Here is a 57671-nt window from a genome sequence, read left to right on the forward strand (position 1 = left end):
GCGCGGAACCGGGCCTGCGCGTCTCGCTGCTGGACTTTTCCGAGGAATATCCCGAACGCGACGCCCAACTGGATTCCGGGCCGGTGCCGCCCTCTGCCTTCGTGAACATCATGCAGGGCTGCGACAACTTCTGCGCCTACTGCATCGTGCCGTACACGCGGGGCCGCCAGAAGTCGCGCGGGGCCGACGCGGTGGTGCGCGAATGCGCGGAACTGGTGCAGCGCGGCGCGAAGGAAATCACCCTGCTCGGCCAGAACGTCAATTCCTACGGGCAGGACGCGGAAGCCACCCGCCAAGCTACCATGGCGACCATGGCGACGGGGGCGACCATGGCGACGGGGGCGACGGGGGCGACGGGGGCGACGGGGGCAGGTGACGGCAAGGCCGTGACCTTCGCCGAACTGCTGCACCGCGTGGCCGCCCTGCCCGGTCTGGCCCGGTTGCGCTTCGTCACGCCCCACCCCAAGGACATCGCGCCGGAAGTCATCGACGCCTTCGGCACGCTGGACAACCTGTGCCCGCGCCTGCACCTGCCCCTGCAATCCGGGTCGGACCGCATCCTGAAGGCCATGGGCCGCAAGTACGACATGGCCCGGTACATGGACATCGTGCACCGGCTCAAAGCCGCTCGCCCCGACATCCAGCTTTCCACCGACATCATCGTGGGCTTTCCCGGCGAGACGGAACAGGACTTCGAGGACACCCTGGCCGCCATGCGCGCCGTTGGCTTTGCCGCCAGCTTCTCGTTCTGCTATTCCGACAGGCCGGGCACCCGCGCGGAGATGCTGCCCGGCAAGCTGGACGCCGCAGAAAAGGCCGCCCGCCTGGCCCGCCTGCAGGCATGGCAGAATGATTATACTGAACAGTGCTTGCGGAACATGGTAGGGTTGCACACAATGGTGCTGCTGGACGGCATGAGCAAAAAGCCCGGCATGGCCACCCCGGAATTGCATGAAGGCGTGCATGCCCACGTCACGGACAATCCCGGCGGCGAAAGCTGGCAGGGGCGCGACCCCTACGGCCAGCCCGTCAACGTGGTGATGCCCGTCCGGCCAGAACGTGGACCTGACAACGAATCGCAAGGCTGGCTGGGGCACATCGTGCCGGTGACCATCGTAGAGGCCAAGAAGCACTCGTTGCGCGGAGTGTTGCGGGCATGATCCGCTTCCGGCGCCGCATCGGCCCGCAAGGCCGTACTGGCCGTACGGGTCAGGCTGACCGAGCAGACCGGACTGGTCAGGCCGACCGTGCAGGCCAGGCAGGCTCAAGCACCATGCGAAAACGCCCGCAGGGGCGCACAGGCAGGTATCCCATGATAGAGATGAAGGTCGTGGGGCTGTCGCTGGACGACGCCACCAAGGCGCCGATCCTCGTCCTGCGCCGCGAGGCCGGGGAGGAACTGCTGCCCATCTGGATAGGGGCCATGGAAGCCATGGCCATCTCCATAGCGCTCAACAGCGTGGACGTGCCGCGCCCGCTCACCCACGACCTGCTGCTGAACACCCTGCGCTCGCTGGGTGCGCAACTGGTGGCCGTGGACGTGGTGGACCTGCGCGACGGCACCTACTTCGCCGAACTGGACATTTTGCTGAACGGTTCACGCATCCGCGTGGACTGTCGCCCCTCCGACGCCATTGCCCTGGCCCTGCGGGCCGACGTGCCCATCTTCGTCAGCGAGGACGTGCTGCGCCGCGCCGCCGAAGACCGCCTGCGCCCCAACCTGGACGAGAACGCCGCCCGCCGCCCCACCGACGCCGCGTCGGCCATGGCCCGCGAGGAAACCGCCCGGCGCGACGTGCGCCGCAGGGCGGGCCAGCCCCCGTGGGCTGACGGCGAAGCGGGCAGCCCCCTCAACGTGGAGCAGATATCCCGCGTCCGCGAGGCCATGGGGGATCAGCGCATCGCCAAGCCGAAGGCTGACCAGGCAACAGACCGCCCGCGCGACTCGCACGATCCGCACGATCTGGAAGAGCAACTGGCGGAACTGCTGCGCTCGCTGGACCCGGAAACCAAGAACCGCATGTAGCGCGGCAGGCACCCGCACCGCCGGACCGTCCTCGCATCCGGGCCGTCATTGCACCCGGCGTACCGGGCGCCCCGCTCCCTCGCATTCCGATACAGGCCCCGCCTCCTTCCCCGCCCCGGTGCATCGGGCTCCGGGTTGCGCCCATTGCGCCCATTGCGCCAGTCGCGCCCGTGGTGTACCGGTGGCCCACCATTTCCCACGCAGCCGCACAACGTTGGGCGGCATCAGGCAAAGCCGGGCAAAGCCAGGCAAAGCCGGGCAACGCCGTGCGGCCACCGCGTACGGCCTGCACGGCCAACCGGCACCCGCGCCCGCGTGCGAGCCCCGCACCCCACGGCATGCGGAATGCCTCCACGCCGACACCTCGCGCACTTCCGGAGCCACCCCATGATCGACCTGCACGTGCATACCTGCTTCAGCGACTCCTCCATGACGCCCGCCACCGCCGTGCGCTTCGCGCGCCTTGCGGGATACCGCGCCGTGGCCCTCACCGATCATGCCGACGGATCGAACATGGACCTCATCCTGCGCCAGGTGCTGCCCATGGCCCGTCAGTACGGGCTGTACGCGGGCATAGAGGTGTTTGCCGGGGTGGAACTGACGCACGTGCCACCGGCCCTGATCCCCGACGCCATCAGGGAGGCACGGGCGCTGGGCGCGCAACTGGTGGTGGTGCACGGCCAGTCGCTGGCCGATGTGGTGGAGACGGGCACCAACCTTGCCGCCATCGAGGGCGGGGCGGACGTGCTGGCCCACCCCGGCCTGCTCACCGCGGAGGACGCCGCCTATGCCGCCGAGCGCGGCGTGCTGCTGGAAATAACCACCCGCCCCGCGCACGCGCTGTCCAACGGCCACGTGGCCATCACCGCGCGCGCGGCGGGGGCACGGCTGGTCATCAACAACGACGCCCACCGCAAGGAAGACTTCGTGTCCGCCGAAAAGCGCCGCGCCGTGGCCCTGGGCGCGGGGCTGGCCCCGGCGGAAATCGAAGCCGCCGAGATGACGCAGCGACAGTTGGTGGAGCGGTTGGTACGCGCCGCCCGTTAGGCGCTGCCTCCAAATCCTAATTTGGAGAAAACCCCTGGGCTGTTCCACTTTATTCTTCCGCCGCTTCCCCCCCCCCAGACTGCACCCCACCCCGGCCTAAAGTTCCGCCCCGAACTGCCGATGGGAACCATGTACCGCGGCTGTCCGGCCGTCGGCTCCCCATCCCGCAGAGGTGCGGCCATGCTCGACTATTACAGATTCAAGGAAATCCACGACCTGTTCATGAAAGGCAAGACAGAGGAAGCGCGGCACGTACTGATGGAAATGCAGTCGCGTTACGTTTCCCTGTGCGATGAAAACACCATGCTGAAAATGCAGGTGCAGGAATTCGAGGATATCCTCTACCTGTCGCGCAATCTTGTCTTTGACGGGTTCTGCTATTGGCTCATCACCGGCAACATCAAGCAGGGGCCGTTCTGCCAGAGCTGCTACAACCGCGATGGCGTTCTGGTTCGTCTGGCCGCCCACGAGGGCTCGTGGCAATGCGCCACCTGCGGCACCGTGCACGACCGCGAGCCGCGCTACGGCATGCCCGCCCCCGGCTTCGGCCTGGGCGCGGCGCTGGCCACGGCCCATGATGCGGGGCGTACCGCACTGGCCGGGCTTGCCGACCTTGCCGACCTTGCGAACAGGGCCAACAGGACAAGCCTGGCTGCCAGCCTTGGCGCGGGCGACGAGCTGACGCCCGATACGCCCCCGCCCGGCACGCAGTCCGTTCGCCCCGCCCGCGTCGGCAAACTGCTGCCCTTCGTGAAATGACACTCCACTTGCCTGCCATGCATCGAAGGCCCGTCCCCGCAAGGGGGCGGGCCTTCGCCGTTCCGGATGCCGGAAATGCCCGTCATGCACCGGCCACGCTAAAGTTTCCCCCGCTGCCGCCGATGAATCCGGTACACGGGGCGATCCCCCGAAAGGAAGGCCACACATGCAGTCCGCAGCCAGACACGCCACACCGTCCCACCGCGCCCCCGACCGCCTTGCCGCCACGGCAGCCCGGGCGCTCCAGTCCGTGGAATCGGCAGCGCGGGCCAAAGCGCCCAGGGAACCCCGTCCGCCCCGTCCACTAGACGGCATTACCGCCACCGGCCTCGCGGCCCTTGGCGTGCCGCCCACCATGCGCATGGCCGGGCGCGGCGCGGCCAGCCTTGCCGACCTGGTGGAAGCAGTGCGCGCCGAAACGCCGTGGGCCGCCACGCCTCGCATGGATGCCGTGCCCGCGCACGGGTTCGTCAGCGCGCTGATCCTGGCCCCGCGCGAGGAATTGAGCGCCGTGGATCGCCGCGCGTTGCGCCAGACGGGCGTCCGCAACGTGGCGGTGCTGACCTCCGGAACCGCCGCTGCCCGCAAACTTGCCCGGCAGCGCCGTGCCCGCGCCGGAGAACACGACGCGGCCCATCCCGCCATCGACGTTCCTCTGCACAGCGACGCGGTTCCCCCCCCAAGTGATGCAGTGCCCCCCATTGACGTGGTGCTCTGCCACGAACGACTGGCGGACATGTCCGCCCTCGACCTTTTGCAACTGCTGCGTTCGTACCCGCGCCTGCTCGACCTGCCGGTGCTGGTGGTGTCCAGCGCGGCCACGCGCGAGGCGGTGCTGTCCTCCATCGGCGCGGGGTGCAGCGGCTTTCTGGGCCGCCCCTACACCGTGGATACGCTGGACGGGCAGTTGCTGCGCGCCCGGCGCGCACTGGCATCGCGCACGGCGCACACCGTGGCCGAAGGCACGCGGATGCTTTCGGACGAGGAATTCGACCGGGCCCTGGAACAGTTCGCCAATGCGGCGACCGAAGCCGCCGACGAGGCCGAAGCCCATTTTCTGGAAGGCACGGCCCATCTGCTGCGCGAGCAGTGGGACGCGGCCATCACCGCCTTCAACCGCACCCTGCGCTACAATGCCCTGCACGCCGAAGCCTGCCTGGGACTGTCCGATGCCTGGCGGGGCAAGGGCGACATGGACAAGAGCCGCGAATTCCGCAACCGCGCGGGCGAGATCTATGCCCGCGCCCGGCAGTGGCGGCGCGCCCAGAACATCTTTGCCGAACTTCTGGCCGACTCGCCCCCGGATACGCCCAACCCGCTGCTGGCGGAGGCCGCGCGCCTGCTGCGCGACGGACGCATCGACGACGCGGCGGCCGCCTTGCTGGCCGGACGCGAACTGACCCCCGGCGCCCCCCTGCACGAGCACGTGGCCCGTGCCTGCCAGTTCACCAATGCGCCGGAACGCACAGCCGCCGCCGTGTGCCGCGCCCTGTCCAGCGCGGACCCGGAACTGGGCAGCCAGTTGCACCGCCGCATGCTGGGCCGATTTGGCACGGCGCTGCGCATTGACGTGGACGGCCACGAAGAACCCGCCGGACTGCTGGACCGCCTGCTGGGCGGCACGGTGCTGCACGACGTGGTTACCGTGGCCCGGCATACCCTGAAGATGTGGCGCGCGGCGGGCATCTAGCAGCACAACCGCCCGACTCCCCTGCCGCCCGCCAGTCGCATGGCCGATTACGGGCTGTGACATCCCCCCTGCAACGAGAACGCGCCTGATGCGGAAGCACCCGGCGCGTCTTTTTGCAAAACGGCAGGAACGGAGCGGCTATTCCTCGGCCACGTCGCGCAGCAGCCGGAACAGGGCGCGCCCGGCGCGGGGCGGTTTGCCCGCGGCGCGTTCGGCCAACGCATCACGCACCAGCAGGCGCAAGTGGCGCGGGTCCACGTCTGGCCACTGCTCCATATAGGGTTGCAGGCGGTCCGGCCCGGCGGCCAGCAGTTGCTCGCGCAGTTCCTCGATGCGATGAAACTCGTCGTCCTCGGTCTGCTTCACGGCACGCACCTCGCCCATCTGCGCGGAGATGGCCTCCCAGTCCCCCTCCCGGATGACCCGGCCGATGAACTGCAACTGGCGTCTTCTGGCCTCGTGGGTGGGCATGGCATGCCATTCAAGCACCGCCCGTTCGAGGTCATCGGGCAGGCCCAGGGAGCGCACCCTGGAGACGGGCAGACGGACCAGTTCCTGACCCAGGGTCTGCATGGCGTTGCTCTCGCGCTTTTTCTGCGAGCGGCTCACGTCGCGTATATCATTGTCTGTCGCCACCCCGGACGGGGGCAGTGCGTCGGGTATCCTGCGTCGCGCCATGCGCGTTCTCCTTGTTGTCCATGCGTGAATGAGGTCGGCTCCCGAACGTGGCGGGAACGGGCGGAAGGGGCGCGCCTGGGGCAGGCCGGGAGACACCCCGGCGGTTGCGCCCATGCGCCCGGGCTAGCGGCGGCGCGGGCCACCCATCAGATCGGAAATATCCAGCACCGGCAGGCCATGGGCGCCTGCGGGCGCATCGGAAGCGCCGTCGCGGATCACGGAACCGCCAGTGGAGCCGTCATTGCGGCCACCTGGCGTGCCGGTATCGGCGCCGTCCTCCGCAGCCGCGCTGTCTGCCGCCTGATCTTCAGGCTGCACGGGGCGCCAATGCTGCGCGCCCATTTCCACGAACAGTTCCACGCCACGCTCGGGCACGACCACCAGCAACACCAGGGTGCCGGTGGGTTCCAGCCGGTAGGCGTAGTCGAACAGCCGCCGGGCCACCAGCGCCACGGGCACGCCCGCATCGGCGGCCACCTGCGCGGCGGCTTCGCGCAGCCGCCCTGCCGCCTCGCCGTCCATGCCGATGCCGTCGTACGGCACGGGCACCGCCACCTGCCAGCCATACATGGCCTGCACCCTGCGGCGGTTGTATTCCTGCGCCATGGTCAGCTGCACGGAAGCCCTCCCGGCGGTGGAAACCGAAGCCAACGGGCGAAAGGCCTATTCAGAATCAGCCCCTATCCGAAGTAGAGTCCCAGCAACGCCCCCCCCAGCACCATGAAGGCGATGACGCCGTTCAGGGTGAAGAAGGCCATGTTTACCCGCGACATGTCGTCGGGGCTGATGATGCGGTGCTCCCACGCCAGCACCCCGGCAATGACCGCCCATACCGCGTACCACGGCCAGCCCAGCGAGGCGGACCAGCCCGCCAGCAGCAGGAAGATGGCCGCGTTGGCATGGCAGAAGGCGGAAACCACCAGCGCGGTGGGCAGGCCGAAGTGGGCGGGCACGGCATGCAGGCCCACGGCCCGATCGAACTCGATGTCCTGGCACGAATACAGGATGTCGAACCCGGCCACCCAGAACAGCACCCCCCAGAACAGCAACACGGCGGGCACGGTGAACTGCGGGTCCACGGCGATCCACCCGGCCACCGGGGCCAGTCCCAGCACCGCGCCCAGGAAGAAATGGCACAGCCAGGTGAACCGCTTCAGCAGGCTGTACGAGGCGGCCACCAGCAACGCCACGGGGGCAAGATACAGGCACAGCCGGTTCAGGCCGGCGCAGGCAGCCACGAACAGCACGGCCATGAACACGGTGAAGGCCCAGGTCCAGGCCACGGAAATTTCGCCGGTGACCAGCGGACGGCCCGCGGTGCGCGGATTCAGGCGGTCGTACTTCAGGTCCACCAGCCGGTTGAAGGCCATGGCGAACGAACGCACGGCCACCATGGCCACGGTAAGCATCAGCAGGGGCGCCAGGCCCGGCCAGCCCCCGGCGCCCAGAAAGGCTCCGGCATAGGCAAAGGGCAGCGCGAACACCGAGTGTTCGATCTTGATCATGCGGCAGATGGCCGCAATGCGCGAAAAGGGATTCATGGGGTGCGTCCGGTTCCGTTCTTTTCAGTTTGGTGGTGCATACCGTTTCAGGCAGCCGATTCACGGCACTCCGCATCGTCCGGCTCATGCGCCAGCGCTTCGCGCACCAGGCCGAATTCATGACGTGCCCGCTCCTGGGCCTGACGGCGCGCATCGTCCATTTCTTCGTAGCGCGAGAGCAGCAGGTCCACAAGCGCGCCATCCAGCTTGTTGTCGCGGGCCTGGTCGCGCAGTACGGCGCGGGCCGCCTCTGGCGGCATGCCGCCCCGATAGGGCCGGTCCTCGGCAATGGCGGTGAACACGTCGGCCACGGCCACGATACGCGCGGGCAGGGGCAGATCGTCGCCCGTCAGCCCGTACGGATAGCCGCTGCCGTCCATGCGCTCGTGGTGCAGCGCCCCCCAGGTGGCCACCTGGGTAAAGCCGGGGACAGAGGCCAGAATGTCCATGCTGTGTTCCGCATGACGCCGCATGCGCGCCATTTCCAGGTCGTCGAGACGGCCCGGCTTTTCCAGAATGTCCAGCGGAACGCCCAACTTGCCGATGTCGTGCAGCAGCCCCGCCACGTACAGCACCTTGCCCTGCGGGCCATCGAACCCGGCCCAGCGCGCCAGCAGACGCGCGGTTTCCGCCACGCCGCTGGAGTGGGTGGCGGTGAAAGGGCTGCGCGAATCGATGACCAGCGAGAACAGCGTGGAAAAGGAAATGACCCCGTCCGCATCCAGGGTTTCGTCCTCCAGCCTGCCGCCCGCACCGGTGTGCAGGTGGCATTCGGGCGCGCGCAGCCCGGCGGCAAAATCGGGGTCGGCGGTCAGGTCGTACAGGGCATCCAGCGCATCGGGCCGGAACAGGATGGAGCGCCCCCGCTCCAGTCGCTCCATGGCCCGGGGAAACTGCCGGGCCGGATCCTCGCCGCGCCGCAGTTGCACGTCCATCCTGTCGGCCATGTGGATGATGTGCGCGGCCGCGGGGACGCCGTCCTCTCCCCTGCCGTGGCACCACGGCGCATGGTGATGGCGCACCAGGCGCGCGGCCTGGGCCAGACGCGGACAGGTGTCCAACATCACGGCCCCGGCGCGGGAGTGCGAATCCATGTCCTGCTCGAAGACCAGCCCTTCCAGTGCCGCCTTCAGCGGCACGGCCCCCGCGTCGTGCATCAGCGACGCCAGCAGCAGTTCGCACCTGTCCCTGTCGGACAGGCCAAGCCGCTCGGCAAGCCGTGCGGCGATGAACCCCACGTGCACGTGGTGCGAGGCCACGGCCGGGCTCACCAGGTCGAGGGCGCGGGAAAAGGCCACGGTCAGGTCAATGAGCCTGACTTGCAAAGGCTGCTGCATGGGTGTGTCTCTGACGGGACGGACGGTCCACCGCGCTTTCCCCCGAAATGCGTGATGCCCGTTTACGTTCGCTGCGGTGCCGCAGGGTGCCGGTTGATTGTTGGATATGACTGCCGTGATGCGTGCCCCGGCATGCCAAAACTCGTCGTGCTCCCAGGGAGTGACCCTACCCGCCGCACTCGGCAGGATCACCCTGCAACTTGTCCAGCGCATGGGCCAGCGCGGGCAGCACGGCGGCAAGGTTTTCGGCCACGGCCTTGCGGCTGCCGGGCAGGTTGACGATGACCGCCCCGCCCAGGGTGCCCGCCACCGCGCGCGAGATGACCGCGTTGGGCGTCTTGGTCAGGCTGGCAGCCATCATGGCCTGCTCGAATCCGGGCAGACGCCGTTCGATGACCGCCAGGGTGGCTTCCGGCGTCACGTCGCGCGGGCCGATGCCGGTGCCCCCGGTGGTCAGGATGAGGTCGTAGCCCTGAGTCAGGGCCAGGTCCACCAGCAAGGCGCGCAGCCGCTGGCCGTCGTCGGGCAACAGGTAGCCGCGCTCGATGCACAAGGGCATGGCGCCGCGCACCATCTCGGCGATGGTGGGGCCGCTGGCGTCGTGGCGCAGCCCGGCCGCGCCCTTGTCGGAAAGGGTCACCCAGGCCAGGGCGCGCCCCTGACGCCGCGCCAGCAGATGCAGCACCCGGCCCCCCGGCTCGTCGCGCAGGGCTTCCACGAATACGCAGGCCCCGGCATGCGCCGAGCCCGAACGAGGCAGCAGGGTGCGCCCCACCACCTGAAACAGCGCATCGCCCATGGGGTCCAGCAGGGCGTCATGCAGGGTGGCGCCCACGGCCAGCCCCAGCACCACGTCCGCCTGCACGGCGGAGAGCGCGGGCAGCGCCCCCGGCAACCCCACGGGGCCAGCGGCCAGCGCGATGATGCCCCCCTTGGGCACGGGCATGGTGGCAACGTCAAGCATCACGCGGTCGTCGCCCATGGCGGCCTCCCTGCATGCATTGTGCATCATGGTCATGCTTCGAACTTCCCCCCGGAGGTGCGGACGAATTCTTGTACGGGCGGGGCCTGTTGGCCCTACCGGGCGTCGGGGCGGCACAGATGCTCGCCCATGGCGTCGTAAAAGGTCTGCGCGGCATCCTTGCAGCCCTTGCGGCTGTGGATGTTCACCCAGGTGTCTTCACAGTAGGCGTTCATGACCCGCAACTGCTCGTCCACGTTCAGGGCATCCACGCCCTTCACGCAGGCTTCCTCGGACAGGTAATGGCTGCCGCGCAGCGGAAAGCGCACCTGCGTGGCCTCGCACCCGCGCATGCAACCATTGCGGGTGAGCACGCCGTACTCGTCGTCCTGCTGGCAACGCTTCTGGCAGGCTCCCATCAGCGGATCGGTGGCCACGTGCGACAGCCCCCCGCGCCCGCCGCATCCGGCAAGCGAAAGAACCAGGACAAGGGCAGCCGAAGCAAGAACCGGCATGGCAATTCGCCGCATGAAAACCTCCGTTGAAGCTGCCGCACGGCGTGGGCCGTGCGTGGTCACGCACAGGTAAGACCGGATGGCCCCCGTGAACCGGACGGACAGGACTGATTAAACGGGCTGAACGGGCTGAACGGGCTGCATGGGCTGCACAGGCCAACCGCGCCAACCGGGCCAACCCGACTGGTCGACGCGGTCGTGATCAGCTTCGGTCAAGGGCGAGGCGCAGGCCGAAGCCCACCATCAGCCCGCCCACACCGCCTTCCAGGGCCCGTTGCACGCCGGGGCGCAACAACGTGGCGCGCGCCCGATGCACGGAAACCGACAGGAACGAAAACCACAGCACGGCCACCACGGCCTGCATGCCGCCGAACAGGCAGGCCCGGACAAAAGCGCCGCCCAACGCCGCCGCCCCGGAGGCGGCAACGCCGTCAGCCATGCCCCCGGCAGCCACCACGTTGGGCAGCACGGCCAGATAGAACACCGCCACCTTGGGATTCAGGACGTTGCTCAGAAAACCTTCCACCCACGCCCGGCGCACCATGCCGTGCGCGTTTGCGCAAGACGCGCGGTACGCCCGCCAATGGGCCGGTCCGGACGGCGCGGCGCCGGACGTTCCGCAGGCATCCGGCGTGACCGGGCCGTCATGCGCAATTGGCGCAATTGGCGCAATCGGCGCAATCGGCGCATCGGGAATGCCCTTCCACGCGCCGTGCAGGGCGCGCACGCCCAGCCATACCAGATAGGCGGCCCCCACCAGGCGCACCACGTGGAAGGCCCCGGCGGAATGCACCAGCACGGCGGATACGCCAAGGCCGGAACACACCACGTGCACCAGCAGCCCCGACACGCAGCCCAGCGTGGTGGCAACGCCACCCCGCGCACCCACGCGGAGCGAGTTGCGCACCACCAGCATGGTGTCCGGTCCGGGGGTTACCACCAGCAACGCGGCCAGGCCCAGAAAGGCCAGAAATTCATGATTCACGGCAAACCCTCGCACCGCAAACACCAGACGCGCCACCAGACGCGCCACCAGACGCATCACCAGACGCGTTCGCGGATGGGCGCGACTCTACCCGTTACACCGCACGGGGGCAACAGGGGGCACTGCCCACCCCGAAGTGGGGCGCACCGTGAAGACAACCGGGGCATCCATTGCATGGAATGCCCCGGAAATTGCCTGCGAGATGCGCGGTGTCTTTGCCTTTCAGAAGCCACGCCGAATCGCGTCAGGCTGTGTCGGGCCGCAGGATTTTCGTTCTCCGGCAAGAAAGATGAGCCAAGGCGAAATCTGACGCTCTGCTCTCGATGGCCGTATCGCTGCTGCCCCATCCGTACGGCTCGCTGACGCGCCTACGGCTGGGGCAAGGCTCGCAAGCTCGCCTAACGGCCACGCTTCACGCCCTTCGGGTCAGCACGCCAAAGGGCGATAAGGACGCGGCCTGAGCGAACTTACAATATCTGGCTCAGGAACAGCCTGGTCCGGTCATGCTCCGGCGCGGTAAAGAACTTGTCCGGCGACCCCACTTCCAGAATGGAGCCCTGGTCCATGAACACCACGCGGTCCGCCACTTCACGGGCAAAGCCCATCTCGTGGGTCACCACCACCATGGTCATGCCTTCGCGGGCCAGATTCTTCATGACGTCCAGCACCTCGCCCACCATTTCCGGGTCCAGGGCGCTGGTGGGTTCGTCGAACAGCATGGCCTTGGGGTCCATGGCCAGCGCACGGGCAATGGCCACGCGCTGCTGCTGCCCGCCGGAAAGCTGGTCCGGGTACACGCCGTGCTTGTCGGCAATGCCCACCTTGCGCAAAAGCTCCATGCCCTTCTTCTCGGCCTCGGCCTTGCCGCGCTTGCGCACGGTGGTCTGGGCCAGGGTCAGGTTCTCCAGCACGGTCAGGTGCGGAAACAGGTTGAACGACTGGAACACCATGCCGACCTCGGCCCGCACCTCGTTGATCTCGCAGTCCGGGTCCAGGATGTCGCGCCCCTCGATGAGGATGGCCCCTTCATCGGCGTATTCCAGCCGGTTCAGGCAGCGCAGGAAGGTGCTCTTGCCCGAGCCGGAGGGGCCGATGATGACCACCACTTCGGCGGGGGCGACAGCAAGCGATACGCCGCACAGGGCGTGCAACTTGTCGGGGGTGTAGAAGAACTTGTGGACGTTGGTGGCGTTGATCATCGGATGGCCCTGCGTTCAAGGTACTGCACGAACAGCGAAAGGGTGAAGGTAAGCACAAGGTACAGCACCGCGCAGACGATCCACAGCTCGAACGGCTGGAGCGAGGTGGTGACCACCTCGCGCGTGGCCTTGGTCAGTTCGCGGATGGCGATGACCCCGAGCAGCGACGAATCCTTGATCAGGCTGATGAACTGCCCGGCCAGCGGCGGCATGATGCGCCGGAAGGCCTGGGGCAGGATGACCTTGCGCATGGCCTGGGCGTAGCTCATGCCCAGCGAGCGCGCGGCCTCCATCTGCCCACGGTGCACCGACTGGATGCCCGCGCGCACGATTTCGGCAACGTACGCCCCGGTGAACAGGGCCAGCGCCATGACGCCGTACCACAGGGGCGATATGCCCCCAAGGCCCACGTGTTCGAGCAGGGCGTTGATGAGCGTGCCCACCACGAAATACCACAGGAATATCTGCACCAGCAGCGGCGAGCCGCGAATGATCTCGATGTAGGCGATGGCGCCCCAGCGCAGCATGGGGTTGATGGAGATGCGGCACAGCCCCGTGACCACCCCGATGACGATGCCGCCGATGATGGCCAGCACGCTGACTTCAAGGGTTACCCACAGCCCTTCCAGAAGGATGCCGGGCCTGTTCATCTGGTAGCGGCCCAGCACGTCGCCCCGGTAGGCGAAGTCGCCGGAAGACACCAGCACCTTGCCCTCGCCGGGCAGCAGGTGGGTGTGTTCCTCGCCGGAGGCGTCGCGCACCACCACGCGCTGTTCGTTGCCCTGACGGTCGATGATGGTGACGTCGCCTTCGGCCTCGGAGCGCACGTCCGCCGCTTCGTTCACCCAGAAATACTGGGGCACGCGGTTCCAGCGCCAGATGTACTCCACCGACGAGGAAGCGACCCAGAAGAACGCCACCAGCGCCAGCATGGCCGCCACGAACATGCCTTTCCAGAACAGGAAGAAGCTCCTGCCCTTGGGCTTGTCCAGCCCTCTGTACTGCGTCATCGTGAATCCTTTTGCGCGTTGCCGCGTGCCCGGCACGGGTGCAAAACCCTGCGGACGGCGGAAGCGCCGGGGAGATGGCCGCGCCAGGGCGCGGCGAAAGCCGCATGGCTTTGCGCGGGGGCGGTTCGCTGCCCTTACCCGGTGACGGGAAGAAACGAAGAAACCGCGCCCGCGCGAAACCGTGAGGCCGCAGGCATGGCGGGGGGGGCGGATGCCCGCCCCTGCCGCAAACCATTCGACTATCAGACCTCTATTGCACCTGGGCGCGCCACTCGGTCGACTTCATCCACTTGCTGTAGATGCGGTCGTAGCGGCCATCGTTCTTGATCTGGCTCAGGAAGTTGTCCAGGAAGTTCAGGAAGTCGGGGTCACCCTTCTTGATGCCGAAGCCAAGCGGCTCGTAGGTGAAGGGCTTGTCCAGGTGCATGGCCTTGCCCTTGCCCTGTTCGGCCATGAACACCACGTTGAAGGGCATGTCGTACACCCAGGCGTCGGCCTTGCCGTTGATGACTTCCAGCGCGCCGTCGGCTTCCTTTTCGAAGGACTTGTACTTGGCCTTGGGCAGCATGCGCTTGGCGGCTTCCTCGCCGGTGGTGCCGAGACGCGAAACCACGGTGTATTCAGGCTTGTTCAGGTCTTCCCAGGTCTTGACCTTGCCTTCCAGCTTCTTGCTGACGATGACCGACTGGCCGACCACGATGTACGGGTTGGCGAAGTTGATGCGCAGGTTGCGTTCCTGGGTCACGGTCATGCCGCTGATGATGATGTCGAACTTGTCGCTGAGCAGGGCCGGGATCATGCCGTCGAAATCGGTGTTCACGGGCACGAACTTCACGCCCATGGCCTTGGCAAGTTCCTTGGCGAGGTCGATGTCGAAGCCGACGTAGTTGCCGTTCTTGTCGGTCATTTCAAAGGGCATGTAGCCCGCGTCGAAGCCGACGCGCAACTCGCCGCGCGCCACGATTTCGTTGAGGGTGGACTTTTTGGCCAGCTCGATGTCGGCGGCCATGGCGGGCGCGGCGACGAGCACGGCCAGCACCATGGCAGCCAGCAGCTTGAACAGTTTCATGCGTTCCTCCATCGGATATCGTTGAAAAACCACAACCGGCAACGCGATGCCGCGCCCCGACGCACGGCGGGCGTCGGCAATCCGCCCAAAACGCGCGGGGCGCGGCGCGGACCCCACGGGAGTCCGCATTGAAATTTCGTGGATGCCTGGTGCATCCTGTACGCACGGCAGGAGTTTCGTTCTCCGGCGAGGAAGATGCGCCAATTGCGGAGGGAGCGTGCGGCAGTCGTTATGCGAGCCTGCGAGCATTACGAATGGCGACCGCAGCGCGCTCTGTCGTACGTGACCGGAGCAAATGGCAAAATCTGACGACGCCGGGGACGAAAGTGCGCCGTGCGGACTAGTACTTCCCCTCCGTAAGCACTTCCTTGACAATCATCTCTACGCGGCACGTCTCGCAACGCGGCATGGGTTCTTCCGGCACCACGATGATGCGCGTGGTGCGGCACTTGGGACACATGACCTCGACGAAACCGCGCCTGTAACGGTCCTTCAACGGACCGTCCTTGTGTTGTCCGTCCTTGTGAAGTTTATCCCTGTTCACGGCAGCAACCTCCTTCCCGCCCCCGGACAATGCACGCCTGCCCGTGCCCCCGGAAGCGAACCCGGCATATTGGGCGAGCCCCCGCGAAAAATCAAGCCCGCAAGTGCGGCGCCTGCCCCCGCGACAGCCTTGCCGATTCGCATACGCCCCCGCACGGCCCCGCCCGCAGCGGTCATTCCAGCCCCAGCGCCTCTTCGGTGGCCCGCTTGCGCGCGCCGCGTTCCAGCAGGTGCACCACGGCGGTGGCTTCCGGCAGTCCGCTGCGCGACACCGCCGTGATCAGGTTGCGGATGCGCGCGTCCTCGTGCAGCCAGGCCCGGGCCACGCTTTCGGCATCGCGCTGGCGCGCCAGCGGGGCCAGCCAGCCCGCGCCTTCCGCATAGACGATGCGCGAGGCCGTGTGCGCGGCCACCAGGGCGTACTGATGGCGCAACGGAATGCGCCCGAATATCCGTTCGGGAAAGCCTTCCACCAGCACCGACGGCAGGTAGTCCAGCAGCACCTGGCGCAGGGCCGGGTCCGCCTCCACCGGTTCGCCGCGCGCCACCAGCGCCGCGTACAACGCATCGGCCACGGCGTTCATCTCCAGCGAGACGTCCACGGAAATCTCGTGCAGGGCCTTGCAGCCGTCGCAACGGCGTATCTCGGCCAGCAGCAGGCGCGCCTCGTCGCGGGCGCGCACCCGCAGGATGTCCAGCACCTCGGCCACGAAGCGGTCCTTGTGGGCGATGAACTCCTCGTCGGTCATGACCAGGCCGCCCAGCACCTCGTACGAGGAGCAGATGACCCCGGTCTTGTTGGCCGACGAGCCGTGCACCACCAGTACCCCCCGCTCGGCCAGGCGCTTGCGCGCCTCCGGCGCCACGAACAGGTTGGCCCCTTCGATGATGGCCCGCGCCGTGGGCACCCCGCCCCGGTCGAAGAAATCGTGCCAGTTGCGGGTATTGATGGCGTCGGGCCGCCCCCCCGCGGGGATGAAGATGTCCGCGTGGGCGGTGTTGTGCAGGGTGTTGCGGCGGCGCACCCCTTCCGGGGTGTCGGACGTGACCACCCACGCGCCCTCGCCGCGCAGCCGGGCGGGGTCGAAGGCGCTGATGCTGCGCTGCGCATCCACCAGGCGCAGCAGTTCGGCCTGGTCCAGTCCGTCCGGATCCCAGGCCCCGCCATGCCCGTCGCTGACGGCCACGATGCGCGCGTTGTCGCCGTAGGCCTCGAACATCAGGCGCATCAGGTTGCCCGCCACGTCGCCCTTGGGCCCGCCGGTGATCTTCGCCGTGAACGGCTGGGTAAAGGGATCGATGCCGAGGTGGCGCAGCATTTCCTCGGCAAAGACCATCACCCCTATGCTGGTGACGCCGTACTGCTTGTGGTTGATGCCCGCCCCGGCCTTGGAACTCATGAACGCCGAGGGCCAGCGGTAGCCGCGCTGGCGGGCGCGCTCCACCATCCAGGCGATATGCGCGGGCTGGATGTTCTCGTCCGGGCCGCAGTAGATGATTTCCTCGCGGCCCAGGTAGTCCACCACGCCGGGCAGGGCCGGGGTGTCCTGGCCGGGCAGCACCACGTCCAGCAGCGAGTTGATCACCGAGGCCACGGCCAGCCCCACGTCGCCCAGCGGTCCCAGCAGGATGACCGCCTTGGCGCCGCCCTCGGGGATGTCCTTGTTCTTGACCTGCTGGGCGTAGGCCAGCCGCCGCACCTCGTCGTACAGGCGGTTCGATTCCAGTTCGAACTGTTCCTGGGTGCGGGTGGGCACCACGCGCACGCCGCCACGCGCCATGTCGCGGTAGCGGATGTGAAAGCCCAGCCCCCCGGGGGTATGAAAGAAGAAGACGCCGAAGGGCAGTTCCTCGCCCTCCTGCCGGTAGGCGTCCGGCAGAAATTCCGGGTCCAGCCGGAAGGACAGGCCATAGATGGTGTCGAGAAAATAGTTGGTGCGCAGCACGTGGCGGAAGAAGCGCTGGATCATCAGCAGCACGGCCCGCTCGCGCTCGTCGGCCACCGCGTTCACGGCATCCGCCGCATCGGCCTCCAGCCTGCGCGCGGCCGCCTCGCGGTCGCCCAGGGTGGGGTCGAAGCGGGCTTCGAACCAGTCCACCAGCGCGGCGGTTTCGGCCCGGCGGGCCAGCACGATGCGCACCACGTTCTGGGTGCTGAAGGCCCACTGGTTGTCCTTGGCCAGAAACACGTGGGCAAAGCCGCAGGCCGCCTGCAACAGCATGATGCGCTTGATGGGCCAGGATTCCTCGTCGGCCAGGATTTCCAGTTCGTGCGGGGCGAACCACTTCACCAGGCGCAGCTTCTTGCGCAGGTCCTGCCACAGGGCGGAATCGTCCAGGATCAGGTCGCCCTTGTGCGACACGTAGAAGCTCATGATGGCCGTCTCGCCGGAGGCGTCGGCGAAGGTGTCCGCGTAGGAGCGGTGCACGGTGATGTCCAGGCGGCGCATGATCCGGGCGATCTGCAGCAGCAGGCCCGTGGCCGGGGGGTGGCGCATGGCCACCACGATGCGCGTTTCGCGCCGGGCGTCGCAGGGCTCCGCCGACAGCACGATACCGCCACCACTGACGCCTTCCGGAACAGTGGGTACGGGGGGCACGGGGGGTAAGGTCGGGGCCGAGCACTGTTCGATGAGCAGTCCGGTGTCGTCGCCGCCGCCTATCTCGCGCAGCAGCCGGAAATGGCGGGCCGCCCGCACCGGGTCGAACTTTTCCACGTATTCCGCGTTGGCGGTGGCCAGAAACGCGGCAAAGGGGGCCAGTTCCGTTTCCGGCAGTTCACCGCTGGCGCGCATGGCGTCCAGGGCGGCGCTGAACAGGTCGCCGCCACCGTCACCGGTGTGCAGGCTGCCCGCACGGGGTTGCGGGGCCAGCAGGAATTCGTTCAGCCCCAACTGCCCGTCGGCCGTGGTGTAAATGCGCGCGGTCTCGATGTGCTCACCCAGCAGTCCGGCCAGGATGCCGTGCAGGTCGCGCGAGGCGGAGGGGGATATGTAGGTGATCTTGCGGCCGTCCGGGCTGGCCAGGCGCACCGCGTGGTTGTCCGTGACCACCCGGCCGGAGATGATGGCCTGCAGGTGGTGCACCTGCTCCGTCACCGAATGGGTGCGCAGGTAATAGTCCGGCATGTTGGCAAAAAACCACGGCACCACCTGATCGGCAATGCCGCCGAGCCCACCCTTGACGAGCGTGAGCGCTTCTTCCACTCCTTTGGCATGGGACTCGGCCATGGGACATCCTCCGTGGCGGACAGTTTACCGTTCAGGATAGCGCAATGGCCCGCCGTGGCAACCGTTTTCTGGTCCAGGGAGTGGTTGCCGAAAGTACCACCACGGGCCGGAGGGCGCCCGCTTGCCAAGCCCGCCCCATGCGGCGACAATGCACACATCACATTCCCACGGGAGAGACCCATGAGCAAGAAAATCGCCCCCCCCGCGCGCGGCACCGCCGACGCCACCTATACCCGCAGCCAGGACCAGACCGGGCACCTGCGCACGCTGGGCGTGAAGGCCGAATATCCCCACGCCGGCCCCGGCCCGCACATTCTGGAAGCCTTCCCCAACAACTTCCCTGACCGGCCCTACATCGTGAGCATCGCCTTTCCGGAATTCACCTCGCTGTGCCCGGTGACCGGCCAGCCCGACTTCGCCACCATCGTCACCGAATACATCCCCGACCGGCTGTGCGTGGAGTCCAAAAGCTTCAAGCTGTACATGTTCGCCTACCGCAACCACCAGTCGTTCATGGAAACCATCACCAACACCGTGCTCGACCACATGACCGAGGCCCTGGACCCGTTGTGGTGCCGGGTGAAGGGACTGTTTACCCCGCGCGGCGGCACCCACCTGCACGTGTTCGCCGAGCGCTTCAAGCAGGTGGAGGAACCGCGCGCGGCCATGATCCGCGAGATGGTATCGGAATGGAAACGCGAGAGCGGGCGGCATACGGCGTAACGCCGCGCCAAAACTGAAGAAGCAGACACAGGGAAGGGAAAAAAAAGCGGGAGGGCACCATTAAGATGGTGTCGCCACGAGCAGCATTTTTGTTCTCTGCCAAGAAAGAATGCCCTTTTGCGACGGGAGTGTACTCTTCAGTACTCGACCGGAGCAAAAGGGCATTCTGACAGCTCTGCTTTCGATGCCCGTAGGACTCGCGCTACGCGCTCGCCCAACGGTCACGCTGCGCGCCCTTCGGGTCGGGCTCTGCTCTCGATGCCCGTAGGACTCGCGCTGCGCGCTCACCCAACGGGCACGCTGCGCGCCCTTCGGGTCGGTCAGGCAGAGGGCAAAAAGGCGCTCGTGGCAACACCATCAATCGCTGAGGCCCGGCAGCACCACCAGCACCTCGTAACGTTCTTCTTCGCGGTCAAACGTGGTCCGACCTATCAGCTTGAAACACTGGTGGGTGTAGATGATGTCGAAAACCCGCTCCAGGTCGCGACTATTCTCGATATCCACGCGGTACTCGCCTCCCACGCTCCATGGGCCCCACACCGAAGCCTCGCCGCGCAGGTACAGCGCGTTGATGTCGTAGTCACGCGTCCTGTTGTATTCGTCGAGCCTGGAGCGCCAGTTGTACCCCACGGTCAACTGTCCCCTGTTGGCGTCGATGAGGGACAGGCCGTGGTCGTGCTGGGTGACATCGCCGGTATAGGGCGACCATGCGGTAATGCTGTGCCAGGCCAGCCACGCCACCGGGAAGTATTGCACCTCGGCCCGGTAGTCGAGCACGGGACGGCGTTCGTAGGTATCGAGCTCGTCGTCACGGTTGGCCTCGCGGATGTCGTAGCCGCTTTGCAGCTTCACCCGCAGGAACTCCAGATAGTCGGTAGCCAGGTCCGGCTCCGCCACTCCCTCGTCGCTGGTCTTCATCCGTACGACTTCGCGCTTGCGCGTGAACACGTTGCTGATGGAGTAGACCAGCTCGTTGCGTGCGCCGATGCGGTCGTCACCGTCGTAGCGGGGGTTGTCGTTCTGATCCACCAGCGGAAGGTTGTTGTACTCCACGCGCGGCTGCACCGCATGGCGGATGCCGGTCCAGCGGCTTTGCCCTGCATTCTCGGCGGTCAGGGTAAGCGGCGCGCTTTCCACGTGATAGACGCGGGCGAACTCCGTGGAGGCCGCGACGTTGTAGTCCGGCAAGGTACGGGATTCACCCGAGGAATCACCGCCGTCGCCGGTCAGGCTCTCGCGGCGTTCGGTGTCGTACACGGTCTGGCGCAGGCCCACGGAGGAAGTCACCGAGCCGTACTTGCCGTTCACCGGCAGCACCAACTGCGGATGCACCTCGTGCCGCGCGCCCTGGGTGCCGTTGCGGCGGTGGAAGTACACCGACTGCGCAGAGGCCTGCATTTCCAGCGGCAGCCCTTCGAACAGGGTGCCCCGGTGCAGGTACACGTCGGCCTCGGGCAGGCGCTGGGGCAGCGAGTCCGACGAGTAGGGACGGTTGCCGTTGCCCAGATCCGGATCCTGGTCGTACCGACCGCCCAGGGCCACGGAAACGCGGTCCCAGTCGCGGGTCAGCATGACCTGGCTGGTGCGGTAGCGGTCACGCTCGTTGATGTCGCGGCCGAACAGTTCGAACAGGTTGTCGCGCGAATCGCTGAACCCGCCGAGCCCCCGCTTGAACTCACGCAGATAGTTCTGGTCGGACACGTAGTCCAGGTCGCCCTTGAGCCGCCAGCGGGGGTCGCCAAGGCGCTGTTCGAACATGCCGCGCAGCCAGTACCGTTCGTGATTGGTGCGGACCAGGCCGTCGCTGCCGTCGATGGGGTCGTCGCCGTCGTTGTCCACCACCTTGTTGTCGTACAACCAGTCGAAGCGCAGCCAGGTGGTCTGGTCCGTGGTGGGCCGGGAGCGGTATTCCACCCCGTGCATGAACCCGCGCTCGGACATGAAGTACTCGTTCAGGGTCACGTCGCTGGTGTCGTTCAGCACCCAGTAGTACGGCTGGTTGTAGTAGAAGCCGTCCCGCGAGCTGATGCCGTATTGCGGCATCAGGAAGCCCGACTGGCGGGTGCGCTTGGCGGGCATGACGAAATAGGGGGAATAGGCGACGTCGTTGTCCTTCACCTGGAAGTTCGAGCGCCACAGGCGGGCGTAGCCGTCGATCTCGACCACGGCCTCCTCGGCGGTCAGCGCCCAGGCCGGGGTATCGCCGTCGCACACGGTGATCTTGGCGTTGGTGAAGGTGTAAAGATCGCCCCAGTTCTTGTCGATGCGCTCGCCCGCGAAGTAGGCGTGGGGTTCGCCCATGAAGATGCGGCCGTTCTTCATCCAGCCGGTGCGGCTGCGCAAGTCGAATTCCGCTTCTTCGGCGGCTATGTCGTCCTTGCCGAAGTGCACCTCGACGTTGCCTTTCAGGTACACCCAGTTGGTGGTGGAGTAATAGCGGATGTAGTCGGCCTTCAGGTAGTCCTGGCCGCGCCGCAGGGCCACGCGGCCCTCGGCCTCCATGATCTTGCTGTCGTTCTGCGACGTGACGGTATCGGCCGTGAGGTTCCAGGTCACCTCGCGGTCGTCCTCGGTGCGCATCTGCAGCACGTTGGGCTGCGGCTGCTGGGCGTACGCTCCGCCCGCGAACAGGATGCCGGAAAGCAGCAGGAACACATATGCCGCGAACCCGGCGAACGGGCGGAATCTGCCGTCTGTCATGCGCTGTCCGGATCGTCCGGGCATGGGCCCGGTTTATGAAGTCACGTGAAATTCCGGCCCCCCGGCGCGCGGCATTTCGCATTGGCGCGGGCGGGGTGTCGAAGATGTTGAATGTCGCGGCGCGAGGGGGTACAACCGCTCCCTGCACAATACCGGGACCGCAGTCGTTTACCACAACTTTCCCGGCAGGAAAAGCCGCAGGTCGCCCCCCTGTCCCGACGCCGCCCCTTTCCCTGCCGGAACCGCCCCTCTCCGCCCTCCCAGACGGACCCGCCATGGAGCCCCGCATGACCATCGCCTACAACAAGATAGCCGTCCGCGTGCGCCTTGGGGCGCTGCGCCGCAATTTCGAAATGCTGCGCCGCATGGCCCCCGCCGCCATGCCGGTGATCAAGTCCGACGCATACGGCCACGGCCTGCTGCCCGTGGCGCGCACCCTGGAAGCCGCCGGGGCAGACGCCTTTGCCGCGGGCACCGTGGGGGAATGCGCCCAACTGCGCGACGGCGGCATTCCCGGCCGCATCGTGGCCCTGCTGGGCGCCACGGACGCCGCCGACGCCGAATGCTGCGTCGCCCGGTCCATCGTGCCCGCCGTGTATTCCGCCGACCAGCTGGAAATGCTGGCGGGGCGGGCAGCCCCAGGCCAGCAGGTGGACATCGCCCTCAAGTTCGACACCGGCATGGCCCGCCTGGGCTTCACCGAGGCCGACCTGCCCGCCCTGCTCGACCGGCTGCACGCCCGGCCCATGCTGCGCCCGGTGCTGGTCATGTCGCACCTGGCCGTGTCCGACGATCCTTCGCGCGCCGACTTCACCCGCGAGCAGGGAGAAACCTTTGCCCGCATCCTGTCCGGGGTGCGGGCCGACTGGCCCGCCGCGCAGGGCTCGCTGGCCAACTCCGCCGCGCTGCTGGCCCACAAGGAACTGCACTTCGACGTGCAGCGCCCCGGCATCGCCCTGTACGGGTCGAACCCCTTGCGCGGCACCGCGCAGGAGCGTTTTGGCGACGGGCTGCAACCGGCCATGGACGTGGCCGCGCCCATCCTTCAGGTGCACCCCCTGCCCGCCGGGCGCAGCATCAGCTATGGCCGCACCTTCACCGCCCCGCGCGACATGGCCGTGGCCATCGTGGCCACCGGCTACGCCGACGCGTACAGCCGGGGGCTTTCCGGCAAGGGCGCCATGACCGTGCATGGCCGCCGCGTACCCATCCTGGGTCGGGTATGCATGCAGATGACCGCCGTGGACGTGACCGACGTGCCCGGCGTGGCCGCCGGTGACGACGCCTACCTGATGGGCGGCCCCGGCGAGGCGCTGACGCCCGACGAACTGGCCGACCTGTGGGGCACCATATCCTATGAAGTGTTGTGCCTGCTGGGCATGAACCCGCGCACCCACCGGGAATAGAGCCGCAAGACCCTTGCAGCGGGGCCGGCACACATCGGCTGCGCCGCCGCGCACCACGCATACGTCCAGACCGCACACGCCCAGACTGCACCCGCCCGGCCTTGCCCGGCAACGCCAAATGGGCTGTTGACACCCGGGCGGCCTGCGACTATAGACCCTGTTTCTGCCTTGCTCGCCCCCACGTGTGGGGCGGGCCAAAGCCCACAAGGAGGAATCCCATGAGGAAGTTTGAAACGCTGCTGCTCCTTTCCCCGGAGCTGGCCGCGGATGCCCGCGAGGCGCTGCTTGGCACCCTCACCGGCGTCGTAGAGCGTGAACAGGGCAAGATGGTCACCGCCGACCACTGGGGCATGCGCGACCTCGCCTACCCCGTGCAGAAGCACATGCGCGGCTACTACGTGCGCCTCGAATACCTCGCCCCCGGCGAAGCCGTGGCCGAAGTGGAACGCAACATCCGCATCTCCGACGGCATCTTCAAGTTCGTTACCGTCAAGCTGGCCGACGCGGTCGAGGAGGTTGCATAACATGGCCTTCAAGAAGAAGTTCACCCCGCGCCGCAAGTTCTGCCGCTTCTGCGCCGACAAGGACCTGCCCCTCGATTACAAGCGCGCCGACATCCTGCGCGACTTCATCACCGAGCGCGGCAAGATCATCGCGCGCCGCATCACCGGCACCTGCGCCCATCACCAGCGTCTGCTCACCCGTGAAATCAAGCGCGCCCGCCAGATGGCCCTCTTGTTCTACACCGCGGGCCACTCCAGCGACGTCAAGAAAAAGAGCCAGATCTAGGAGGATGGGATGAAGCTGATCCTTCGTGCAGACGTTGAAAACCTGGGCCGCCTCGGCGACGTCGTCACCGTGAAGCCCGGTTTCGGCCGCAACTTCCTGCTGCCGCAGGGCCTGGCCATGCTGGCCTCCGATGCCAACCTGAAGGCGTTCGAACTGGAACGCAAGAAGCTTCAGGCCAAGATGGATGCCCTGCGCACCGCAGCCTCCGACCTGTCCGCCAAGATCGCCGCCGCCGACTTGGTGATCCCCGTGCGCGTGGGTGAAAACGACAAGCTCTACGGTTCCGTCACCACCGCCATCATCGGCGATGCGCTGGCCGAGAAGGGCGTGGACATCGACCGTCGCCGCATTCTGCTCGACGCCGCCATCCGCACCCTGGGCACGCACGAAGTGCGCGTCCGCCTGCACGCCGACGTGGTGGCCACCCTGAACGTCAAGGTTGTTGCCGAAGACAAGGTGAGCGATGCCGCAGAACCCGTCGTGGACGCCGAGCCGGAAACCCCGGCCGAATAGCCACTCCGATTCCGACGCCGCCTCCGCCTATCAGGGCGGGGGCGGCGCTCCCGATCCGACGGAACGCGCTTCCGCCGATCTGTTGCGCCGAGTCCCCCCGCACAGCACCGAAGCCGAACAGGCCGTGCTCGGGGGGATTCTGCTTCGCAACTCCGTGCTGCATTCCGTGGTCGACACGCTGCGCCCGGAAGACTTCTACCTGCCCGCCCACCAGCAAATCTACGACGCGTGCCTGGAACTGTACCGGCGCAACGCCCCCATCGACCTCGTGACCATGGCGGAATACCTGCAATCGCAGAGCCGCCTGGAAGGGGTGGGCGGGGCCGTGTACCTGGCGGAACTGGCCCAGTCCACCATCAGCGCCGCCAACGCGGAGCACTATTCCACCATCGTGCGCGACAAGTCGTTGTTGCGCTCGCTGATCGGCGCAGGCTCCGAGATCATCAGCAACTGCTACGACGCCTCGCGCGAGGTGCAGAAGCTGCTGGATGAATCTGAGCAGGCGGTGTTCGCCATTTCCGAACGGGTCAGCGGCAAGATGTTCCGCAGCGCCAAGGAACTGGTGAACAAGGTCTTCGAAGACCTGGTAAAGCGCTGCGACCGCAAGGAAGTGGTCACCGGCGTCACCACCGGCTTCGTGCAACTGGACCAGATGACCTCGGGCCTGCAACCGTCTGACCTGATCATCGTGGCCGCGCGCCCCTCCATGGGCAAGACCGCCTTTGCCCTGAACATGTGCCTGCGCGCCGCCGTGAACCAGAACGTGCCGGTGGCGATATACTCCCTGGAAATGTCCATGGAGCAGTTGGTCATGCGCATGCTTTGCTCGCTGGGCAAGGTGGACCTGTCCAAGGTGCGCAAGGGCTTTCTGGACGACGAGGACTGGCAGCGCCTGTACCACGCCGCCGACGTGCTGTCGCAGGCGCCCATCTACATCGACGACACCCCCGCCATCACCACCCTGGAACTGCGCGCCCGCACCCGCCGCCTGCGCGCCGAGCGCGGCGTGGGCCTGGTCATGGTGGACTACCTGCAGCTGATGCGCTCCGCCCGCCGGGTGGATTCGCGCGAACTGGAAATTTCGGAAATCTCGCGTTCTCTGAAGGCCCTGGCCAAGGAACTGACCATCCCGGTCATTGCCCTGTCGCAGCTGAACCGCAAGGTGGAAGAGCGCACCAACAAGCGCCCCATGCTTTCGGACTTGCGCGAATCTGGCGCCATCGAGCAGGACGCGGACGTGATCATGTTCATCTACCGCGACGATGCCTACAACAAGCGCGACGACAACCCGCGCAAGGGCATCGCGGAAATCATCATCGGCAAGCAGCGCAACGGCCCCGTGGGCGTCGCCGAGCTTGCCTACCTGGCCTCGCACACCGCGTTCGAGGATTTGACGTTCGTCCCGCCGCCGCCCTCAGAGGGGTACGGGGATTGATTGATGGGGGCTGCCGCAAGGTGGCCCCTTTTGTTTGGGGCGCCAAGGCGGGGGAATAGGGTGCTGGCCGGGTGGGGATGGGTAGTGCACGGTTGTAGCCGGCTTCTACGAAGGCAGTCGTGCCCTGTTGAACCCCCTCGATTTCGTTATGCCTCCGGCGGGCAAGGGGCCATGGAACGATGGCCCCTTGCATCCCCGCGTTCCAGGGGGGCTTCGCCTCCCCTGGACCCCCAACGTCTCATGCGCGGCGTCCCTTCGGCGTCAGCTTCCCCTCGGCGCTAGGCGCCTCGGGGCGATCTGCCGCCGGTGCCGCCAATGCGCGCAATACTCCCGCTAACATGGCCAAGCGAGGGTGCTTTTACCTCCGACCCCGTTGCGACGCATATGCCGCCGTCAAAGCCCGGCGGCATACGCTTCTACGCGCGAAAGTTGGTCCATGAACAATCGAGTTACCTTATGGTCGTCCAGCCAGTTCCATAAAAATGCACATCCTTCACCTGAGCGCAAGAAACCGTTACGCGGCGATACGCAGCCGCAGCCGGAGATCGTCGCCGAGGCTTTGCGAGGCGGAAGCTCCGACGTCGCGGATGCGCGCCGCAGAACCCGTGAAGAAAAATACTCCCCCGCTTCGCCGTGCCAACGGGAGCCTCGCGCACATTCGCATTCCCGTTGCCAGATCGCCCGGAGGCGCCTTGCGCCGGAGGGAAGCTGACGACGGAAGGAACGCGGTGCATGAAGCGTTGGGGGTCCAGGACTTCAGCCGTTAGGCGAGCGCGAAGCGCGAGTCTTACGGATGAAGATAGCAGAGCTGTGGCGGAGCCCCCCTGGAGCGCGGGGGTGCAGGGGGGCCTCGCTAAAGGCCCCCCTGCCCGCCGGAGGCATAACGAAATCGAGCGTGTTCAACAGGGCGCAACCGTCTTCGTAGAAGCCGGGTGCAACAGAGCACAACCGCTCCCTCTTCTCTTCTCACGCGTACGCGCCCATCCCCCCCACTACTGCAACCCCAGATTAACCCTGCTCCCCCCGCCTTTGGCGCCATCCCCGCCATCCGCACCGGCAACAGGCGCAACCTTGGCACCGGACAGGAACACCCGTTCGCCCAGCGCGGGCTCCAGTTCCAGCAGCTTGTCCCGCACCGCCTTGGCCCGCGCGACCGCCAGTTCCTTCAGCGACTCGGGCGTCACTTCGTAATGTTCCTTCAGCGCGGCCTCCATCACGTCAACAGGCTGCGACTTCGTGAAACCGACAACGTTACGCGGCTTCTCGAAGGGCGCATCCTTGTACACCTCGTCCAGCAGGTCCTCGTACTCGTCCTTGTCGATGGTCACGTCGTCCACGTTCACCCGCGCCCGCTCTGCTCGCGACAGCGAGGCGTGCTTGGCCTCGCGCAGTGCGCGCAGCAGCGCCTGTTCCTTCAGGCCGCGCGTGTCGCCATCCGGTTCGGCCGTACCCTGCACTTCCAGCTTCAGGCGCGGGCGCTGCCGCAGCACCTCGACCACCGCGCGCAGGTCCTTGTCCGCCGCCTCGTTCAACGTTGCCACGCCCGGCGCGAACTCGATGTAGCGCATGTCCCTGCCGCTGCTGCCCAGGCTGAGCACGCTGCCCACCAGGGCAAAGGGCGACGTGACCACCTTGACCATCAGGTTCAGCACGGCCTGCATGACCACCCCGCCCAGACGGAATTCCGGGTCGTCCATCCGTCCCTTCACGGGCAGGCGCAGGTCCACGTTGCCGCTCATGTCCTGCAACAGGGCCAGCCCCAGCTTGACGGGGTAATTGGGGGCATCTGGCCGGTTGTCCTTGCTGCCCAGTTCTATCTGGCTGAGGGTGAAATGGTTGTCGGCATCCAGCACCCAGTTTTCCGCCTTTACGGCCACATCGGCAGAAAAGCGCCCGTGCTCCACGGGGTAGGCGATGTACTGCACCGCGTAGGGCGACAGGGGCACCAGATCCAGTCCGGACATGGTGAAACGCATGTCCGCGAACACGGGATGGATGAGCGGATTCACCGTGCCGCCCACCAGCACCGGCACCCCTTCGATGCCAGCCCGTAGCTGCACCTCGGCCCGCGAGGCCGGGTCCAGCGAAACGCCGGAAATGCGCCCCTCGATGTCGGACATTTCCGCAACATAGGCCGGGGACATGCGCTCATCGCGGAAGCGCAGCGCACCGCCGGAAATGGACAGGCTGCCCACGTCCAGCGTGGTGAACGGCCCGGCATTGGGACGGGCCGCAACCGCCGCGCCGTCACTCTGGGCAGAAGGTGCGGGTGGCGGCGATGCCGAATCCGTGACAGGCCCCGACGCGGCCTTGGCAGGCTGCGCAGCGTCACCCGCCGGGGCCCTGGCGTCCTTGTCCGCTACCGCCGAAGGCTTCGCATCCTCCGTGGCTGCCACCGGGGGCTTCGCGTCCTTCACTGCCGCCGGGGGCTTCGCGTCATTCGCTGCCACCGGGGGCTTCGCCCCCAGGGCCCGCCCGATGCTGGTGGAGCCGTCCTTGAACACCACCACCGAAAGCTTCGGCCTTTCCAGCCCCACCTCCTGCACGCGCAGGGAAAGATCGCCCGAAGCCTGCTGGCCAAAGCGCAACCCGCGCACCGCAAACCGCCGCAGAGAGGCAAGCTCCTGCTTGCCCCCGGCCAGCTTCAGCGACAGGTTGTCCAGACGGGCCGCGCCCTCCACGCTTACCTCAAGAGCCGGTTCCGCCGCCTGTCCGGCGGACGCGGACGTGCGGCGAGCCCTGCCCGTCGGAGCCGCCGGCGCAGGCTGCTCGCGCAGGGCCACCTTGAGTTCTGACGACACCTCGCCACTGCCGAACAACAGATCGCTCACTTCGCCCAGGTACGGGTCCAGCGGGCGCAGGTTCACCTTGGCCAACTTGCTGTCCACGGTCAGGTGCAGCGGCTGCGCCGTACCCTTGGCCTTGATGCCGATGGCGCCCTGCTTCTGCCAGCGCGCGGAAAAATCCACGTCCAGCGGTGCGCCGCGCTGCGGCGACAGCGGGCCGGTGACCAGGCGCATCCCTTCCAGGGTGAGCGCACCCGGTTCTTTGGGCTGTCGGTCCTCGAAGGTCACGCGGCCCTCGTCCATGCGCAGCGAGGCCACGGATACCTGCCACTCCGACCCTTCCGGCGCGGGGGCAGGTTTTTGTGCGGCGACACGTGAGGCTTCGCGCGCTGCCGGGCGTTCCTGCCCCCTGCTCACTGTGGATCGGGCCGATCGGGCCGATCGGGCGGACGCGGGCTGTGCCTTGCCGGACTCTGCCGGGGACGCCCCCCCCGCCAGCGCGGCAAGGTCGATGATGCCGTCCTTGCCGCGCACCACCCGGACGTCCGGCTTCGTCAGCGTCACCGGCCCCACGGCCACGGTGCGCGCCGCAAGGTCCACACTGGTGTCGGACACTTCCAGCTTGCCCAGACTCACGGAAGGCTGCTTCTGCCCGGTCGGCGCCCCGGCCAGGGACAGAATGAGTCCGGACACCTGCGCCGCGCCCTTGCGCAGCACAAGGCCGGGGGCATCGGGCGCGGCCAGGGAAAGATCGATCTCGCCCTGCACGCCCGTGGACCCTGCGTCCAGCGACAGGGGCAGGGCCTGGGCCACGTAGCCGCGCACCGGCACCAGGGGCAGGTCGCGCGCATCCAGCCGCAGGGTCACGCCCAGCGGTTCCAGGGTCACGTTGCCCTCCGCCTTCAGCGTACCCGTCCCCGGTTTGGCCGGGGCACCGGGCTTGGGGGCATCGCCCGTCGCACCGCCGCCGTCCATGCGCAGCGACACGGTGAACGCGCCACCGCCCTTGGGACTCTGCATGCCGCCGGGCGTGGCGAAATCGGTCAGGGTGGCATCAAGGCCGCTCAGACGCACCACCGCGCCGCCGGGCACCGAGGCGTCCTTCCAGACCACAGTCGCGTCGCGCAGCCCCAGGGTACGCACGTTGACCACGAAGGGCGGCTCGTCCGACGCCACGTTTCTGGCAGATGCCTTGGCGGGTACGTCGCTTGCCCCGATTCCGCCAGTTCCATTGGTGCCGTCAGTCCCGTTCGCTCCAAGAGGAGCGCTGGCGGCCATTGATCCATTCCGCGCCACGTCGGACTTTCCAGCCTGGTCCTGTTGCGCCCGTTCCGCCGGAAACGGTTGCGTCCGGGCCTGCTCCTGCCGCTTCCCCCCAGCCGGGGCCACGAAGCCCAGCCAGTCGATGGAGCCGTCGGCCAGCCGCCCCGCCCGCGCCAGCAACCCGTCCAGGTCCACCCGGCGCACGTCCACGTGCCGGTCCAGCAATGAAAATTGCTCCACCTCCACCACGCCGGAGGTCAGGCCCAGCACCGTGTCCTTGCCGTCGGGCGCATTCACGCGCAGGTCGTTCAGGGTCACGGAACCCGCTAGGCCAAACTCCACGTCGTGCGCGGCAGGCTGCTCCACCACCAGCTTCAGGTTCACACCCAGCCGCCCCGACTCCAGGCGCAGCGGCGTGAACGCGGCCAGGTATTCGCGGTACCGGGTCAGGTCCACCTCGTCGGTGACCACGTCGAACTCGGTGCGCAGGTGCTCGGCAAAAGGCAACAGCCGCCCCTGCACGGACAGCGCCTTGCCGTCCACCGTGGCGTTGAGGCTGGGGGTGATGGCCCGCTCGCGGTCGCGTTCCATGGTGGAGGTGAACGGCACCACGAACTGCAATTCCGTGATGGTGTGGATGGTCTTGAGCGGCGCGTCGTGGAAGATCACCGTGCCGTTGACCACCTCGAAGTCACTGGCGGCAAAGGGGAACAGCGGCTTGTCCGTCTCGTCGGCATGGTCCTTTTTTCCCTCTTCGCCTTCTCCGTCCGGGGGGATGAATTCCGAGAAGGAATAGCGTCCGTCGCCGAAATGGGCCACGTACACCACCGGGTTCACCAGCCGCACGTAGGCCAGCACCGGGGCAAGGCGCAGCGCCGCGGAAAGGCCGGGCGAGAATTCCAGCGCGTCGAAGGTCAGCATGTCGCCGTCGCCGGTGGGGTTGGGCACGCGCACGCCCTGGATGGACAACGCCCACGTGTACGGATTGAAGCGCACCTTCTCCACGGTGCAGCGCACCCGCAGCTTGTCGGACAGCTGGTTTTCCAGCACGCCGCGCAGCAGTGGCGGCATGGCCAGACCGGCCAGCACGCCCCATGCCACTACGATGCCGACGATGGTGTATGTCCAGCGACGCACCCGCCGCAAGGCCCACCATGCTTTTCCACGTGATGCAACGGTCGCTGGCGACCACTTCGACGCACTCTTTTCCGGCTTCGCGCTCATACCCGCTCCATGCTCCCGGATTGATGATTCTGCCAACACCATAGAGCAGTTGCGCCTTCATGAGAAGAGGTGTGCGCCACAACGCGGGGCAACCCTACCTCCCCCTCCCCTCTACTCCTTGCCAGCCCCCATGTGGACCATGTGGAGTTGCCACGACGCCGTATGGCGCAACAGGCATACCGCAGACCATGCGGACCAGGCGGACCAGGCGGGTCAGGCGGGTCAGCGAATCAGGCGAATCAGGCAGGCCGGGTGGTTGCGGACGCAAAAAAACGCCACCGGAAGCCCCTCTTCCGACAGCGCGGGTGCAACCGTGGCATATCGCGGTGCACTTCATGCGTACGCGGCAGCGCCTCCGCCCCTAGACGTAGGGCATGAGCAGCACGGGAATTTCTCCGTCCTCCTCCTCGCCGTACAACTGCCCCATGCGCTGCATGGCTCCGTAGATGGCCACCAGGTCGCGCCCCCGGCCTCCGCTGACCCGGGCGGGCTCATCCAGTCCACGCCGGTTTCCGGGCGCGCCGTACACATTCACGTTGTCGTCGCCATCGCCGCCGTTCACCACGTTCTGGACCAGATCGCCTTCGGCGTAGTAGGCGCCCGGCAGGCCGTCCACTTTCCATGCCGTGGGGGAAAGCCCGCCGGGCACAAGGTAGCCCCCCTTGCTGACGTGGCGCTTGCGCCCCAGTTCCAGCACGTCGTCGCCTTCGCCGCCATCGTAGCTGGCAAAAAACGAGGTGACGGCCCGCATGACATCGTCGCCTGCCCCCCCCGTGAACTCGGTGGTGTGCGCCCCGCGGATGGCAAAGGTATCGCCGTCCTCCCCGCCGTCGACCGTGCCCCGCTCGTACAGCCCGGCAAACGTGTCGCGGCCTTCCTCGCCGAACAGATTGGAACCCCGGAACCGCCCGTCGAAAGTATCGTCTCCCAGTCCGCCATTGATGGTGGACCGCCGGAAATCGCCCTTGACCACATCGTCGCCCAGGCCCGCCTTGACCTGGGAAAGGGCCACAAGGTCCATCTTGAAACTGTCGTTGCCGTCACCCGCATCGATGTCCGCAAAGTGCATCTCGCCCTGCAGCCTGTCGTCACCAAGCCCCCCCCTGACGATGACATGGGCCATGGCGCCATCCAGCGTATCGTCGCCATCGCCGCCATCCAGCAGTGCGTGCATGCTGTTGGTCAGTTCGATCCGATCGTCGCCAGCCCCGCCGGAAAGCAGCGCCATGCCGCCCTCACCGGACGCGGCGTTGCCGCGCACCGCGCCCAGGATGCTGTCGTTGCCGTCGCCGCCATCCACCCCGCCGCTGCCGCCCAGCGAGATGACCATGTCGTTGCCGGCCCCGGCGTTCACCTGCCGGTCGCTTAGCCGGATCAATATGTCGTTGTCCTTCGTGCCCTCGAAGGTGACACCATCGGCGGCCTCCTCCAGCGTCACGCTGCCGTCGGGGTTCGTCACCACCCGGGTATCGGCGGTAATCTCGCCGCGCGCCACTTCGGTGCCGCCCCTGCTGACCACCACGCGCCATTCCTTGCTGCTGTTGCCGTCCTTGTCCTGCTCGTGGGGGGCCAACATCTGCACGTCCAGCCCGTCGACACTTCTGGCATGCAGTCCGGCGGCTTGTCCCGCCATGATGCGGTTGTAGCGCAACTCCTGTTCTTCGGACGCACTTGACACATCGCCAAACTTGAACACCACGTCGGGCGTGCGAGTGGACACCTTGTCGTAGGCGTCGGTCAGGCTGCCGCGCAGGCTCACCGGGCCGGTACCGTACCGGGCGCGGCGGGCCTCCTGCTGCCGTTCCTGCGATTCGCGCAGCAGGTAGCCGGAAATGGGGGAAAGGATCATGGCGTCACCCCGTGGCTGGTTACCGTCACAAGGTCATATCGGCGTCCATTTACATATCTTTACACGTAGCCGGGCATTCAACGCGAAAACGCCGCCCCGGCGAACCGGAGCGGCGTGACAAAACCATGGAGATGTCTGTAAAAGCGCGGTGTTGCTGCGCAAGCGCAAAAACGCCGGAGACCCGGAATCCGCCTGCTACCCCGTCACGGTCAGACGCAGGAAGCGCTTCTTGCCCAGCTTGACCACGTAGCTGCCGGGAGCCAGCGGGGCCATGGCGTCGTCGCAACGCACGCCGTCCACGGACAACGCGCCTTCCTTGATCAGCCGCTTGGCCTCGCCGCGCGACTTGACCAGGCCCGCCGCTTCCAGGAACACCGGGGGGGTGCTGTCCTCGCCCTGGGCGCAGGCGTGTTCGGGCGCGTCGTCCGGCACGCCGCCACCGGCGAACACGGCGTTGAAGCCCTGACGGGCCTCTGCGGCCTTGTCGTCGCCGTGGTAGCGGGCGGTGATTTCGAAGGCCAGGTCTTCCTTCACCGCCTTGGGGTGGGCTTCACCGGCCTGCACGCGGCGCTTCATGTCCGCGATGTCTTCCAGCGAGCGGGCGGAAATGAGTTCGTAGTAGCGCCACATGAGATCATCGGACACGGACATGATCTTGCCGAACATGTCGGACGGCGGTTCGTCGATACCCACGTAGTTGCCGAGGGACTTCGACATTTTCTTCACGCCGTCCAGCCCTTCCAGAATGGGCACGGTAAGGATGCACTGCGGCTCCTGCCCGTACTGCGATTGCAGCGTGCGGCCCATGAGCAGGTTGAACTTCTGGTCGGTGCCGCCCAGTTCCACGTCGGCGCGCAGGGCCACCGAATCGTACCCCTGCACCAGCGGGTACAGGAATTCGTGGATGGCGATGGGCCGCCCGTCGCGGTAGCGCTTTTCGAAGTCGTCGCGCTCCAGCATGCGGGCCACGGTGTAGCGCGAGGCAAGGCGCACGAAATCGGCGGCGGAAAAGGCGTTCATCCAGCGCGAGTTGAAATCGACCTCGGTCTTTTCCGGATCCAGGATCTTGAAGACCTGCTTCTTGTAGGTCTCGGCGTTGTCCAGGATCTGTTCCGGCGTCAGCGGCGGGCGGGTATCCGACCGACCCGAAGGATCGCCGATCTGCCCCGTGAAGTCGCCGATCAGGAAGATGACGGTGTGGCCCAGTTCCTGGAAATGGCGCAGCTTGTGGATGAGCACCGTGTGGCCAAGGTGCAGGTCCGGCGCGGTGGGGTCGAAGCCCGCCTTGACGCGCAGCGGCGTGCCGCGCGCGATCTTCTTGCGCAGTTCGGCCTCGTCGATGAGCTCGGCCATGCCGCGCTTGATGCGTTCCAACTGGGTGTCGATGTCGATCATGGTCTGCAACCCCTCTGCATGGTATCGGGACGGTCTTCCAGAGATGGCGGGTGGTGTCAACCCGATTGGGGCCCCCTCACGGGCTGGTCGGGGCCGACTGGGAGCCAGACGGTCACCGGACGGATGCCGAAGGCGGGCCTATGCGGGACCGGTAGCGGCTGGCGGAAGCCGCTGCGGACCGACGAAAGGCATGGCCGGACGCTGTGCCCCCCTGCCGCCCCGCGCCAGCCTGCGACGCCTCCCTCAGGCGTCCGGCGTCTGCGGCGCGCCGTTGCCCGTATCGAACGCCTCTGCCGCCGGGCAGGCCACGCGCAACGCGCGGATGGACCGCGCCCTGCCTGTGGCCTCGTCCACGTCCAGCAGCACGCCGTTCAGCGAGCCGCGCCCCGTGGCCGGGCGAAAACGCTGCGGCAGCCGGGTCAGAAAGCGGTCCACGATGACCTTGTGGTCCATGCCCAGCACGGACGCCTCCACCCCGCACATGCCTGCGTCGGTAAGGTAGGCGGTGGAGCCGGGCAGCAGCATGGCGTCGGCGGTCTGCACGTGGGTGTGGGTGCCGATAACCGCACTGACCCGGCCATCCAGAAACCAGCCCAGGGCCTTCTTTTCGCTGGTGGCCTCGGCATGAAAATCCACAAGGCGGACAACGGGAGCGCCCTCTTCCGCCTCCAGCCGGGCCAGCAGGGCCTCTGCCGTGCGGAAGGGGCAGTCCAGCGGGTCCATGTAGGTGGTGCCGCACAGGTTCAGTACCGCCAGGCGATGCCCGCCGGGCAGGTCGTACACGCCAAGGCCCCGCCCCGGCGCACCCGCCGGGTAATTGGCGGGGCGCAGCAGGCGCGGCTCCTTGTCCAGCGCGCCGTACAGGTCGCGGTGTTTCCATACGTGATTGCCGGTGGTCAGGATGTCGATGCCCATGCCCAGCAGTTCGCGCAGGGTTTCCGCCGTCAGGCCGATGCCGCCGGAGGCGTTTTCGCCATTGGCGATGACCACGTCGGCAGCGTGCTCGCGCCGCAGGGCGGGCAGCAGTTCCTTCAGGGCCTGCCTGCCCGGCTTGCCCACGATGTCGCCGAAAAAGAGGATGCGCATGGTTGGTCGTTCCGTGTGATGTACGCGTGTACCCAAAAGGCCACGTTGAGGCAGGGGCTGCTTCCAAATTAGGATTTTCGTTCGTTGGCGAGGAAAACGAGCCTGCCATGAGGGAGTATACTCTTATCGTATTCGACCGACATGGCAGGCGAAGCTTGACGACGCCAACGGGCGAAAGGACAATTTGGGAGCAGCCCCTAAATCAGATACGCGTCGTGCTCGGAGCCCGCCACAAGCCCTTCCGCCCGCTCGGGTATGCGCACCAGCGCGTGCGCCCCGGTCAGCGTGTGCAGCAGGCCGGACTTGCCCAGCAGCGGCACGGCGGACGGCAGCCCGCCATCTTCCTGCCGGGTCGGGTCGATGCGCACCCGCACCCAGTCCTCGCGCCCCTGCCGCGACGCCACGTTGCGCGCCAGACGCACCCGGCGCGCAGGCCACAGCGACCGGTCGAAGGCATCGGTCCGGCCGGAGAGATGATGCAGGAAGGGTATCCCCAGCACGAACATGACCACCTGGGCAGAGGTCACCTGCCCAGGCAGGCCCCACACCGCGCGGCAGCCGCCGCCGTCCCCCTCGGGCACACGGGCAAGGATGGTCGGCTTGCCGGGGCTGATGGCCACGCCGTGGGCCAGCAGTTCCGCCCCTTCGATGCGCGACAGCGCGGCCACGGTCAGGTCGCGCACGCCCACTGAACTGCCGCCGGACAGCAACACCACGTCGGCGTCACGCAGCCCCTCGCGCAGAGCCGCCTCCAGCGCGCCCAGTTCGTCGGGCACGATGCCGAGGCAGCGCGCCTCGCATCCGGTCCGGCGCACCAGCGCGGCCAGGGTGTGGCTGTTCACGTCACGCACCTGGCCGGGCCGGGGCGTGGCCTCCGGGGCCACCAGTTCATCGCCGGTGGAAATGATGACCACGCGCGGCGCACAGTGCACGCGCACGGACGTGGCGCCCACGGCGGCCAGCATGCCCACTTCCTGCGGGCGCAGCCGGGTGCCCGCCGTCAGCGCGGGTGTGCCCGCCATGGCGTCCTCGCCGCGCAGCATCACGTTTTCCCCGGGGGCAACGGCGCGGCGCATCTCTATGGTGCCTGCCCCCAGTTCATGGGTGTGCTCCACCATGACCACCGCGTCGGCGCCTTCAGGCATGACGCCGCCAGTGACGATGGCGGCGCAACGGCCCGGCGTCACGGCAAAGGTGGCGGGGTGTTCGATGTCCACCCTGCCGTCGCATTCGAGGTAGGCAGGGTTCGTTTCCGTGGCGCCGAACAGGTCGGCGGCGCGCACTGCGTAGCCATCCATGCCCGCGCGGTCGGTAAGGGGCAGGTCTTCCCCGGCAATGACGTCCGCCGCAAGCACGCGGCCATCGGCCCGGTGCAGGTCCACCGTTTCCGCCGCCAGGGGCGAAAAGGCGCGCAAGAGTTCGGTGAACGCCTCCACCGAGAGGACGTTGAAAAATCCGGTCATGGTCACGGTCGGTTCCTTTTCCTTCTCGCGCACAGGGGGCACCGCCCCGCGCGGGATGGCCGCACGGCGCTACTGCACGTCTGTGGTGGCACGGGGTGGACGCGAACACCTCTCCTACCCCGCGCGGGCGCTACGGGCAAGGGAGCCGGATGACGCCAACGGCAGCCGGGAATGGCCCGAGAGCAGAACACGACACCGGAAAGGCTGGCCGGACAGGACAAGATTCCGGGGGGGACCGAACGGTATCGAAACAAGGTCGGAGCGATGTGCGCAGCCCTGCGGCCCGTTGCCTCGAAAGCATGTCCGAAATGTGATCGCCGGTGTTGACACGTTTTCATCAAACAGCTAGACATGACGCATACGATTTATAAAATCGTAACACTGAAGCCGTCGATGTGCTTCGCAAGCAAGCTACGCATCCCTCCCGCCTGCGCCCCCGTCGTTCCCGCCGACGGGGGCGCGCTGCGTACACCCCCGTACTTTAGGCTGTCGCGGCCATGCCGCCACCCCGCGTCGACTGAACACGGTTGGCGAGTGTCGCGCGCCTTCGTCTGCACGTCCTCATCTGGCATGCCCCCGCTCCACCCCACCCGGTGTGCCGTCTGGCCCGACCTGTTGCGGTTCGGCCCGGCCTGACCTGGCTTGACACCCCCATGCCCCCGGCGTAGGCAGGATGCTCCTCAATTTCCGGAGCACATCCATGCACGCATCTTCACGCACGGGCGTGGGCACGCGCGGCGTCCTGCTGGCGCTGGCGGCCACCGTCATCTGGTCCGGCAACTTCATCGTGGCGCGCGCGCTGGCCGACAGCATGCCGCCGGTATCCGTCTCGTTCGCGCGGTGGCTGGTGGCCACCTGCGTCCTGCTGCCCTTCGGCCTTGGCCCGCTGCGCCGCGAATGGCCCGTGGTGCGCGCCCACCTGGCCTACTTCTGCGTGACCGGCTTCGTCGGGGTTTCGGTGTTCAACACCCTCATCTACGTGGCCGGACGCACCACCGCAGCGCTGAACATGGCGCTTATCGCCACGTCCTCGCCCATCTTCATCATCCTGTTCTCGCGGGTATTCCTGGGCGAGGCGGTGACCCTGCGCCGCCTGGCGGGCCTGGCCACGGCGGTGACAGGCATCGTGGTGCTGGTGACGCGGGGCGACCTTGCGCGACTGTCCACCCTTACCTTCACCAGCGGCGACCTGTGGATGGTGGCCGCCTCCATGCTGTTCGCGGGGTATTCGGTGCTGGTGCGCAAGCGCCCCACGGGCGTGGGGCAGACCACCTTCCTGATGGCCACCTTCATTCCAGGCCTGCTGGGCATCCTGCCCATGCTGGCGTGGGAACTTTCCACCGGGTCCATGCCGGTGTTCACACCGCAGGCCGTGATCGGGGTGCTGTACATCGGGCTGGGGGCATCGCTCATCGCCTACCGCTGCTGGAACCTGGCCATCGCGGCCATCGGCCCCAGCCGTTCGGCGCTGATCTACTATTCCCTGCCCGCGTTCAGCGGGCTGGAGGCGCTGCTGCTGCTGGGCGAACCGGTGACGCCCGCCCACTTCACCAGCGGCGCGCTGATCCTGGGCGGCATTCTGGTGGCCACGCGGGAGTGAGGTTCACGCCCCGCCAAGGGCTGTTTCTGAATGAGGATTTTCGTTCGTTGGCAAGGGAAACGAGCCGGCCATGAAGGAGTGCCCTAGCCGTTAGGTGAGCTTGCGAACCTTACGGATAAGGACAGCAGAGCGCGGCAGCCGTTATGCGAGTCTTCGAGCATTACGGATGGCGACCGCAGAGCTATGGCAGGCGAAGTTTGACCGCGTTGCGCACGATGCCCGTATCGCTGCTGTCCCCATCCGTACGGCTCGCAGACTCGCCTACGGCTGGGGCAAGGCTCGCAAGCTCGCCTAACGGGCACGCTCCGCGCCCTTCGGGTCGGTCAGCCAACGGGCGAAAAGACCATTCAGATGCAGCCCTAGCCCCGGAACTCGCCCACATCCATCCCCAGTCGCGCCACCATCTTCTGGATGGCCACCCGCGACAGGCCGGACAGCCGCGCCGCCTCGGACACGTTGCCCCCGGTCTGGGCCAGCAGGTCGCGCAGGTAGCCCTGGGTGAACTGGTCGGTAACGCGGGCCTTGGCCGCCTTGTACGGCACGACGCCGCCCCCGCCCGCAGCAACTGCCCCGCCTGTCCCGACTGCCCCGACTGCCCCGACTGCCCCGACGGGGGAGACAGGCGCAATGCCCCCGGATGCTTCCGTGTGCCCCTGTCCTCCAACCTGACCACCCGTCGGCCCGGTGACCACACCTCCAGTTCCGACACTGGCGGGATTCGTGGAACCGGCTATTCCCCCCTGTCGGGTCCGCAGCCAGTCGCCCGTGCGGCCAAGCCCGCCCGCCGCCACATGGCGCACCGTATCCATGCCCAGCACCTCCCCGCCACTGAACAGGGTCAGCCTGCGCACCACGTTTTGCAGTTCGCGCACGTTGCCCGGCCAGTCGCGCCCGGCCAGATGGTCGAGCACGTCCGGCGCCACGGTCTTCTGCGGCAGGCCCAGCTCGTCGCAGGCATTGCGCAGGAAGGTGACCGCCAGCAGGGGGATGTCCTCCACCCGTTCGCGCAGGGGGGGCACCCGGATGGTGACCACGTTGAGCCGGTAGAACAGATCCTCGCGGAATTCGCGCGAGGCCATGCGGGCCTCCAGGTCCTGGTTGGTGGAAGCCACCACCCGCACGTCCACGTTTTCGGTGCGGCCGGAACCCACGGGGCGGATTTCGCCCTCTTGCAGAAAGCGCAGCAGTTTGGTCTGGATGGGCTGCGAGATGTCGCCTATTTCGTCCAGATGCACGGTGCCGCCATCCGCCATGGCGAACAGCCCCTTGCGGTCACGCTCCGCCCCGGTGAAGGCCCCGCGCACATGGCCGAACAGCTCGCTTTCCAGCAGATGTTCCGGAATGGCCGGGCAGTTCACGGCCAGAAAAGGCATGGAGGCGCGCTGGCTCTGCCTGTGGATGGTGCGGGCCACCATTTCCTTGCCCGTGCCCGATTCGCCCCGCACCAACACCGTGTAGTCCGACTGGGCCACGGTGGCGATGGTGCGGCGCAGGGCCTGCATGGCCTGCCCCTGCCCCACCAGGTCGTCGCGGCCGGTGCCCAGCGAAACCACGTCGCGCAGGCGGCGGTTCTCCGCCAGCAGGCGGCTGCGTTCCAGCCCCTTGCCCAGCACGCGGGCCAGTTGGTCCGGCTCCACGGGCTTGGCCACGAAATCGTAGGCCCCGGCGCGTAACGCCTCCACCGCCGTTTCGATGGAGCCGTGCGCGGTCAGCACCACCACGCTCAGGTCCGGGTCCTGTTCCAGCGCCATGGGCACCAGTTGCAGACCGGTCATGCCAGGCATGCGCAGGTCGGTGAGCAGCACGTCCACCCGCTGCGCCCGCAGGCAGTCCAGCGCCTCTGCACCGGAGAAAGCCTGGGCCACCTCCACCTCGGGAAACAATTCCGCGGCCAGACGCGAAAGCCCCCGGGCGAAATCCGGTTCGTCGTCCACGATGAGCACGTGCGGTCGGTGGGGCATCATTCCTCCCGGATTGGGGCGTCACTGTCCGCCGGTTGACCGGCAGCCGGGCCGGATTCGAAGTCGGACGAGGGGTCGGGCAGGGGCGAAAGCTCCGGATCTGCGGACGACACGGACATGGCGGACGACGCGGATACAGCGGACGACGCGGATACGGCGGACGGCACGGGAACGGCGGGCGGCGTGGAACAGACGGCGCCCACCACCGGCAGGCGCACCGTGAACTCCGCGCCGCCGAGTTCGGCGCTGTCGCCCGCCGTCACGCTGCCGCCCGCGTCCACCACCAGACCGTAGACCACGGCAAGGCCGAGGCCCGTACCCATCTCCTTGGTGGTATAGAACGGATCGAACACGTCCTTGCGCAGATGCTCGGGCACGCCGGGGCCGGAGTCGGCCACGGTGGCCACCACCTCGCCGGGGTTCTCGCCCCGCCGCACCCGGATGCGCACCCTGCCCTCGCCCGAGGCGGGCAGCGCGTCCAGCGCGTTGAGCACGAGGTTGCTGAAAATCTGTTCCAGGGCCTGCTCACCCGCAGTGACCGGGGGCAGGTCCGGCTCCGTCTCCGCCGTGACCGAGGCGAATTTCTTGGCCCCCTGCACCGCAAAGACCTCCGCCACCGAGCGCGCCACGCGGGCAATGTCCGATGGGGCCACCCCGGCGGCCTTGGGCCGGGCGAAGTTCAGCAGGTCGCGCAGCACGCGCTGGGCCTGGCGGGTATGCCGCAGGATCACGTCCAGGTCGGCCTGCTGCTGGGCATCGCCGGTATTGCGGCGCAGCAGCTCGGCGTAGCACAGGATGACCCCCAGCGGGTTGTTGATCTCGTGGGCGAGACCGGCGGCCAGCTTGCCCACGGTGACCATCTTTTCGCTTTGGCTGACCTGTGCGAACATGCGCTTTTCCAGCGTGGTCTCGCGCACGTAGACCGCCGCGCGGCCAGGCTCGTCGGCCCCGCGCGCCAGCGGATACAGGTTGACCATGAACGAACGCCCGCCAGGCAGCACCACCTCGCGCGATTCCGCCCCCTGTGCCGGGACGGGCATGGCGGGCACGGCCCGGCCGGAGACGCCGGAACCGCGGGCCTGCCCCGCATTACCGGGCAGGCGTGTGCCGTCCCCGCCGCCCAGGGCGGCCAGCAGGTCGCCAGAGGGTGCGGAACCGCCGGAAAGCTCCAGCGACAGCCGTCGCGCGCCCTCGTTGGCGATGATCACCGCGCCGGAACCGTCCACCAGCGCCAGCGGATCGCGGATACCCTCGAACACCGATTGCAGCACGTCCATGTGGCGCACCAACCGGTCCAGCGCCGAAAGGTTCTCGGCCACGGTGCCAAGCTGCCGCCCCAGCGCGGCCAGCACGTCCAGGTTCTGGCGCGCCGCGTTGTCGGCGTCGTCCCATTCCAGGCACAGCAACCCCTCGGCGGCGCCCGCCTGCGCTTCCACGGGCACGAAGACGCTGGCCCCGCGCAGCAGGGCGCACCCGCCGGTCAGCACGTCGGCCAGGGGCACGGGCAGGTCGGGCCGCCGGTCGCGCTCGGGCCAGGCGTAGAAATTGTGCGAGGCAAAGGTGCACACGTAGGCGATGCGCCGCGCGCCGAAGCGCCGGGCGATCTGCGGCAGGGCGTAGCGCCACAGCTTGTCGCGGGTGCGCAGGCCGCGCATGTCCTCGAACAGCTTCACGAACAGGTCCACGTCGGCGCGGCGCTCGCCCGCCTCGCGCGAAAGCTCGGCGGTGCGCTCGTCCACCATCTGGCGCAGGTTGTCGGCGTAACTTTGCAGGCGTGCACGGGCATCGGCCAGGTGGTGGGCCACCTGCTCTATGCCGTCCACCAGTTCCTCGATTTCGTCGCCCTGCTCCAGCCGCGCGATGAGTGCGGCGGGCCGGACGCCACCGCCGCCCCCGTCCATTCCATCGGGCCCTTCTCCCCCCTCGCCCCCCTCACCCCCCTCACCTAGGGTCCGGCGAAACACCCCGGTCAGGCGGCGCAGGTTGCGCACCACCAGCACGCGGAACACCACGTTGGCCGAAGAAAAGAAGATCAGCGCGCACACGATGAGAAAGGCGAAATAGGTGGTGATGGACTGGCGCAGGTGCGACACCGCATCGGAAACGGGCACGCCCACGTAGTCCAGCCCGGCGATGCCATCCTGTTCCTGGCCAAACCCCCTGTCGCCGTACATTTCCACCAGTTGCGGCGGCGCATCCGCCGGGTTGCCGTGGCAGGTCATGCAGGGCGCGGCAAAGGCCACCGGACGGGCAATGACGTAGTACTGCTGCCCGCCCACCGTATCATAGCCGGTCCACAGCGACTGTTCGGGGTTCAGGCGGAAGTGGCTGATCAGCCCCCGCTCGTGGGGCGTGGCCTCGAAGGAAGGATTGCGGGCGCCTATGGCCACGCGGCGGTAGATGTGGCCCGTACCGTCGTTGTCCATGCGGTCCATGACCTGGCGCGAGATGTACGACGAGGACATGGCCTCGATGATGAATTCGCCGGGGTGGGTTTCCATCATGCGCGGGCGCAGCGCCTCGCGCACGAAGCCCTGGATGGCGTCGATCTGCGAAAAGACCAGGCGGGCCTTGGCGTGCACCTCTTCTTCCAGCACCGTGCGCAGGTGCATGTACAGCACCGTGGCGAACAGCCCGCCCAGGCCGATGACTGCCACGGCCAGACCGGCAAGGAACTTGTGCTGGAGAGTATGCGGTTTGGGAATGTACATGCGCGGGAACGACCAGAGGCACCGGTCGCCTCGTTGGGATGTGGGGAGGCCCCAGCCTAGCCGCCGCCATGGGCCCCGTCAAGAACCACCGGGCACGCCGGAAGCCCCGGCCCTGCGTGGTTCGCCGGGAAGGCCGCCAGCCGGAAGCCCGCGGCCCAGCGGATTCAGTTGGCCGTACCGGAGGTTCCGGATGCGGGTGCGGCAGCCACAGGCCCGACAACCGCACTGGCCTCGCTGTGTCCGTCGCCGTGCCCGGCCCCCGTGGCCCCTTCGGGTCCGGTGGGCGTGAACCGCCAGGTGGAGCGGGAATTGATCTCCGCCTGCTGCGACATCTCCACATCCGTATAGTACAACTGGCCGCTGCGGATGCCGTAGATGTCCTGCACCTCGCCATAGTGCTGCAACGCGGGCAGGTGCGCCACCACGCGCGGCCCGACAACGAAGAAGAGCGCCCACAGCACCGCCACGGAAACGCCAAAGGCGGCAAGCCGCCCCATGAAAGTATGCTGCAACGTGTGTCGCATGTAAGCTCCCGGAAGGGGGAGCCCGCCCCCGCGGAAAGGGACGGGCTCCGACATGTTCCCTAGATCTTTGCGGTGATCTCGGGGAACACGATGTAGAACATGATGTAGGCCATGGTCAGGGTAAGCACCAGGTTGAAGCTCTGGCCGCACACGTACAGGATGAGCGGCTTGCCGCCCTTGAAGTAGTGGGCCAGTTCGCGGAAGTTGGTGGCCAGGCCGATGGCGGTGAAGGCAAGGCAGAAGAACCAGCCGCGCGCGGAGGCGGTAAGGCCCTTCAGCACGCCCTGGTCAAGCAGGGCCTTGCCCATGTCCGGACCCAGGCTGCCGCTGATCAGCGAGAAGACGATCGACGCGGCCAGGAAGCCCAGCACGAACTTGGGGAAGCGGTGCCAGATTTCGCCCACGCCCACCGAATGCCCTTCGCGCGCTTCGACGCGGGTGCACCAGTACACGGCCACGCCGAAGGCGGTGACGCCGATCAGCACGTTCTGGATCATCTTGATGGTGGCGGCCACGTACAGGGCCTTTTCACCCAGGAACGCGCCAGCCGCAGCCACCGCGCCGGTGGCGTCGATGGTGCCGCCCATCCAGGCGCCGCCCAGAATCTGCGGCATGTCCACGGCCTTGATGAAGGCGGGCATGGCGATCATCATGATCGCGGTGAACACCAGCGAAAGGCCGATGGAGAGGGTCAGTTCCTCTTTCTTGGCCCGGCACGCGGCGGCGGTGGCGATGGCGGCGGAGGTGCCGCACACCGACATGTCGGCCGAGATGACCACGTTCAGGGTCTTGGATTCCATCTTCAGGATACGCTGGCCGAAGATGAAGGTGCTGATGAGCACGATGGGGGTGACCACCCAGGCCACGAAGATGCCGGGAATGCCGATGGCGATGATCTTGTCGAACAGCACTTCGGCGCCCAGCAGCACGAGGCCGGTCTTGATGAAGTATTCCACTTCAAGGGCGGGCTTGATCCACTTGGGCGTGCCCACGGTGTTGGCGATGAGCATGCCGATGATGATGGCCCACGCCTCGGTGCCGATGCCCCAGTACTTCATGGTGGCCTGGCCACCCATCATGGTGGCAAGGCAGGCGACCGCGAACACGCCGATGAAGCCCAGCAGGAAGCCGGGCACCGACTTGCCCATGAACTTCATGCCGATGGCGAAGAACAGACCCATGCCCACCATGAGCAGCGGCAGGCTGGTCAGCAGGTTGACGGGCTTGGACTTGGCCTTGTCGGCGGCGGACTTGGCCTTGGCTGCGGCGGCGCGCCAATCGGCGATCTTGGCCTTGGCCCCGTCGTTCAGGCCGGCATCGGCAAAGGAGGCGCCAGCGGCGGCCGTTTCGGCGGCCACGGCGGCGGCCATGGCGGCATCGGCCTTGGCCTTGGCTTCCACGGCCTTCTCGGCATTGGCGGCGGCCTTGGCGTCAGCGGCTTCCTTGCTGATCACAAAGGAATCCAGCGGATTGCTGCTCCAGCCGCCCGGCTTCTTCAGGAAGGCGGAAATGGCCTTGCCGGTGGGGCTGTCCATGGCCTTCACCTTGGCCTTGTCGTCCTGGGCCTTGTAGTAAGCAATGGTCTTGAACGGGGCGCGCTGCGCCTCGGCGGCCATGACGGCGTTGGCCTTGGCGATCTTTTCGCCGTATTCCGCCGGGGGATTCAGCAGAAAGACGCAGATGCCCGCGATGATGATGACGAAGCCGAGCCAGATGGCCCAGTAGTCTTCCTTGGTCCACAGGTCGGACAGGCGCGATTGCCCGTGATCGACGACGACGTTGGCATTGTCGTTGGTTGCCATGCTAGGGTGCTCCTCCTTTCTGTTTGCCGCCACCGCTGGCAGTGCGGACGGCATGCACCCCTTCCTAATCAAGAGGCGTGCCAGACCGGCACAAAAGCATCATGCCTTCTATTCCGGCAGGTTATGCAGACCCTCACGGCTTCTGGCTGAAAACAAAAGTTTTCAGTGCAAACTCCCCTTTTCACTCCATGGTGCCTCCACGGGTATGCAACGCAAACGGCCCGCCCCGTAGGACGGCCCGTGATCGTATTGCAGGGTGCGGAAGCATGGCCGGTCAGGCGACCGGAAATGCGCCGGCAAGCGAATGCCGGCCAGTAAACGAATGTCGAAAGGACGGCCCGGCGCTCAGTCCTCGCTCGCGGGGCGGCGCTTGCCGTCCGAGCGGCATTTGCCGCACACCCCGAACAGGTACATGCGGTGCGAGGTCAGCACGTAGCCGTGGCGACGCGCCAGATCTTCCTGCAACCGCTCTATCTCGTCGTCCAGCACCTCGATGTTCTCTCCGCAGGCTTCGCAGATGAGATGATCGTGGTGCTTGCTGCCGTACTTCTGCTCGTAGCGGGCCACCCCGTCGCCGAAGTGCACTTCCTTGGCCAGACCGGAGTCGCACAGCAGCTTCATGGTGCGGTACACCGTGGCCTGCCCCACGGAAGGATCCGTGGCCTTCACCCGTTCGTACAGTTCCTCGGTGGTCAGGTGGCCGCCCGCGCTCATGAACACCTCTACGATGAGCATGCGCTGCGGCGTGACCTTCAGGCCGTTGCGGGCGATGTACTCGTGAAACACGTCTATGGCTTGCTTCATGGGTCTCCTCGCGATGTGGGGCGTGGTCTGGCTGTTCCTATACCGTGTGCCCGACCAGCGCAACAGGGCCGCTGCGCTGGTGGGACGACAAGGCCGGAACGTCCGGATCAGCGCCGTTTGGCGCAGGATGCACGCCCGTTGCCCCGGATCGGAAGTCAACAGACGAAAAGACACGTCAGGGCTAGAGCACCCGCTCCACGCGCCAGCCCTTCTCACCCGCCACGCGCTCCAGCGCCGCGCCGCCCAGCACCGCCACCCGGCCCGTGCGGGCCGCTGCGGCCATGACATCGGCCAGGGCGCGGAAGTGCTCGTTGGTGGTGGAAAGAATCTCCTCGCGCATCTGCTGGCGCGCCGCGTCGGTGTCTCCCACCAGGCTGCGGTACAGCGCGGCGGAGCCCTTGGCGTCGGGCAGCATGTGCCTGTCCACGTCGCCGATGGCGCCCACGATGGCGTTGGCCAGTTCCGTGGACGACAGCGAGACGCGACGCAGGTAGTCCGCCGTGGCGTCGTACACGTCCAGTGTGGAGGCCACGTTGGGGTCGCGGTACGAAACCTGGGTCAGCAGGCCGCTGGCCCGGTCGAAGGCGCAGAACGCGCCGTACGCCCCGCCCTGCACGCGCACCCGGTCCCACAGAAAGGCCATGCGCAGGTGCTTGAACACCACGTTGGCCGAGCCGTGGTAGGTGTAGCCAAGGCCGTACAGGTCCGCCGCCTTGCCCACGTAGTTGACCTGGGCGGGCATGACCAGCGCCTCGGCCTCTGCCGGAGCTTCGGCAGGATGCCACCCGTCGGTCTGGGCCGGGGCAGGCGCGCCCGCCGTATCGGGCAGCGCGGCGGCAAGTGCGGCAGCCGGGCCGGACACCAGGCCCGCAACCTCGGCATCGGCGGTAAGGTTCATCAGGCAGCCGGAGCGGCGCAGCACAAGCCCGCGCAACGTCGCAAGGTCGGCCAGCACGCCATCCCAGTCCTTTTCCAGACGTTCCGCAAGGGTCCGCAGGAAGGCCAGGTACGACACGCCGGTGGTGGCTTCGTCCAGCCAGCCCGCCGCGTTGTAGCCCGCGCGCAGCCGGGCCATGACGATGCCGTGGCCGGAGGGCACCAGCACATGTTCCTGGCGGGCCTTTTCTTCCAGCACCATGCGCTGGAAGCGTTCGCGGTCGTCGAATTTCGCCTCAAGCAGCACTTCGGACAGAATGTCGTACAGCGCGGGCACGTTGTCGCGGGTGGCCTTGCCGTGCACCACCAGCCGCGCCACGGGCTGACGCGCGCCCAGGGTGGTGGCGAACAGGGTGTCCGCATCCATGCCGCCGGTCTTGCGAGCGATACGCATGCCAAGGTCCACGAAGTCGCGCCTGGCGGTGCCCATTTCGAACAGGGCGCGGCCGAACAGCGGCACCAGCGGCACCAGATGCGCGGGCACGGCGGAAAGGTCGAAGGTGGTTTCGGTGTAGGCGATGCCCGAGGTGTCCAGATCGTGGAACAGCACGGGCACCGCGCCCGCCTGCCGGTTCTCGCTGGGGATGGGGCGATTTTCCCCGGGCAGGTCTTCCAGCTTCAGGCCGGGGATGGTGGCCAGGGCTTCCAGACTGTCCGGGGCTTCCTGCAGCGTGCGCAGGGCGCGGGTTTCCTCCACCTGGGCCACCCGCTCGCACTGGCGCAGGCCTTGGCGGTACGCCTCCAGCCCGGCGGCCTCGGCGGCCTCGCGCCGGTCGGCCAGCTTGCGGTCCGGGGTCAGCAGCACCGTGGCCACGTGCTGGTTGTCCAGCAGCCATTCACGGATCAGCCCTTCAAAGTATCGCTCGCCCGCGGCGATGCGCGCCTTGATGGACGACAGCGGCGCTTCCCATTCCAGCAGGGCCAGCGGGTCACCGTCGTACAGCCAGGTGGTCAGGCTGCGCACCATCACCGCAAGGCCCACCGGGTAGCGGCCGGAATTGTTCTCGCGCAGGGCGAATTCCACGCTGTTCACGGCGGCTTCCACGGCGTCGGCGGGCAGTCCGTCCTCCGCCAGGTCGGCCAGGGTTTCCATGATCAGCATTTCCACGTCGGACGCGGTCCTGGGCTCGATGCCCCTGAGGCCCACGGAAAAATACATCTGGCGCAGGTCGCTTTCCAGCCCCACGCCCGCCACGTCCTCGCCCAGGCCCGATTCGATCAGCGCACGGCGCAGCGGCGAGCCGGGCAGACCCAGCAGGATGTGCTCCAGCATCTCGAAGGCGAAGTTGCGCTCCACGTCGGCGGTTTCGCACAGCAGCCAGTTCATGGTCACCATGCCCCGGTCGTCTCCCTCTGACGCGGCGTAGCCAACCTCGAGCATGCGCGGCGTGTCCGAGCGGGGCTGCAAGGGCACGGCGGAATCCACGTCAATGCGCTCGAAACGCGCCAGCACGGCGGCCAGGCAGGCCAGCCGGTCCTCTTCCGGGTCGTCCCCCCAGAAGAAGAAGCGGGCATTGCTGGGGTGGTAGTAGGTGGCGTGGAAATTGGCGAACTGCTCGTAGGTCAGGTCGGGGATGTGCTCCGGGTTGCCGCCGGAATCGAGCCCGTAGGTGATGTCCGGGAACAGCGCCTGCTGCGACTGCTCGGACAGGATGGATTCCGGCGAGGAATACACACCCTTCATCTCGTTGTAGACCACGCCCTTGTAGGCAAAGGGGCCTTCCGGCGCGTCGGCCTCGATGTGCCAGCCTTCCTGCCGGAAAATTTCCTCGGTGATGCGCGGAAAGAACACCGCGTCCAGGTACACGTCCACCAGGTTGCGGAAGTCCTGCAGGTTGGCCGAAGCCACCGGGTAGCAGGTCTTGTCCGGGTAGGTGAACGCGTTGAGGAAGGTTTGCAGCGACCCCTTCAGCAGTTCCACGAAGGGCTCCTTGACCGGGTACTTCTCGGACCCGCAGAGCACCGAATGTTCAAGGATGTGCGCCACCCCGGTGGAATCGGACGGCGGCGTGCGGAAGGTGACGCCGAAGACCTTGTTCTCGTCGGCATTGCAACAGGAAAGCAGTTGCGCGCCTGTGGCCCCGTGGCGCCACAGACGGATGCGGCTGTTCAGTTCATGGACGGTGCGCTCGAAAACGAGATCGAACCCGTGGGATTGCATGCGTGGGATTCCTCCGTGGGGGGATGTCATGACTATGGGCGTCTGTACGAAGCTGGGGCCAGGCTGGGGCGTGACCGCGTGTGGCCGGAATATGCCCGGCAGGATGGAAATGGTCCGGTGCGGCGCAAGGCCGGGACGACGCGGGCAGAACCGCGAAGCTCCGTGCAATGCGCCGACGCCCCGCAGCCCTGTACCATGAACATTTCGTGGCGTCATGGCAACCGGGACCGCGCAGGCATGGGACGGAAGACGACGGCAGCGCAGCGACGCGAGCGGACCCGCAACGGGCTGGCAAAAGACACGGGACCGACAGGCCTCAGCAGGGCCCCAACTGGTCCTCGACACCGCCCGGCCAGGCGGGTTCCACCCGGTCGCGCCCCAGGCCCTTGGCCCGGTACAGGGCGTCGTCCGCCAGGCGGAACAGTTCCGTGGGCCCGGACACGGCCAGCCGCTCGGTGCTGGCCACGCCGATGGAAATACGCACCGCAATGCGCGTGCCCGGCCCCACCAGAAAGATGCCGTCGCGCACGGCAATGCGCAGCCGCTCGGCGGCGGCCAGTGCGCCCGCGCCGCCCACGCCGGGCATGATCACGGCGAATTCCTCGCCACCCACCCGCGCGGCCACGTCCTGGGCGCGCAACCCCGCGCGCAGGATGCCCGCCAGGGTCATCAGCACCTGATCGCCCTCCTGGTGGCCCCAGGTGTCATTGACCTGCTTGAAGTGGTCCAGGTCGAGCATGAGCAGCGAAAGGTCGGCGCTGTCGCGCAGGTGACGGGCAAACTCGGTTTCCAGCATCAGCTCGAAATGTCTGCGGTTGTACAGCGAGGTCAGGGGGTCCACCAGAGTCAGGCGTTCCAGGCGCTGTTCCTTGCGGCCCAGGTGGTAGCCGAACACGGCGAACACCAGCACCCCGCCCACGGCCATGTACACGTTCAGCACAAGCTCGTAGTGGGGTGCGGTGGGTGCGAGATCGAACAGCCAGCGCAGCACCTGCCAGCCCAGCGGCGCGCCAAACCCCAGCGCGGCCCCCTGGACAAGCCGCAGCAACCGGGCCTTTGGCCGTTGTGCACCGCCCCCGCCGTTGCCCGCCATGGTCCTCCCCCGCGTTGGGCGCCCCCGTTGGACTGTGAAAAACAGCCCCTAGCGCATGTAGGACCGCGCAATGCGAAACACGTCGTCGTAGCCCAGCCGGGCCTTGATGCCCAGGGCCAGTTCCACCGACATGGACATCTTGTCGCGTACGTCGTCCAGCAACACCTGCTTGTGCTTCTTCAGCCACTTGCGCACGAAGGGCGCATCAAAGCCATCGGCCACCAGCGCCATGCCGTCGGCAAAGAAGCGCGAGCCCAGATGCTCCAGAAAGGGACGGCAGGCCATTCTGCCATGGTGGCGGGAAAGCAGGACGTAAAACAGCAGGGCCACGACAAGCCTGTCGTCCTGCAGGCGATGGGACACGTCGAAGAACCGTTCGTCGGCAGGCTTTTCCCCGGCCTGGCGCAACAGTTCCTGGGCGTAACCCAGCGCCTTTTCCGTGGTGATGGGCGGGGCAGGATAGAGAGCGGCGATGCGGGCCATGGTGCGCAAGGGGTTTTCGCCCCCGGCCACATCCAGGACGGCCACGCGCATCAGGTCCAGCCGCCGGTTCAGTTCGCCGCGCAGCAGATCACCCCGCGCGGCGGCGCAACGGCGCACGCGGTCTTCGCCCATGTCGCCGCTGAAGGTGATTTCCAGCAGATGCCGCACGAAGGGCTCGGAAGTGAATTCCGCTTCCTGGTCCAGCCCCTTGAAGTTGCGGCGGTTGCCCACCAGCTTCTTCAGGGAGAGCCAGTAGGCGGCCACCCCTTCCATGGGCATTTCGAGCAGGTCGAAATCCCTGATGCTCTGCGCTGCGGTTTGCGACATGGACCTTCCGCCCCTGCATGCTCACGGCGACCCGCCCCCCGGCCGGTTCAGTATTTCAATGCTATAACCGTTTCGGGCGGTTGGCAAGGCGCGCCGTGAAACATCGCCGCCATCACGGGACTTCCCGGCGGGACGAAACGGCGCGCCGCTGCAAGGGCACGCGTTATCCAGAATGCGTGACCGGAAAGCACGCGCGGGCATGCGGACCATCTTGCCGGGCTTGCCTGCGGTCACGCGCGGCATGCATCCACGCGGCATGGCGGAACAGGGGGAAGGTGACGGGAGGCGTGACGGGTGCGCGGCAGTGGCGCAAAGGCCGCCCTGCGCGCGCATGCCCGGGGCGTGCCCCCTGGGTGTCGCTAGACGCTGACCAGCGAATTGTCCGTCCCGGCGAAGGGGCAATACTCGTAACTGTCGGCCCGGCCATCGTTGAGCCAGCCGGAAGCGCCGCCCGCCAGCAGGTAACGGAAGCGGTATTCGCGCCCCGTCTCCAGTTCCACCTCGGCGGTGAAAGCGCCGTCCTTCAGGGGGCGCATGGGGGTGGCCCGTTCGTCCCAGTCGTTGAATTCGCCCACAAGATAGACCTCGGTGGCCTGTCCCACCTCGTCCGCCTCCAGGCGGAATTTCACCTTGCAGGTGGGCCTGCTCTTCAGGAACTGCTTGGTCAATGCCATGGCTTTCCTCCATGGTGCCCGGCGGCAAATCCGGACACTGTCGGCAAAAGGGTACCCGGACATTGTGACAGGAACATTATCCGCCGGAAAAGGCAACCCCGGAAAAAGTCTGGCCCGGAGCCGCGAGGGGCGCGGTTTTTCCACCGGGGCACCCCGCCGCGCCACGGCATGCGAGAGCGAACCGGCCCGCCGTTTCACGCGCGCGGGGGACCTGGGCATGCCCGAACCGATGCCGGGCATTCCCCCGCCCCGGCTGCGAAGCCCCCAGCCCGCAACGCCCTGCGCACCAGAACCAGAGCGCGCGCACGCCCCAAAAAATGCGAAACGCGCACCCCCCGGCCTGGCCGGAAGGTGCGCGCACGAAATTCGCGCCGCAGGGCTGGTCGCCCCTAACCGTTGGCGGCTTTCAGCGTTTCTTCCACGCTGGCCAGCAGGGCCGCGTCGGACGGGGCGGCATCAAGCCCGCACAGGCCGCGCACCGCCAGCAGCAGCATGTCGAGCTGCATGGACATGTCGCACGCGCCGTTGTTGATGACGCAACGGTCACCCTCCACGCGCAGACGGTAGGCGCGGCGGTTACGCGCGGCGCCGCTGCCGGAGACGATGTAGTAGATCTGCTCGTTGTCTTCGGTGACGTAGAGCTTCTGGCGGGTAAGCACGCCGGTCTCGTCGTCGTACCACGAGCATTCGGAGAACAGGCGCCCCTTGAACGCGATGTCGTGGCCCGCGTCGTTGCGCAGCGAAATGTCTTCCATCGCCCTGCAGGTCATGTCCGAACTCATGCGCGCCTCCTCACGATGTGGGAAGGGTTAGCTGTCGGGGGCCTTCCGGCTTCTTGGCCTTGCTCGGCGCCGGTCGTTCCGTGGGCGGCACATCCGCCGGGGATTCTCCGTCGCCGAACAGCGCACCGCCTCCCTGGGCGGTCCAGAAGGCTTCCAGGTCACTGCGCGAGATGCGGTAGCCGCGCCCCAGGCGGGCAGCCCGCAACGTGCCGTCCTTGATGGCGCGGCGAAGCGTCTCCTTGTGACAGCTCAGGAGATCCGCCGCTTCCGCAAGGGTGAAGGTGGTCTTGGCCATTCGCGCGTCCTTACGCATGCATGGCGCCCAAGGCCCATGCAGCCACTGCGGGCACACGGCCCGCCTCGGCGCTCGCTGGCACGCCCTGCACCCTGCAGGCACACGGCGCGCCCACCATCCGGCACTCGCAATCGGCCTCGCGCCGCGTGCTCTCGCGGCGGTCGGCCACCCGCCATGCCTCCCCCGGCGCCGCAAGGCGGCTCCGCATGGTCCGTCGGGAAGGCCGGAATGTTCCGGCCTGCGCCCATCTCTCCGTCCGACTAGCACCGACAATCAACTGGTGTCAACAATACTCCACTCCGTGCGCACACGCACCACCATTATTTACCCTGAACGGCCCTTCCCGCTTCTTGTCATCCCAGGGCCACTCCAGGTCGCCCCAAGCTGCTCCGGACTACCATGGCACGAACGCGCCCGCTCCTGCCCTTTCATCGTGCACGAGCGCCCACCACGCACCACCAACGTCGCCACGGACGGCAACCATGCATCCGCCGCCACTCTCGACCGCCCACGCCCATCCATGCACGCCTATCCATGCACACCACCCGCACCTTCCGCCCGCGCCGCCCCCCGCGCCGCCCCCCGGACGCGAAAAGGCCCGCCCCCTTGCGGGAGCGGGCCGTATTGCGTCATGCCTCGCGCGGGCGTCAGCCCTGCACGATTTCGCGCAGGCGCGCCGCCAGCGCGCCAAGGTCGTTGATGGCCCGCGCCGCCTCTTCCATGCGCCGGGCTGTATCGTCGGACAGGCCGCTGACCTGGCTCACGCTGCGGGTTATCTCCTCGCTGGCGGCGGACTGTTCCTCCGCCGCCGTGGCGATGGAGGTGACCTGGGCCGAGGTGTCGTTGACCAGGGCCACGATCTCGCGCAGCGCCTCGCCCGAGCGGCCCGCCAGCGTCGTGGCGTTGTCCACGGCGCCGGCCACCTCTTCCATGCTGGCGATGTTGCGCGCGGCCCCGGACTGGATGGTTTCTATGGACCGGCGCACTTCCTGCGTGGCGTTCATGGTCTTTTCGGCCAGCTTGCGTACCTCGTCGGCCACCACGGCAAAGCCGCGCCCGGCATCGCCCGCGCGGGCCGCCTCGATGGCGGCGTTCAGTGCCAGCAGGTTGGTCTGGTCGGCAATGTCGCTGATCACGTTCATGATCTGGCCGATGGATTCCGCCTGCCGCCCCAGTTCGCCCAGATTGCCGCGCAGCACCCCGGTAAGGTTGCTGACCTGGCCGATGGCGGCCACCGCGTCATCCACCACCTGCGCGCCCTCACGGGCACGGGCCTGGCCGCTGTCGGCCTGGCGCGAGGCGTTGGCGGCGCTGCGCGCCACCTCCATGATGGTGGCGTTCATCTGTTCGATGGCCGTCACCGATTCGGTGATCAGCCCGCGCTGGTTCTCGGTGCCGCGCATCACGCCCTCGGTCTGGCTCTCGATGGACCCGGTGGCGTCGGCCACCTGCCCGGCCACGGTGACCAGTTCGGCGTTGACCTTTTCCATGCGTGCCATGTGGGCATGCAGGTCGCGTTCCTTCATCACCAGTTCGCTCACGTCGCTGGCCACTTCAAGGTACCCGGCCTTGTTGCCGTGGCAGTCGCGCACGATGTCGCCGTAGGGGCGCACGTAGCGGGTCTGCCCAAGGATGTTCAGTTCCACGATGCCCGCCTCGAACCGGCCACCAAGCTGCATGGCCTGGTTGATCGGGCACTGGGAGGTGCCGCAGATGGAGGCGTTGAAAATGGAACTGCACTTGCGTCCGCGCACCTTCTCGCCGTCGTCCAACCCGGCGATACGGGCCACGGCCGTGTTGGCGAGAATGATGTTGTAGTCGTCGTCCACGGCAAACACCGGGTCGGGGATGGCGTTGACCACGTTCTTGTAGCCTTCCACCGAGCACAGGATGTCCTCGATCTTGCCCATCAGCCGGTTGAACCACCGGGCCAGCTGGCTGATTTCGTCGCGACCGGCATCGTTCAGGCGGTCGTTGAGGTTGGCGCGATCCTCGGTGATGTCGCGGATCAGGGCCACCACGCGCGACACCGGCGAGGTGACGAAGCGCGACACCAGCACCGAGAACACCACGCCCGGCACCACCAGCAGCGCCAGCAGCGCCGCCAGCATGATGCCGGAGAAGCGTTCGAAGATGGCCGTGGCCCCGCTGATGTTCGATGTGTGCACGAACACGCCCACCTGCTCGCCCCGGTAATCCTTGACCGGGAAGGCAACCAGCGCCGTATCGCCGCCCTCCGTGGTGCTCAGCCCCTGCTTGCCCGCCAGCAGCAGTTGCGGGGTGACCAGCGCGGCGGCAGGTATCTGCGGGTTACCTGCGGCAAAGATGAAATCGTTGCCCACGCGCGGGTGCTTTGCGGGGTCGCTCATGCCCTGGGCCAGCGACCCCAGCGAGGCGTTCATGTACAGCAGCACGTCCTCGCCCTCGGCGCTGGAAGCGATCTTGAGCAGCGGCGCGAACTCGATGAGCACTTCCACCGAGCCGATCTGCTTGCCGTCCGCGCCCTTTACCGGCGAAACGCCGCGGATGTCGAAGCCGCCGCGCCCCACTTCTATGCCCTTCATGGGCTGGCCGGTGCGGTTCACGTCCACCACGGTCTTGCGGAAGGTGGAAATGTCGTCGGAAACGTCGATTTCCTGCCCGTCGCGCTTGATCTGCTTCTTGTTCCACAGCCGCACCAGGCTGCGCCCGTTGGGCAGATGGAAATGCAGCTTGAACTTGCGCCCGGTCACCGCCGTGAACGAGGCCATGTGCGCGGCAAGATCGCGTCGCAGGGCTTCGCGGGCCTGCTGCGCCATGGGGTCCTTTTCATCGTCTATCTTGCCGGAAAGGGCCGTGGCGTAAGCCGCCTGCACTTCCGGCAATTGCGAAAACAGCGCGGCCTGTTCCAGGGCCTGCGCCGCCAGCAGTTCCACCGACTGGTTCACCTCGTTGGCCTTGGCCCGCGCCATCTGGCGCAGGAAGACGCCCTTCAGGTCCGTCAGTTCGCCAGCCAGGAACCAGTATGCGCCGCCGCCCAGCAGCAGAACGGACAGCGCGAAGGGGAGAAAGAGTTTTTGCCGAATGCCCATCATGACCCCCGTCTGGGTGATTCCGCACGCACCCCCGTGCGCACGGTAGAACTTATGATCCTACCTGCCATATCGGAAAAAACAACAGGACGATTAGATCGTGAAAATAAGAACTATCATCCCGAAGCAGGCCGAACCGGTCCGGACCGCCGGACACCATGCGGCATCAACGAGTTCCTCCGCACCGTTGCAGCAAGTCTGCCACCTTGATGGCAGCGCGTCCATGGCATGAGCGGGTGTTATAGTTTGTGCAACGGTGCGCGCCACGACGCCGCACACCATCTCGCCCCCTGTACCAAGCGTTGCCGTGCGCGGTGGCACTGGCACGGCCGACGTGCACTCCATGGGTGTGCACCGCCGCCCGGACAAGAGAGTGCAGACGCAACGCGATGTCCCAGGCCACGAATGGCGCCTGCCGCTGGGCATGTTCGGCATGCGGGCGGGCGAGGTTGCCCGGGCTGACGCGAACCGGGTCGGCGTGACGCGGCAGCCGCCCGCCAGATGGCGAGCGTGACGACAGCGCATCCGGGAAGGGAACGGCGAAGGAGCCGGGTCAACGGATACACGGCTGGGATACACGACTGGGGAGACGAGACTGGAAAGCAACACCTGTGACAAAGCGGCTGGGGCGAAACGACCGTTCCAACCCGCTTGCCCCGTCAGATTGGGGCAAGGCAGGACAGAACGGGACAGGGCAGACACGTCCTGGCGGGTCCAGGCTGGTCCAGGCTGGCCCGGCCCGATCCGGTCTGGCCCGATCCGGTCTGGCCCGATCCGATCCGATCCGGACAGGCCGGGCTCAATCCTGCCGAAAATGGGTATCGTAGTCCGGGGCCAGACAGTCCAGCGTGCCGCCCATCATGGCCCGGAACTTTTCCTGCGGCGGCACCTGGGGCGCGTCTGGGTGCTGGCATTCGGCCTGTCCCAGACTCATGCGGCGCGCCTCGTCCAGGCTGCGGTATTCCATCACCCCGCAGAAGACGCATTTCAGATGCGTGGCCCGGCGGGTGCAGTTGCAGTCGATCTTGGCGAACTGATGCTTGCGCATCACACCCCCCGGCGCCCGGCCATGTCCGCCCGCGCGGCACACCCTTCGGAAGCGGAGAGGCATCCTTCGCCATCGCGGCGCAGCACCAGCACCGCGCCGATGACCGTGCCGTCCGGTGCGCGGTAGGGCGAAACGCTGCAGGTGCACGCCTGTCCGCCGGGCAGCAGGCGCACGGGG

Annotated in this window: 44 protein-coding genes (2 of these 44 running past the window's edge); 12 read left to right on the plus strand and 32 right to left on the minus strand. The window is 67.2% G+C overall.

The genetic code is table 11. From position 1 onward, the window contains the following. The 5 genes from DESTE_RS06990 to DESTE_RS07010 form a co-directional block, all read left to right on the plus strand. Positions 1-1160 carry the 3' portion of a MiaB/RimO family radical SAM methylthiotransferase gene (locus DESTE_RS06990; protein WP_035066390.1) on the plus strand. Its footprint begins 352 nt before the window's first position, so the window shows 1160 of its 1512 coding nt (coding positions 353-1512); its start codon lies beyond the left edge, outside the window; the stop codon is at positions 1158-1160. Positions 1161-1312: 152 nt separating this feature from the next. Beyond that, the gene (locus tag DESTE_RS06995; RefSeq protein ID WP_035066392.1) at positions 1313-2026 is read left to right on the plus strand and encodes a bifunctional nuclease family protein; all 714 of its coding nucleotides are present in this window, start codon (positions 1313-1315) and stop codon (positions 2024-2026) included. 387 nt (positions 2027-2413) lie between these two features. Then, positions 2414-3073, plus strand: coding sequence for a histidinol phosphate phosphatase domain-containing protein (locus tag DESTE_RS07000; RefSeq protein ID WP_035066395.1), 660 nt, complete (start codon positions 2414-2416; stop codon positions 3071-3073). A 180-nt stretch (positions 3074-3253) separates the two neighbouring features. Beyond that, on the plus strand, positions 3254-3832 hold the full coding sequence (locus DESTE_RS07005) for a hypothetical protein (RefSeq protein WP_035066397.1): 579 nt from the start codon (positions 3254-3256) through the stop codon (positions 3830-3832). Positions 3833-3998: 166 nt separating this feature from the next. After that, positions 3999-5522, plus strand: a complete 1524-nt coding sequence (locus DESTE_RS07010; protein ID WP_035066398.1) for a tetratricopeptide repeat protein — start codon at positions 3999-4001, stop codon at positions 5520-5522. Positions 5523-5660: 138 nt separating this feature from the next. On the opposite strand, the gene yjgA is transcribed toward DESTE_RS07010, so the two are convergent. From yjgA to DESTE_RS07065, 12 genes are all read right to left on the minus strand, one after another. Beyond that, complete coding sequence (yjgA, locus tag DESTE_RS07015; protein WP_035066400.1) at positions 5661-6200, minus strand: ribosome biogenesis factor YjgA; 540 nt, start codon at positions 6198-6200, stop codon at positions 5661-5663. A 123-nt stretch (positions 6201-6323) separates the two neighbouring features. After that, complete coding sequence (locus DESTE_RS17160) at positions 6324-6818, minus strand: hypothetical protein (RefSeq protein WP_051384358.1); 495 nt, start codon at positions 6816-6818, stop codon at positions 6324-6326. A gap of 62 nt (positions 6819-6880) precedes the next feature. Continuing rightward, entirely contained in the window at positions 6881-7741 is an 861-nt protein-coding gene (locus DESTE_RS07025) for a UbiA-like polyprenyltransferase (RefSeq protein WP_035066403.1), read from the minus strand. Between the two features lie 47 nt (positions 7742-7788). Next, the gene (locus DESTE_RS07030) at positions 7789-9078 is read right to left on the minus strand and encodes an HD domain-containing phosphohydrolase (RefSeq protein ID WP_035066405.1); all 1290 of its coding nucleotides are present in this window, start codon (positions 9076-9078) and stop codon (positions 7789-7791) included. A 166-nt stretch (positions 9079-9244) separates the two neighbouring features. Then, entirely contained in the window at positions 9245-10060 is an 816-nt protein-coding gene (locus tag DESTE_RS17585; RefSeq protein ID WP_035069917.1) for a MogA/MoaB family molybdenum cofactor biosynthesis protein, read from the minus strand. Between the two features lie 95 nt (positions 10061-10155). Next, positions 10156-10569 (minus strand): hypothetical protein, encoded by a 414-nt coding sequence (locus DESTE_RS07040; protein ID WP_035066407.1) that lies wholly within the window; start codon positions 10567-10569, stop codon positions 10156-10158. 187 nt (positions 10570-10756) lie between these two features. Continuing rightward, on the minus strand, positions 10757-11539 hold the full coding sequence (locus DESTE_RS07045) for a LysE family translocator (RefSeq protein WP_035069918.1): 783 nt from the start codon (positions 11537-11539) through the stop codon (positions 10757-10759). A gap of 467 nt (positions 11540-12006) precedes the next feature. Continuing rightward, complete coding sequence (locus DESTE_RS07050; protein WP_035066409.1) at positions 12007-12738, minus strand: amino acid ABC transporter ATP-binding protein; 732 nt, start codon at positions 12736-12738, stop codon at positions 12007-12009. Further along, the gene (locus DESTE_RS07055; protein ID WP_035066412.1) at positions 12735-13748 is read right to left on the minus strand and encodes an amino acid ABC transporter permease; all 1014 of its coding nucleotides are present in this window, start codon (positions 13746-13748) and stop codon (positions 12735-12737) included. The genes DESTE_RS07050 and DESTE_RS07055 overlap by 4 nt, the downstream gene beginning before the upstream one ends. A gap of 250 nt (positions 13749-13998) precedes the next feature. Next, entirely contained in the window at positions 13999-14817 is an 819-nt protein-coding gene (locus DESTE_RS07060) for a transporter substrate-binding domain-containing protein (RefSeq protein WP_035069919.1), read from the minus strand. Positions 14818-15157: 340 nt separating this feature from the next. Beyond that, on the minus strand, positions 15158-15361 hold the full coding sequence (locus tag DESTE_RS18200; protein WP_198015398.1) for a hypothetical protein: 204 nt from the start codon (positions 15359-15361) through the stop codon (positions 15158-15160). Between the two features lie 172 nt (positions 15362-15533). Continuing rightward, positions 15534-18590, minus strand: coding sequence for an NAD-glutamate dehydrogenase domain-containing protein (locus DESTE_RS07065; protein ID WP_035066414.1), 3057 nt, complete (start codon positions 18588-18590; stop codon positions 15534-15536). A 180-nt stretch (positions 18591-18770) separates the two neighbouring features. Here DESTE_RS07065 and queF point away from each other — a divergent pair, with 180 nt between their 5' ends. Next, a complete protein-coding gene (gene queF, locus DESTE_RS07070) occupies positions 18771-19313 on the plus strand; it encodes a preQ(1) synthase (protein WP_051384359.1) in 543 nt (180 codons plus the stop codon). Positions 19314-19670: 357 nt separating this feature from the next. Here queF and DESTE_RS07075 read toward each other — a convergent pair whose 3' ends face one another. Then, positions 19671-22013: an LPS-assembly protein LptD gene (locus tag DESTE_RS07075; RefSeq protein ID WP_035066416.1), complete on the minus strand. Its 2343-nt coding sequence runs from the start codon at positions 22011-22013 to the stop codon at positions 19671-19673. 287 nt (positions 22014-22300) lie between these two features. Here DESTE_RS07075 and alr point away from each other — a divergent pair, with 287 nt between their 5' ends. From alr to dnaB, 5 genes are all read left to right on the plus strand, one after another. After that, on the plus strand, positions 22301-23419 hold the full coding sequence (alr, locus tag DESTE_RS07080; RefSeq protein ID WP_035066418.1) for an alanine racemase: 1119 nt from the start codon (positions 22301-22303) through the stop codon (positions 23417-23419). A 218-nt stretch (positions 23420-23637) separates the two neighbouring features. Continuing rightward, positions 23638-23943 (plus strand): 30S ribosomal protein S6, encoded by a 306-nt coding sequence (rpsF, locus tag DESTE_RS07085; protein ID WP_035066420.1) that lies wholly within the window; start codon positions 23638-23640, stop codon positions 23941-23943. 1 nt (position 23944) lies between these two features. Further along, positions 23945-24208, plus strand: a complete 264-nt coding sequence (gene rpsR, locus DESTE_RS07090) for a 30S ribosomal protein S18 (protein ID WP_007523772.1) — start codon at positions 23945-23947, stop codon at positions 24206-24208. A 9-nt stretch (positions 24209-24217) separates the two neighbouring features. After that, on the plus strand, positions 24218-24721 hold the full coding sequence (gene rplI / locus DESTE_RS07095) for a 50S ribosomal protein L9 (protein WP_035066422.1): 504 nt from the start codon (positions 24218-24220) through the stop codon (positions 24719-24721). Continuing rightward, positions 24672-26156 (plus strand): replicative DNA helicase, encoded by a 1485-nt coding sequence (dnaB, locus tag DESTE_RS07100; RefSeq protein ID WP_156925288.1) that lies wholly within the window; start codon positions 24672-24674, stop codon positions 26154-26156. Before rplI ends, dnaB begins: the two co-directional genes overlap by 50 nt. 992 nt (positions 26157-27148) lie before the next feature. Here dnaB and DESTE_RS07105 read toward each other — a convergent pair. From DESTE_RS07105 to DESTE_RS07125, 5 genes are all read right to left on the minus strand, one after another. Continuing rightward, on the minus strand, positions 27149-31429 hold the full coding sequence (locus DESTE_RS07105) for a DUF748 domain-containing protein (RefSeq protein WP_035066426.1): 4281 nt from the start codon (positions 31427-31429) through the stop codon (positions 27149-27151). Between the two features lie 361 nt (positions 31430-31790). Next, the gene (locus tag DESTE_RS07110; protein ID WP_035066428.1) at positions 31791-33278 is read right to left on the minus strand and encodes a hypothetical protein; all 1488 of its coding nucleotides are present in this window, start codon (positions 33276-33278) and stop codon (positions 31791-31793) included. 195 nt (positions 33279-33473) lie between these two features. Further along, complete coding sequence (tyrS, locus tag DESTE_RS07115) at positions 33474-34673, minus strand: tyrosine--tRNA ligase (protein ID WP_035069921.1); 1200 nt, start codon at positions 34671-34673, stop codon at positions 33474-33476. Positions 34674-34916: 243 nt separating this feature from the next. Then, entirely contained in the window at positions 34917-35759 is an 843-nt protein-coding gene (locus DESTE_RS07120; RefSeq protein WP_035066430.1) for a TIGR00282 family metallophosphoesterase, read from the minus strand. A 197-nt stretch (positions 35760-35956) separates the two neighbouring features. Then, on the minus strand, positions 35957-37222 hold the full coding sequence (locus DESTE_RS07125) for a molybdopterin molybdotransferase MoeA (RefSeq protein WP_035069922.1): 1266 nt from the start codon (positions 37220-37222) through the stop codon (positions 35957-35959). Positions 37223-37922: 700 nt separating this feature from the next. Here DESTE_RS07125 and DESTE_RS07135 point away from each other — a divergent pair. Further along, positions 37923-38822 carry a DMT family transporter gene (locus tag DESTE_RS07135; RefSeq protein ID WP_035066434.1) on the plus strand — a complete coding sequence of 300 codons (900 nt, stop codon included), beginning with the start codon at positions 37923-37925 and terminating at the stop codon, positions 38820-38822. A 359-nt stretch (positions 38823-39181) separates the two neighbouring features. On the opposite strand, the gene DESTE_RS07140 is transcribed toward DESTE_RS07135, so the two are convergent. The 14 genes from DESTE_RS07140 to DESTE_RS07205 form a co-directional block, all read right to left on the minus strand. Then, positions 39182-40783: a sigma-54-dependent transcriptional regulator gene (locus DESTE_RS07140; protein WP_035066436.1), complete on the minus strand. Its 1602-nt coding sequence runs from the start codon at positions 40781-40783 to the stop codon at positions 39182-39184. Beyond that, complete coding sequence (locus tag DESTE_RS07145; protein ID WP_035066438.1) at positions 40783-43494, minus strand: c-type heme family protein; 2712 nt, start codon at positions 43492-43494, stop codon at positions 40783-40785. The genes DESTE_RS07140 and DESTE_RS07145 overlap by 1 nt, the downstream gene beginning before the upstream one ends. 164 nt (positions 43495-43658) lie before the next feature. Further along, the gene (locus DESTE_RS07150; protein WP_035066440.1) at positions 43659-44018 is read right to left on the minus strand and encodes a hypothetical protein; all 360 of its coding nucleotides are present in this window, start codon (positions 44016-44018) and stop codon (positions 43659-43661) included. A 59-nt stretch (positions 44019-44077) separates the two neighbouring features. Continuing rightward, positions 44078-45820 carry a YeiH family protein gene (locus DESTE_RS07155; RefSeq protein ID WP_035066442.1) on the minus strand — a complete coding sequence of 581 codons (1743 nt, stop codon included), beginning with the start codon at positions 45818-45820 and terminating at the stop codon, positions 44078-44080. A 345-nt stretch (positions 45821-46165) separates the two neighbouring features. Beyond that, positions 46166-46624, minus strand: coding sequence for a Fur family transcriptional regulator (locus DESTE_RS07160; RefSeq protein WP_035066444.1), 459 nt, complete (start codon positions 46622-46624; stop codon positions 46166-46168). A gap of 181 nt (positions 46625-46805) precedes the next feature. After that, entirely contained in the window at positions 46806-49721 is a 2916-nt protein-coding gene (locus DESTE_RS07165; protein WP_035066446.1) for an insulinase family protein, read from the minus strand. 316 nt (positions 49722-50037) lie between these two features. Next, positions 50038-50814, minus strand: coding sequence for a GGDEF domain-containing protein (locus tag DESTE_RS07170; protein ID WP_035066448.1), 777 nt, complete (start codon positions 50812-50814; stop codon positions 50038-50040). A gap of 48 nt (positions 50815-50862) precedes the next feature. Beyond that, positions 50863-51624: a hypothetical protein gene (locus tag DESTE_RS07175; protein WP_035066450.1), complete on the minus strand. Its 762-nt coding sequence runs from the start codon at positions 51622-51624 to the stop codon at positions 50863-50865. A 359-nt stretch (positions 51625-51983) separates the two neighbouring features. Further along, a complete protein-coding gene (locus DESTE_RS07180) occupies positions 51984-52298 on the minus strand; it encodes an isoamylase early set domain-containing protein (protein WP_035066452.1) in 315 nt (104 codons plus the stop codon). A gap of 389 nt (positions 52299-52687) precedes the next feature. Then, complete coding sequence (locus DESTE_RS07185) at positions 52688-53080, minus strand: hypothetical protein (protein ID WP_035066454.1); 393 nt, start codon at positions 53078-53080, stop codon at positions 52688-52690. A 10-nt stretch (positions 53081-53090) separates the two neighbouring features. Further along, entirely contained in the window at positions 53091-53375 is a 285-nt protein-coding gene (locus DESTE_RS07190; RefSeq protein ID WP_035066456.1) for a helix-turn-helix domain-containing protein, read from the minus strand. Between the two features lie 647 nt (positions 53376-54022). Further along, the gene (locus tag DESTE_RS07195; RefSeq protein ID WP_035066458.1) at positions 54023-56446 is read right to left on the minus strand and encodes a methyl-accepting chemotaxis protein; all 2424 of its coding nucleotides are present in this window, start codon (positions 56444-56446) and stop codon (positions 54023-54025) included. 799 nt (positions 56447-57245) lie between these two features. Next, positions 57246-57494 carry a hypothetical protein gene (locus DESTE_RS07200; protein ID WP_035066460.1) on the minus strand — a complete coding sequence of 83 codons (249 nt, stop codon included), beginning with the start codon at positions 57492-57494 and terminating at the stop codon, positions 57246-57248. Continuing rightward, positions 57494-57671, minus strand: partial view of a PAS domain S-box protein gene (locus DESTE_RS07205; RefSeq protein ID WP_035066462.1) — the 3' portion only. It continues 1049 nt past the right edge of the window; 178 of the gene's 1227 nt are visible here — the last part of the coding sequence; its start codon lies beyond the right edge, outside the window — the gene reads right to left on this strand; it ends in the stop codon at positions 57494-57496. Before DESTE_RS07205 ends, DESTE_RS07200 begins: the two co-directional genes overlap by 1 nt.

The sequence above is a fragment of the Nitratidesulfovibrio termitidis HI1 genome, from assembly GCF_000504305.1.
GTDB lineage: Bacteria > Desulfobacterota > Desulfovibrionia > Desulfovibrionales > Desulfovibrionaceae > Cupidesulfovibrio > Cupidesulfovibrio termitidis.

Excerpts from the sequence above, each read along its gene's own strand:
- rplI (WP_035066422.1), top strand. The coding sequence starts at position 24,218 with ATGAAGCTGATCCTTCGTGCAGACGTTGAAAACCTGGGCCGCCTCGGC.
- DESTE_RS17585 (WP_035069917.1), bottom strand. The coding sequence starts at position 10,060 with ATGGGCGACGACCGCGTGATGCTTGACGTTGCCACCATGCCCGTGCCC.
- queF (WP_051384359.1), top strand. The coding sequence starts at position 18,771 with ATGAGCAAGAAAATCGCCCCCCCCGCGCGCGGCACCGCCGACGCCACC.
- DESTE_RS07155 (WP_035066442.1), bottom strand. The coding sequence starts at position 45,820 with ATGGCAACCAACGACAATGCCAACGTCGTCGTCGATCACGGGCAATCG.
- DESTE_RS07050 (WP_035066409.1), bottom strand. The coding sequence starts at position 12,738 with ATGATCAACGCCACCAACGTCCACAAGTTCTTCTACACCCCCGACAAG.
- DESTE_RS07150 (WP_035066440.1), bottom strand. The coding sequence starts at position 44,018 with ATGCGACACACGTTGCAGCATACTTTCATGGGGCGGCTTGCCGCCTTT.
- DESTE_RS07065 (WP_035066414.1), bottom strand. The coding sequence starts at position 18,590 with ATGGCCGAGTCCCATGCCAAAGGAGTGGAAGAAGCGCTCACGCTCGTC.
- rpsR (WP_007523772.1), top strand. The coding sequence starts at position 23,945 with ATGGCCTTCAAGAAGAAGTTCACCCCGCGCCGCAAGTTCTGCCGCTTC.
- DESTE_RS07160 (WP_035066444.1), bottom strand. The coding sequence starts at position 46,624 with ATGAAGCAAGCCATAGACGTGTTTCACGAGTACATCGCCCGCAACGGC.
- DESTE_RS07200 (WP_035066460.1), bottom strand. The coding sequence starts at position 57,494 with ATGCGCAAGCATCAGTTCGCCAAGATCGACTGCAACTGCACCCGCCGG.
- DESTE_RS07140 (WP_035066436.1), bottom strand. The coding sequence starts at position 40,783 with ATGCCCCACCGACCGCACGTGCTCATCGTGGACGACGAACCGGATTTC.
- DESTE_RS07170 (WP_035066448.1), bottom strand. The coding sequence starts at position 50,814 with ATGGCGGGCAACGGCGGGGGCGGTGCACAACGGCCAAAGGCCCGGTTG.
- DESTE_RS07145 (WP_035066438.1), bottom strand. The coding sequence starts at position 43,494 with ATGTACATTCCCAAACCGCATACTCTCCAGCACAAGTTCCTTGCCGGT.
- DESTE_RS07060 (WP_035069919.1), bottom strand. The coding sequence starts at position 14,817 with ATGAAACTGTTCAAGCTGCTGGCTGCCATGGTGCTGGCCGTGCTCGTC.
- DESTE_RS07040 (WP_035066407.1), bottom strand. The coding sequence starts at position 10,569 with ATGCGGCGAATTGCCATGCCGGTTCTTGCTTCGGCTGCCCTTGTCCTG.
- DESTE_RS07105 (WP_035066426.1), bottom strand. The coding sequence starts at position 31,429 with ATGAGCGCGAAGCCGGAAAAGAGTGCGTCGAAGTGGTCGCCAGCGACC.
- DESTE_RS07000 (WP_035066395.1), top strand. The coding sequence starts at position 2,414 with ATGATCGACCTGCACGTGCATACCTGCTTCAGCGACTCCTCCATGACG.
- DESTE_RS07180 (WP_035066452.1), bottom strand. The coding sequence starts at position 52,298 with ATGGCATTGACCAAGCAGTTCCTGAAGAGCAGGCCCACCTGCAAGGTG.
- yjgA (WP_035066400.1), bottom strand. The coding sequence starts at position 6,200 with ATGGCGCGACGCAGGATACCCGACGCACTGCCCCCGTCCGGGGTGGCG.
- DESTE_RS07190 (WP_035066456.1), bottom strand. The coding sequence starts at position 53,375 with ATGGCCAAGACCACCTTCACCCTTGCGGAAGCGGCGGATCTCCTGAGC.
- dnaB (WP_156925288.1), top strand. The coding sequence starts at position 24,672 with ATGCCGCAGAACCCGTCGTGGACGCCGAGCCGGAAACCCCGGCCGAAT.
- DESTE_RS07005 (WP_035066397.1), top strand. The coding sequence starts at position 3,254 with ATGCTCGACTATTACAGATTCAAGGAAATCCACGACCTGTTCATGAAA.
- DESTE_RS07025 (WP_035066403.1), bottom strand. The coding sequence starts at position 7,741 with ATGAATCCCTTTTCGCGCATTGCGGCCATCTGCCGCATGATCAAGATC.
- alr (WP_035066418.1), top strand. The coding sequence starts at position 22,301 with ATGACCATCGCCTACAACAAGATAGCCGTCCGCGTGCGCCTTGGGGCG.
- DESTE_RS07010 (WP_035066398.1), top strand. The coding sequence starts at position 3,999 with ATGCAGTCCGCAGCCAGACACGCCACACCGTCCCACCGCGCCCCCGAC.
- DESTE_RS07135 (WP_035066434.1), top strand. The coding sequence starts at position 37,923 with ATGCACGCATCTTCACGCACGGGCGTGGGCACGCGCGGCGTCCTGCTG.
- DESTE_RS07075 (WP_035066416.1), bottom strand. The coding sequence starts at position 22,013 with ATGACAGACGGCAGATTCCGCCCGTTCGCCGGGTTCGCGGCATATGTG.
- DESTE_RS07055 (WP_035066412.1), bottom strand. The coding sequence starts at position 13,748 with ATGACGCAGTACAGAGGGCTGGACAAGCCCAAGGGCAGGAGCTTCTTC.
- DESTE_RS07120 (WP_035066430.1), bottom strand. The coding sequence starts at position 35,759 with ATGCGCATCCTCTTTTTCGGCGACATCGTGGGCAAGCCGGGCAGGCAG.
- DESTE_RS07110 (WP_035066428.1), bottom strand. The coding sequence starts at position 33,278 with ATGATCCTTTCCCCCATTTCCGGCTACCTGCTGCGCGAATCGCAGGAA.
- DESTE_RS07195 (WP_035066458.1), bottom strand. The coding sequence starts at position 56,446 with ATGGGCATTCGGCAAAAACTCTTTCTCCCCTTCGCGCTGTCCGTTCTG.
- rpsF (WP_035066420.1), top strand. The coding sequence starts at position 23,638 with ATGAGGAAGTTTGAAACGCTGCTGCTCCTTTCCCCGGAGCTGGCCGCG.
- DESTE_RS07165 (WP_035066446.1), bottom strand. The coding sequence starts at position 49,721 with ATGCAATCCCACGGGTTCGATCTCGTTTTCGAGCGCACCGTCCATGAA.
- tyrS (WP_035069921.1), bottom strand. The coding sequence starts at position 34,673 with ATGATCGACATCGACACCCAGTTGGAACGCATCAAGCGCGGCATGGCC.
- DESTE_RS07030 (WP_035066405.1), bottom strand. The coding sequence starts at position 9,078 with ATGCAGCAGCCTTTGCAAGTCAGGCTCATTGACCTGACCGTGGCCTTT.
- DESTE_RS07185 (WP_035066454.1), bottom strand. The coding sequence starts at position 53,080 with ATGAGTTCGGACATGACCTGCAGGGCGATGGAAGACATTTCGCTGCGC.
- DESTE_RS07125 (WP_035069922.1), bottom strand. The coding sequence starts at position 37,222 with ATGACCGGATTTTTCAACGTCCTCTCGGTGGAGGCGTTCACCGAACTC.
- DESTE_RS07175 (WP_035066450.1), bottom strand. The coding sequence starts at position 51,624 with ATGTCGCAAACCGCAGCGCAGAGCATCAGGGATTTCGACCTGCTCGAA.
- DESTE_RS06995 (WP_035066392.1), top strand. The coding sequence starts at position 1,313 with ATGATAGAGATGAAGGTCGTGGGGCTGTCGCTGGACGACGCCACCAAG.